Source organism: Egbenema bharatensis FJBBOT/2019 (assembly GCF_048077055.1).
Lineage (GTDB): Bacteria > Cyanobacteriota > Cyanobacteriia > Elainellales > Elainellaceae > Egbenema > Egbenema bharatensis.
In genome coordinates, this window is record NZ_CP182236.1 from 115,343 (window position 1) to 173,013 (window position 57,671).

The following is a 57,671-nucleotide window of genomic DNA, read 5'->3' on the forward strand; positions in this document are numbered from 1 at the left end:
ACGCCCCGCAGTTGATTTCCTTCTAGTGGACTCGTATCTCTGCTAATGATCGCATCCGTATAGGCATAGGAAGCAATAACATTCCAACCATTGAGGATTTCTCCAGCGATATCCAATTCAATACCACGGCTTCTTTGTTCTCCGGTTTGAATTGAAAAGTTTGGATTGTCTGGATCATCAACAGCTACATTAGATTTTGTAATTTGGTATGCAGCCAACGTTGCTGATAACCTGCCATCCAAGAACTCACTTCTGATACCAATTTCATATTGAGTTCCCCGTTCTGGATCCAGTCGGGAGTTATCAACGGTTCTAGAAAAGAGATTGGGGGTGAAGGATCGGGTATAGCTGGCATAGAGGGAAACCGTTTCGCTGGGTTGATAAACAATGCCAATTCTGGGGCTAAACGCATCATCGTACAAGCTCGTTGTTTCTGAAGCGAATAGGTCTATTGATTCATAATCAATAAAATCAAATCGACCTCCAATCAGCAGCTTGAGGTTATCTGTGAAACTGATTAAATCTTGTAGATAGATGCCGATGTTGTTTGTAGTATCAAGAAAATTATCAGCAAAATCTGATTCACCAGCAGTTAATCTGGGTCGATCGCCTCGAACATATTCTGGATCAAAAATATTAATCGGTGCAGTTTCCAGAAAGAAGTCAGGAATGCGGGAGGTAATCCGAGAAAGCTCTACTCCAAACAGAAAGTCGTGTGCAATTCCCCAAGTTGTAAAACGGCCGGTCAAATCGGTTTGCAAGGCGTAGGATTCTTCCAGTCTCCCAAGTTGCTGTCTAAAAAAACGATCGCTTCCCTCTCCTGTCGTTTCATCCAGGCTATAGGTTTCAGTGGTTAATGAGTCTGTATTGCGGGAAGTGAATTGAAAAGCACTCCGAATTGACCAATCTGCATTGAAATCGTGCTCAAACCGCAGTCCGGCTCGCCACTGCTCAACATTGTCTTCATCAAATGGCTCTCCCAATCGTCGGCTAATCGGAATATCGGCAACCCCTGTGCCAATGGCAACCAACCCGCGATCGCGGGGTCTTGTATCATCTAAGAACTCTGCATTGAGCAAGATTCGGGTGTTGTCGCTAATATCCCAAGCTAATACCGGCGCTACAAAATACCGTTCAATATTGGTAAAGTCTCTAAAGCTGCCCGAACTTAAGTAAGAAGCACTCAAACGATAGCGCAGGCTGCGATCGTCATTTAAAGGACCAGAGAAATCAAGCGAGGGACGGTAAAATTCGTAGTTACCAACTTGAAATTGAACCGAATAAAAGGGATCTGCCAGAGGTTCCAAGGTGATGACGTTGATCACTCCACCTGGTTCAAGCTGACCAAATAAAACCGATGAGGGCCCTTTGAGTACTTCAACCCGCTCAATGTTGGTGGTATCTACCAGTTCAAAGGGAACACCTCTTCTAAAACCATCTCGTAGGACAGTGCCTGCAAACCCCCGGATGTTAAAAATCTCAGCAATTCCTCCCGCCGAATTGGACAGATTTACCCCACTGACATTTCGCACGATTTCATCAATATCTTGTGCCTGCTGATCTTCAATCACTTGGCGTGGCACAACCTGGATCGATTGCGGAATATCGCGTATGGGAATATCCGTCCGGGTTGCGGTGGTTGCCCTTGACGGATTGTATCCCTCATCCTGTTCTCCAGTTACGACCACCTGAATTGCATCCTCTTCCACTCCGATCGCTTCAGTTCCCGAAGTCACACTCAACACCAAACCTTGTGCTGCTGTACTGATCTCTGCCACAGGCGGTGCATCCGTCCCCGTAATCGCTACTCGAATTCCATCGGCTCTCGGTGTTACTGCCACCAGGGCAATCCCCTCGACTGGACTAATTGATTGAAACTCCTCACCCTCCGGCAATGCCAACACCGCATTGGGAATATCTGCAATCAAGGCATTACCGACTACAGAAGTCACAGGAGTTGCCAGTTCTCCCTCTGCGGTTTCCAGAATGACCGCCACTCCCGCCTCAGTGGGAGTCACCTGTACCCCGGTCACTTGCACAACGGCCTGAGCCATCTGCTGCACCCACTCATCCACCGTTGTAACAGGGGGTTGGTGAAGCCGCTCCGCTGGAGAATCGAAATCACTCAATTGAGGAAGCAAGGACATCCCCGCTTCTTGCTCCTGCTCTGCCCGTACCACCGTTTCTGCCCCCGCAGGCAAAGCCAACAGCAACATCGGCAACACCCCACTGACTAACCAACTCAACGATCGCTCTTTGTTCATTGATTCCTCACACCACACCTATCGACGAAAATAGCTATATCGCTCTTCACCAGTGGCTAGCTGAGAGACCACGTAGTTCAGATAGAAAAGATTCTCAACTAGAGATTACGACAAAAGCGTCAGCAATTACTATTGCTTTTGTCTTCGAGATGGATTTTTTTGTCTTCGAGACGGATTTTTTGTAGCGTTTAGTCATGGCTACGCTTTGTCTGCTGTTGCCACCCCTTGGGGCTGCGCTCAAACTGCCGACGAAATGCAGCCGTGAAGCTACTACGGCTTCGATACCCCACCGCGATCGCGACTTCCTCTACCGACATTTCTGTATCGCTTAATAGTTGCCGTGCCAACTCCAGGCGTTGCTCTCGGAGATAGCCAAACGGTGTGGTCTTGAAGACGCGACGAAACCCCAGCTTGAGCTTGTAGTCATTCAACCCCACTTGCTGTGCCAGTTCCACGATCGAGGGTGGATGGGTCAAGTTCTCGGTCAAAATCGTTTTGGCATGGTGAATGCGTTCCACATCATCCGATCGCAGCACGAGTATGGGAACATCAGCTTGGTCTTGGGCTAGCCATTGGGCAAATTGCAGCGAGAGTAGTTCTAAGGCTTGGCTTTCTAGATAGAGCGATCGAGTCACGCCTTGATACGGGCAGTGCAACAAGTGCTGCAACACCTGCTGCATTTCAGGAGTGTTTTGTCCCAACGAATGGTGAAAAAAGGGTCGCGTTTCGTCGTCTAAAAATTGTTGCAATTCAGGTGCAAAAGACGCACGGTATTGAGTGCCCAGTGACCTCAAGCGGCTGGGGGACAACCAAATCATCACAAAATGCAGTTGCTCATGCCCGCAGTAAGATTCAACTTCTTGGGTATCCGGCAAGCAATAGAGATAATTTTGCCCCGCTTGCTCAATATATTCATCAGCAATGCCGCGGGTTTGCACCTGTGAACAACCTGCCAAATAGAACTTAGCGGTTAGCGGAAACTGGTCGTCGTGATGGCGCTGCAACGACCAATCAGATTGATAACTTTCATGCCTGATCTCAACCCACAGCGAGTCACTTAAACAAAGCGATCGTCGCAGTCCGTTTCCTAGCCAAGAGGGGCAGGGTTCGATTTGTTCAATCTCATCCCCATGCCAGACAGCTTTACTACGATGCCTGCTTTCCTGCCATCCTTGCTCCAACTCGTAGGACGTAGGCAATCCCGTCATACCCCTATACCCCAAGCCAATCAATGGTACTTGTCGTCAAGCTTAAGCTTCTTGAGAATTTATGTCAAGAATAAATTGCTTATCGTTTGTATCGTTCAGCCTGGAGTTGTTCAGCCATCACTGAAGTATCCGCAGCAAGCAAAAATTGTTTCAAGGGTAAGGCTTCTGGCAAGCAGGTATTAAAGTTAATAAAAATTTTTCCTATTAAGGAAAAGTAAATGTTTATGGGTTCTCCAAGAGCTTTATCGTGTGCATCTATAAGCTATTTCAGGATCTCAGCCGTTCTATCTATGTGGAGATATGCCAGTAAACTAGCAAACTAGTTGCAAAAAATTGATCTTAGGGCTACTATTCAAAATGTGTTTGTTGATAAGTCGATTCGCCCTGTTGTCACTGGGAGCAGACTTAGCCCATTGGCATCTGTGCTAGGTTAGTCCCTCTGATCGAGGATAGGTGAATTTTTATCAGTATCAAAGTGTTTCGGTTTTAGCAGATTGGCTGCACTCCAGTTTGCCCCAGGTTTAGCAGCAGCGATCGAGTGTAAAAGATTTGCATCGGTATTTAGTCAGGTTTCTATTATTTCTATTAATGGACACCAGGCAAGTGAGTAAAGGTGGAACCGCTGTTCATTCTTATGGATTGATTATCTTAATCTGTCAGAACATGAGTTTCTGCGTTTACGCTAATGGTTTTAGACAATCCTTGTGGAATTCGTCACTGTCCCTGTTAATCCGTTTTTGAGTCATTAGAGAGTAGTAAGAGAGAATTCCGATAATGATTCGTTGTAATGATGATTTCTTGGTGCTTGCCAAGGAATGTTCCACCTTGGTGGATCTTTTAGGTTGTCGATCGCGCCACCAACCGGAACAAGTCGCGTTCGTATTTCTACAAGATGGAGAAACTGAGACCGCACGCTGGACTTATCGTGAGTTGGATTGCCGGAGTCGAGCGATCGCAGCTCAACTCCAAGCACAAGGATTAACAGGGGAACGGGCACTGCTCCTCTACCCGCCTGGCTTAGATTACTTAGCCGCCTTTTTTGGCTGTCTTTATGCTGGAGTGGTGGCCGTACCGGCTTATCCCCCCCGGAATCATCGCAATACGCCACGAATCTTGGCTGTCGTCAATGATGCAAAACCGGCGATCGCTCTAACAACCACAACGATTCAAGCCAGGGTTCAATCCTTGTTAGCCGAGCAAGCTGGGCTGGAGCAGTTGCAGTGGTTGACGACAGATACGCTAACTCAAGCTGCTGGCTCAGATTGGCAAATACCACCGCTCCATTCGGACACTCTAGCGTTTTCGCAATATACCTCTGGTTCGACCGGCACGCCTAAGGGGGTGATGCTCAGTCACCGAAATCTGCTCCACAATGCGGTTGTCACCTATGAGTTGATGGGGCATTCGCCGGAGAGCGTGTTTGTTTCCTGGTTGCCTGTCTACCATGATATGGGTCTAATTGGTGGAATTTTGCAGCCATTATACGGGGGCTTTCCTTGTATCCTGATGCCGCCTGCCTCATTTTTACAGCGTCCCTATCGCTGGCTGCAAGCCATTTCTCAGTATCGTGGCACGACTAGCGGTGCGCCTAATTTTGCCTACGAGTTATGCATTGAAAAAATCACAGCGGAACAGCGACAGAGCCTGGACTTAAGCAGTTGGACGGTTGCATTTAACGGGGCAGAACCTGTGCGATCGCATACCCTGGAACGATTTGCGGCTAAATTTGCTGAGTGTGGCTTTCGTTCGGCAGCGTTTTACCCTTGCTACGGTATGGCAGAAGCGACGCTCATGGTTTCTGGTGGGCGTAAGGCGGAGTTGCCGATCGTTAAAACCGTTCAGAAAGTTGCCCTAGAGCGGAATCGGATTGTTGACACTGAAGCAAACCTTTATACGCAAGAAGAAACTCACGCATTAGTCGGCTGCGGTCAGTCTGTTCCCCAGCAGCAGGTTGTGATTGCTCATCCTGAAACGCTAACTCGCTGTGCCTCCGGTGAAGTGGGTGAGATTTGGGTATCTGGCCCCAGTGTTGGACAGGGATATTGGCAGCGTCCCGATGAAACCGCGCAAACCTTCCAGGCTTATCTGACGGATACGGGGGAAGGCCCATTTTTACGGACGGGTGATTTGGGGTTCTTACACAATGGAGAACTCTTCGTTACAGGTCGAGTGAAAGATTTAATCATTATCCGAGGTCGTAATCTTTACCCACAGGATATTGAACTGACCGCAGAACAGAGTCATTTATCCTTACGCTCTGGTGGTAGTGCTGCCTTCGTTATAGAAGTACAGCAGGAAGAAAAATTAGTTGTTGTTCAGGAATTAGAGTTTCGGCAAAAACCTGATCTTGAGGAAGTTACAGCAGCAATTCGGCAGGCGATCGCAGAAGAGCATGAAGTGCAGGTCTATGCCGTTGTTTTGATTAAGCCAGGAACAATTCCCAAAACGTCGAGTGGTAAGATTCAACGCCGTGCCTGCAAAGCTGGATTTTTGTCCGGAGATTTGGAGATTGTTGAGAGTAGCGTTCTGGAAAGCACAACTGTTGTAACGCAAGCCAGTAGCCTGAAGCGATCGGATTTATTGACACTGCCACCTCGCGAAAGTTACGCACTTTTAACCTCCTATCTCCAGGAATGGGTGACGCAGGGATTACAACTTTCACCCTCTCAAGTCAGCCTGCAACATGCTCTGTTGGCACTGGGACTCGATTCACTCAAAGTTTTTGAATTGCAAAATCGGATTGAGTCAGATTTAAAAGTTGATATACCAATCAGTGATTTCTTTTCAGGGTTGAGTATTGCCCAATTAGCAACGAAGATTTTGACTCAACTGGCAACGCCAACCGCTGATGCTTCTCTACCGCTCGCCAAAGTTCCCAGAACGACCGAGACTCATCCCCTCTCTTCAACACAACGACAGCTATGGTTCCTGCATCAATTGGCTCCAGGTACTCCAACTTACAACATCCCATTAGTGATTCATCTCAGGGGATCGCTGAACCTCATCGCCCTAACCCGCAGCCTCAATGAAATTGTGAAGCGGCATGAGAGTCTACGCACTCGCTTTATGGTGCAGGCAGGGCAACCCGTCCAGGTCGTCGTTCCACCAACCGCGCTGGAGTTACCGATCGCTGACCTCCAGGAAGCACCAGAACTAACGCAAGCTGCTCAATGCTTGTCAACAGAATTTGCTCAACAATCCTTTGATTTAGCCGATCAGCCGTTATTTAAGGTACTGCTTCTCCGGTCAGCACCAGAACACCATCAATTGCTGTTAACGCTGCATCACATCATTGCAGATGGTTGGTCGGTTCATGTTTTAATTCAGGAATTAGAGCTGCTCTATCAAGCCTTCTCCCAAGAAAAACCCTCGCCCCTTTCCGAGTTACCCATTCAGTCTATTGACTTTGCCTACTGGCAGCAGCAACAGCAACAAGGAGAGCGATTCCAGGCAGCTTTAGCCTATTGGCAGAAGCAGTTAAGTGGCAAGCTGCCTGTGCTTGATTTGCCCACCGATCGCCCACGTCCTCCCATTCAAACCTTCAGAGGTGCTCAACAGTCGATTGGCTTATCTAAATCGGTGACAGATGCCCTTCAGCATCTCGGTCAGCAGGAAGGGGGAACGCTGTTCATGACTTTGTTCGCGGCTTTTACCACCTTGCTTTACCGCTACACGGGACAAACTGATATTTTAGTGGGTTCTCCGATCGCCAATCGCAATCGAGCCGAACTTGAATCGTTAATTGGTTTGTTTGTGAATGTTCTCGTTCTGCGAACCGATCTCTCCGGTGAACCAACCTTTAGAGAATTGCTACTGCGTGTGCGTGAAGTGGCGTTATCTGCCTATGCTCACCAGGATTTTCCCTTCGAGAAATTAGTTGAGGCGATTCAACCAGAGCGAGATTTGAGCTATAACCCGCTCTTTCAGGTCATGTTCATCTTCCAGAACATTGCAACCGCGCTCCCCCAACAGTCTAATTTATCCATTCAATGCCAGGAAACCCATACTGGAACGGCGAAATTTGATTTGACTCTGATTGTCCAAGAGCAAGAGCAGCAATGGGTTGCCACTCTGGAGTACAACACAGACCTGTTTGCTCAAGAGACGATCACCCGGATGCTCAATCATTTTCAAACGCTGTTGACCGCGATCGCAGCCCATCCTGATCAAACGATCGCGAAACTGCCGTTGCTAACCGCATCTGATCAGCAGCAGTTATTAATGGAATGGAACCAGACTCAGACAATCTATCCTGAACAGGATCAATGTATTCATCAGCTATTTGAAAGACAAGTCGAGCGCACACCTAATGCAATTGCCTTTGCCTTTGAAAATGAGCAATTAACCTACTGGGAGTTAAATCAAAGAGCAAATCAATTAGGACGTTACTTAGAATCATTGAGAATTGCTCCAGGAATGCTGATTGGCATCTGTATGGAACGCTCGATCGAAATGTTGGTGAGTCTGTTCGGTGTTCTCAAAGCAGGTGGGGCTTATTTGCCATTAGATCCAACCTATCCACCAGAGCGTCTGGCATTCATGCTGACAGACTCCCAGGCATCGGTGATATTGGCCCGTCAACCGCTAGCCGAACGGTTTTCTGAACATATCGCCCAGGTGATTGATCTGGATGCGGTTTGGGAAACGATCGCTCAACAATCAACTCGTAATTTGCAGAATACTGTAACCGCTAACCATCCGGCTTATGTGATTTATACCTCCGGTTCGACAGGGACACCCAAAGGGGTGGTCGGTTCTCACCATAGCATCCTCAATCGCTGTCACTGGATGTGGCAATCCTATCCCTTTACATCAGGGGAAGTCGCTTGCCAAAAGACCTCATTGAACTTTGTCGATTCTGTCTGGGAACTCTTTGGGGCCTTGCTCCAGGGGATTCCCACCCTGCTAATTCCGGATGCTGTGGTCAAAGATCCATCCCAACTGATTACAACCCTCGCTCGTCATCAAGTGTCACGTTTAGTCCTCGTTCCATCTTTGCTGAAAGTCCTGCTGGAGACAGACCCCGACCTCCAGAGCCGATTACCGCACCTAAAGCTCATGACCACTAGTGGAGAACCACTACCCGTTGAGTTAGTGCAGCAGTTTCGCCGATCGCTTCGAGCCAGTACGCTGCTCAACCTGTATGGGTGTTCTGAGGTAGCAGCTGATGTGACGGCATATGCGCTTCAGCCGGGTGATTCCCTCCCTGCATCAATTCCAATTGGACACCCGATCGCCAACACGCAGATTTACATTTTGGATGGAATGGGACAACCTGTTCCGGTTGGAGTGGTGGGTGAAATATATGTCGGTGGGGTGCAACTAGCGCAAGGGTATCTACGGCGACCAGAGTTGACGGCAGAGCGGTTTATTCCCAATCCATTCAGCCTGGAATCAGGTGCGCGTCTGTATCGAACTGGGGATTTAGGGCGTTACTTAGCGGATGGCACGATCGAGTATCTGGGGCGGCTAGACCATCAGGTGAAGCTCAGAGGGTTCCGCATTGAATTAGGCGAAATTGAAAGCGCGTTAAATCAGCATTCAGCAATACAACAAGCCATTGTTGTAGCAATATTGCATGAAAAAGCCGATCAGAAATTAGTTTCCTATATCGTTTTAGGTTCTGAATTACAGTCAGAATTATCAAATTCTTTGCAGCAACAAGATGATTTTAAGGCAGCAACGATTAGTGAGTTACGCCGCTTTTTACAATCTAAACTACCGAGTTACATGGTGCCTACTCTCTTTGTGCTGCTAGAGACTTTACCCCTCACGCCCAATGGGAAGGTAGACCGACGATCGCTTCCTTTCCCCCAGGAAATCGATCGCCCAATTCATGAAATTTCTTATCAATCTCCTCAAACTGAATTAGAAAAAATGATTGTGAGGCTCTGGCAAGATGTGCTACAAATCGATAGGATTGGTATTAACGATAATTTCTTTGATCTTGGAGGACATTCGTTAACGCTGGTTCAGATCAACAACCAGTTACAAGTATTAATGCAGCGAACAATTCCGGTTGTTGAAATGTTTAAATACCCCACGATCAAATCTTTGGCAAGCTATTTAAATCAAGATAAAGCCGCATTGTTTCCATCCCAGCAGGTTCTAGACCGAGCGCAGAAACAAAAAGCCGCGATCGATCGGCGCAAACAACTAATGGGATACGGCAGAAAATAACACCTAAAAAAATAGAGGTTAAACCAATGGAAGGAATTGCCATTGTTGGTATGGCGGGTCAATTTCCAGGAGCCAAGAATCTTGATCAATTTTGGCAGAATTTGCAGAATGGGGTTGAATCGATTGCCAGGTTCACTGATGAAGAATTATTGGCTTCAGGGGTTCCGCTCGATTCCTTAAAGTCTCCCAATTACGTTAAAGCAGGATCTTTTCTGGAAGGAATTGATCAGTTTGATGCCGATTTTTTTGGGTTTAATCCGAAAGAAGCTGAAATTACCGATCCACAGCATCGACTTTTTCTGGAGTGTGCCTGGGAAGCTTTGGAAATGGCTGGCTACAATCCTGAAGTGTATGACGGTCGGATTGGTGCCTACGCGGGGGCAGGTTGGAATGGTTATTTATATAAAAATATTCGTTTAAATCAAGAACTGATTGAATCAGTTGGATTGCACCAAGCCCTAATTGGTAGCGACAAAGATTTTTTAACAACGCGGGTCTCCTATAAGCTCAATCTTAAAGGCCCCAGTATTGATGTGCAAACGGCTTGTTCTACTTCATTGGTCGCTGTTAATTTAGCCTGCCAAAGCTTGCTGAATTACCAATGTGACATGGCATTAGCTGGCGGAATTAGCTTAACCATTCCGCAGAAGTCAGGCTATTCCTATCAAGAAGGTGGTATCTTATCACCCGATGGTCACTGTCGTGCCTTTGATGCCAACGCGCAGGGTACGGTTTTTGGCAGCGGTGTTGGGGTTGTAGTGCTGAAACGATTAGAAGAGGCGATCGCGGACGGTGACACCATTCATGCTGTGATTAAAGGCTCGGCAGTCAACAATGATGGCTCGCTGAAAGTGGGATACACCGCTCCCAGCGTGGAGGGGCAGGCTGAAGTGATTTTGGAGGCGATCGCCCTTGCAGACGTTTCTCCAGAGAGCATCAGCTATGTGGAAACGCATGGAACAGGAACTGCATTAGGTGATCCGATCGAAATTGCGGCACTGACTCAAGCGTTTCGGTCGGCTACAAACCGCACCGGATTTTGTGCGATCGGTTCTGTGAAAACAAATATTGGTCACTTAGACACGGCGGCTGGCATTGCTAGTTTAATCAAAACGGTTCTGGCATTCAAACATCAACAAATTCCCCCCAGTCTTCATTTTGAGCAGCCCAACCCTCAAATTGATTTTCCCAATAGTCCCTTTTACGTGAATACGTCCCTCGCGGATTGGCACCGGAATGGAACACCGCGTCGTGCCGGTGTCAGTTCCTTTGGCATTGGTGGCACAAATGCCCATGTAGTTCTTGAAGAAGCCCCTGCCATTAAACGTTCTGGTTCTGCTCGCCCCTGGCAATTGTTACTGCTTTCAGCCAAAACTCAGTCGGCATTGGAAATGGTGACAACCAATCTTGTCACTCACCTCAAACAACAGCCTGAATTACCGCTAGCAGATGTTGCCCATACCTTGCAAACGGGACGTAAAGCTTTTGAACATCGCCGAATGGTGGTTTGCCAAACCATTGATGAAGCTATCTCGCATTTGGACGCTTGCGACCCGCAGCATGTGATCACCCATGAGTTGAGTAAACCGGATTCAGGCGATCGTCCCGTTACGTTTTTGTTTCCCGGACAAGGTACTCAATATGTGGGAATGGGGCAGGAATTGTACAAAACAGAACCCGTATTTCGATCAAATCTGGATGAGTGCTGCGATCGGTTAAAAGATGAACTGAACTTAGATTTACGATCGCTCTTGTATCCTTCCACCGAACAACAGGAAGCCACTGCACAGCAATTGAAGCAGACAGCGATCGCGCAACCTGCTTTATTTGTGGTGGAATATGCTTTAGCGCAGTTGTGGATGAGTTGGGGAATTCAGCCTCAAGCTCTGATAGGACACAGCATTGGTGAATATGTCGCAGCCTGTTTGGCGGGGGTTTTTTCCCTGGAGGATGCTCTGTCTCTTGTGGTGGTTCGCGGTCGCCTAATGCAGCAGCAGCCCACCGGAGCTATGCTTTCTGTTCCCCTCTCGGCATCAGAAATCCAACCCTGGTTAAAGCCGGGTTTAGCTTTAGCTGCCAGTAATGCCCCTACCCTTTGTGTGATATCCGGTTCTCATACTGCCATTAATGATTTGCACGATCGGTTGGCAAAAGAAGGAATTCAGAGCCGTTTATTACAAACCTCTCATGCCTTCCATTCCGACATGATGGAGGGTGCAGTCGAACCCTTTCGAGCAGTCGCCAGCACAATAAAGCTGAATCCTCCTAACATCCCTTTGATTTCCAACGTTACAGGCACTTGGCTAACATCTGATCAAGCAACCGATCCCAATTATTGGGCAAAGCAATTGCGCCACACGGTACGATTTGCCGATGGAATGACGGAGTTCAATCAAGAACCCAATCGTATCCTATTGGAAGTTGGTCCGGGGCGGACACTGAGTACGTTTGCCAAACAACATCCGGTGAGTGGGCAAGTGGTTCTCACCTCCTTACGGCATCCTCATGATCAGCAATTCGATATGGCATTGATCTTGGATACGATCGGGCGGCTCTGGTTGCAGGGGGTTTCGATTGATTGGGGCAATTTCTATCAGCACGAACGTCGTCAACGGGTGCCCTTACCCACCTATCCCTTTGAGCGGCAACGCTATTGGATTGAGCCGCAACATGCACTCGAAATAGCCAGCCAGCGGTTACTTCCAACCAGACGTAAGCCTGACTTAGCTGATTGGTTTTATGTCCCTTCATGGCAGCGTACCCCACTACCATCTAGCGCAGCGCAAAACCGATCGGAGAATTCTGGCTGGCTCGTTTTTGTAGATACCTGTGGTGTTGCATCACAAATTGCTCATCATCTGGAACAAATGGGGCAAACGGTAATCACCGTGGAAATTGGGGAGCAATTCGCGCAGGTCAACGATCGCGCTTATGTTCTCAATCCCCAGCAGCAGCAGGACTATGATCTCTTGCTGCAAAAAATGCGATCGCTGCCTCAACCGCCACAGCGAGTCTTACACTGTTGGGGGATTACCTCTAATCTAGAATCATCTTCAACGGCGCACCTTTCTCTAAAAGCGTTTGAAACCTATCAGTCCTATGGATTCTATAGCCTGATTTTTCTGGTGAAAGCCCTTGATAGACAGCGCGTTCATCACCCTCTGCCGATCGCTGTCGTGACCAATCACCTGCATGACGTGATTGGAACTGAAGCGTTGGTTCCTGAAAAGGCGACGGTGCTAGGGGCTTGTAAAACGATTTCCCAAGAGTATCCCCATTTGACGTGCCAGAGTATTGACATCCTACTGCCGTCCACGGGTCCACTTCAGGAAAGCTCGCCCATCAATTACCTACTAGCGGAACTGTTCACACCAAGAAATGAAACAGTGGCTTACCGAGGTTCCCACCGATGGGTTCAAACCTTTGAACCATTTCGTTTACCAGAGACAACCCAACATTATCCTCGCTTCAAAACGCAGGGAACTTATCTTATTGCAGGTGAATTAGAGAATAGTTTGGGATGGATCTATGCTGAAATGTTGATTGAGAATTTCCAGGCTCAGGTTGCACTGGTTGGACGTATTGGCATTCCAGAACGTCATGTTTGGGAAACATGGCTGGCAAGCCACGATAAGACTGATCCCATCAGTCGCCGTATCTGTCAATTACAAAAGCTTGAAGCGACAGGTGTTCAACTCACGCTGCTTGAAGTGGATATCGTCGATTCAACTCAGTTTCGGGCAGCAATCGATCGAGTCTCTGAACAGTTTGGTGCCATTCATGGCGTGATTTACGTTAGCCCGATGAGTACGGTTGAATCTGCTTGCGCGATTCAACAACTCGATCGCCAGCATTGGGAACATCACTTTTACAGCAAAGTTAGAGGATTGGCAACGTTAGCAGAAGTATTACCAGACTCGATCGATTTCTGTTTGGTGCAATCCTCACTTTCATCTGTTGTGGGAGGATTAGGGCTGTCCGCTTACTCGGCGGCAAATTTGTTTCTGGATGCTTTCATTGCTCAACAGAATCAAGCTCGTTCCGTTCCTTGGTTGTGCCTCAATTGGGATGTTTGTCAGCTTGAACCGCCTGACTCAACCAACCAAAGAGCAGGACTGGCAGATTTTGCCATAAGCCCCACAGAGATTTGGCAGCTGACTCAAAGGGCGATGTCCCACAACCGCACTGGACAAGTTATTGTATCCCCCTTAGATTTGCAAGTAAGGCTGGAGCAATCCATGCTGTCTCATCCTGTTCAGCCAATTGAATCGCCTCATATCGCAGAGACAGGTTCCAAGCACACCAGACCCAATTTACACAGTACATATGTCGCACCGAGCAATGAAATCGAAGCAGCGATCGCCACAATCTGGCAACAACTTCTAGGTCTAGAGCAGGTTGGTATTCACGACAACTTTTTTGATTTAGGTGGTCATTCTTTGTTGGCTGTGCAAGTGACATCGCGGCTGCGTGAGGTCTTTCAAGTCGAGTTGCCCTTGAAAACAATTTTGTTTGATGCCCCCACGGTGGCTGGACTCGCGACGGTCATTGCCGGAATGCAGCCCAATACAACAGAAATTGATCGGATGAACCAGCTATTAACAGAAATCGAAAAGCTTTCCCCCGAAGAGATTCAGGCAAGACTTTCTTAGCGACCCCACTAGCAACCCTAATTTAGCCAGTATTGAACGAGCAAAAAGCATATGAATGATTTTGCGAAACGAATTGCAGCCCTTTCTCCAGAACAGCGATCGCTTTTAGATCGGCAATTAAAACAGCAAGGGTTACAACTTCCGAAGACCCAAACCATTCCCAATCGGGAAAAAAATGAGGCATTGCCGTTATCCTTTGCTCAACAACGGTTATGGTTCCTCGAACAACTGGAACCCGGTAGCCCTTTCTACAACCATCCTGCTGCTGTGAATTTAACGGGAGCATTGAATATCGCGGTGCTGGAGCAAAGCTTCAATGAAATCGTGCGTCGCCACGAAGTACTTCGTACAACCTTTATGCTAGCTGGGGAAGAGCCTGTTCAGGTCATCCAGCCAACCTTAATGTTGAACTTGCCGTTGATTGATCTGCGAGAACTCTCTGAAACCGATCGAACGCAAGAAGTCCAGGTTCTTGCGGCTCAGGAAGCCCGGTGCCCCTTTGATTTAGTAAAAGGGCCTCTGCTACGAGGCACGCTTTTACGACTTGGTGAGGCAGAATATTTGCTGCTATTCACTATGCATCACATTATTTCTGATGGTTGGTCTAGGGGGGTGCTTATCCGTGAACTGGCAGCACTCTACGAAGCCTTTGCAGACGGGAAACCCTCACCGCTTCCAGAATTACCCATTCAATATGGAGATTTTGCCGTTTGGCAGCGACAGTGGCTACAAGGGGAGGTCTTAGAAGCTCAAAAAGATTACTGGAAACAAAAATTGGGGGGTTCTCTACCCGTTTTGCAACTGCCAACGGATTACTCTCGCCCTGCGATTCAATCGTACAAAGGCAAAAAGTATTCCTTTACCCTCTCTAAAACTTTAACGACTGCATTAAAGTCCCTCAGCCAGCAAGCCGAAGCAACTTTGTTTATGACTTTGCTGGCTGCGTTCAAAGCCCTAATCTACCGCTACACCGAAGAACAAGACATTATTGTTGGAACTGCGGTAGCCAATCGGAATTTTTCAGAGCTTGAACAATTAATTGGTTTTTTGGTCAACACGTTAGTGCTGCGAACGGATGTGGGCGAAAACCCCAGTTTCCTTGATTTGCTGAGGCGTGTGAGACAAACAACTTTAGATGCCTATAATCACCAGGATTTGCCCTTTGACAAGTTGGTTGAGGAAATTCAGCCAGAGCGGAATCTGAGCCATAACCCGCTTTTTCAAATCTGGTTTGCGCTGAATAATACTCCTGTGCCATCCCTAAAAATTGGGGAACTGGAAATGAGCATCTCCAAGGTAGACAGCGCGACAGCTCAGTTTGATTTAAGCCTTGATATGGTGGAACAGCAGGAAGAGCTGCTTGGCATATGGGAATATAACAGTGATTTGTTTACTGTAGACACGATCCGTCGTCTGACAGAGCATTTTCAAACACTGCTCGCTGGGATTGTGGCGAATCCAGAAAGCTGCCTGTCAGATTTGCCCCTTTTAACCGATGCACAAAAACAGCAATTACAAACAGCATTTTGCCAATCCCAAATTCATGCCCAAATTCATGATTTTTCAATTAATCGCTTTCAGATTGATCGATGTCTGCATCAGTTGTTTGAAGAACAGGTCAAGCGCTCGCCTGATGCGGTAGCTGTGGTGAGTCAAAAGGAACAGTTAAGCTACCGGGAGTTGAATCAGCGGGCGAATCAACTCGCATATTACCTGCAAATGCAAGGGTTGCGATCGGAAGCATTAGTAGGTTTATTCATAGAGAAATCATCAACTGCGATTGTTGGCATCCTTGGCATTCTAAAAGCGGGTGGAGCTTATTTGCCACTTGATCCGACCCATCCGTCAGAACGACTTGCTGCCATGCTAGAAGACGCTCAGGTGAATGTCCTTTTAACAGAAACAGTATTACTTCCAAGACAACCAGAGTATGCTGGAAAGGTCATTTATCTAGACACGGATTGGGAGGCGATCGCCCACAACTCCACAGAAAATCTAGCTTGCCAAATCAGTACTGAAAACCTGGCTTATGTCCTTTACACCTCTGGTTCTACTGGCAAACCGAAAGGAGTTTGCTGTTGCCATCGTGGTGTAACCAATTTGTTGGCGGATATTGAAAGCCGTCAACCCTTAGCAGAGGGTGCTCGCTGTAGCCTGTGGACTCATCTAACGTTTGATGTTTCAGTGTATGAGATGTTCTCAGCCCTCCTTGCTGGCGGTACACTGCATATTGTTCCGGAGAATATTCGAGCAGATGCAACTGCTTTGCTGCAATGGTGTAGTGACCATAAAATTCAAAGTGCGTATTTGCCCCCATTTGCGCTGAATCCGCTGGAAAATTGGCTCAGTCAAAACCAACTCAGACAAAACCAACAACCGCTCTGTTTGCAGCGATTACTTGTCGGCGTTGAACCCATTTCAGAACAATTGTTGATATCGATCAGTCAAAGCATCCCAGGATTGCAAGTGATCAATGGCTATGGCCCAACAGAAGCGACCATCTGTGCAACTTTATATACTGTAAACCCTCAAGTTGTTGCTGAAAGAAATACACCCATTGGTCGTCCGGTGCAAAATACTGAAATCTATCTATTAGATCAGAATTTACAGCTTGTTCCGATCGGAGTTCCTGGGGAAATTTACATTGGAGGAGCAGGATTGGCGCGGGGTTATCTCGATCGTCCAGATTTAACAAAAGAGAGATTTATTTTATGGAATGGGGAAAAACGATTATATAAAACGGGCGATAAAGCCAAATTTTTGCCAGATGGTAATCTTGAATTTCTTGGAAGATTGGATTATCAAGTCAAGCTCAGGGGATTCCGGATTGAACCAGGAGAAATTGAAGCAGCTCTTCGCCAACATCCTGATGTCAATGAGGCTGTGGTTATTGTCAGAGAAGATGCGCCTGGAAACCAACGCTTGGTTGCGTATTATGTCGAGAATGCCCAAGCGCAAAATAATCAGGAGCAAAACAGCCAACAACTGTCACCCGAACAGACCCAAACCGATTTGGCAGACTCGGATATTCAACACGTATCCCAATTAGAAAATATTTATGATCAGTTTTACAGCTGGGAATTTTCTCAAATTGATCCGTCGATTAATTTAAGAGTCTGGACGAGCCGTTATACTAATCAACCATTACCAGAAGTAGAAATTCTTGAATGTGTTAACAATACCGTTGAGCGAGTTCTTGATCTGAAACCGAGTCACGTCTTAGAAATCGGTTGTGGCACGGGTTTATTACTGACCAGAATTGCACCTCATTGTCAGCATTACTGTGGTATTGATATTTCCAATGCAGCACTGAATTATCTTCAACAACAAATCAATTCAAAACCGGAAATTGTGGAGAAAGTGACCTTGTTGCAGGGTATGGCTCACCAATTACCGGACATAGAACCTCACAAATTTGACACGATTATTCTCAATGAAACTATTCAAAATTTTCCCAGCATTCATTATTTGGTGCAGGTGTTAACTCATCTGGTTGAAGTGGTTAAACCTAGAGGTCACATTTTTGTGGGAGGTGTTCGCAGTCTACCCTTACTGGAAACATTTCATGCCTGGGTGCAACTGCATCAAGCCGTTGGTGAACTCAGTCAAGCCGAACTGCGGCAGCGTATCCAGAAGAATTTGCTGACAGATAATGAACTGGTAATAGACCCTAACTTCTTTAAGGCTTTACAACAGTCTTTACCAAACATTAGCCAGGTTCAAGTCCAACTTAAGGGAGGTCGGCATCACAACGAACTCACAAAATTTAAGTACGATGTGACGATCGATGTAGGCACTGAGGTGCAACAACCAACCCATATTGTATGGATGGACTGGCAAACATTGGGATTGAATGTTGATGCAATTCGTCAATTATTGCGCGAAGAAGATTCTGAAATTTTAGGAATTACGCATATCCCGAATGCTCGTTTGGTGACAGAAGTAAAACTCTTAGAGTTAATCAACACGAATGAGCAAAGCCACACGGTTGCTGAATTCCAGGAAATTTTGCATTCCAATAGAAATGAGGGTGTAGATCCAGAAACATTATGGGCTTTAAGCTGTGAATTCCCTTACGCTGTACAACTCAGCTGGTCTGGTTCAGGGCATACCGGTGATTACGATGCAGTATTTGTGCGGCAAGATGCAGAAGGACAAACACCTCAAGTTGTTATTCCTATTGCTAAAGATGAGTCGATTCGTATTCAATCCTGGAGCGACTATACCAACGTACCCCTACAAAAAAATCAAGAACGCAAGCTGAGGCTCAATTTGCGCGAGTTTCTAGATCGTAACCTGCCGGATTATATGATTCCTGCTGCTTTTGTGCCCCTGGAGGCACTACCATTTACACCAAATGGTAAATTAGACCGTCGAGCTTTGCCAGTACCGGAAGCCACCCTAACGCTATCTGAATCAGAGTTTGTAGCTCCTTCCACGCCCATTGAAGAAATTCTGGTCGGGATCTGGACAGAGGTGTTGGGGATTGAAGATATCAGTGTTAACGATAATTTCTTTGCATTAGGAGGGCATTCCCTCACCGCAACTCGTGTAATTTCTCAAATCCGAAACGTATTTCAAATTGAACTACCTTTACGCTGTATTTTTGAAGAGCCAACTATTGCTGGGCTGGCTCAAACGATCGAGCAAATCACCCCAGAAGCAAAGAGGGACGTGCAGCCGATCGCCCGTGTTTCCCGTCAGCAAGCGTTGCCCCTCTCGTTTGCTCAGCAGCGGCTATGGTTCCTCGCCCAGTTAGAACCCAATAGCCCGTTTTACAATATGCCAGCCGCCATTTCCCTGCAAGGATCTTTGAACATCACTGCCCTGAAACAGAGCTTGCATGAAGTGCTTCGTCGCCATGAAATCCTACGAACTGCTTTTCAATCAGGGCAGGGGAACCCTAAACAAGTCATCTCATGGAAAATTGTCCTGGAATTGCCTTTGATTGACCTCAGTGAACTACCAGAATCGGCGCAAAATCCAACCGTTAAGCAACTGGTGCAGATGGAAGCTCAACGCCCTTTTGCGATCGATGTGGCTCCTTTGCTGCGGGTGAAATTGCTTCGTCTGGGGAGCGAAACGCATGTCTTGCTATTCACTCTGCATCATATTGTCTCGGATGGGTGGTCGATCGGTGTATTAGTACGAGAAGTGGCGGCACTCTATCAAGCTTCCTGCCAGGGAGTGCGCTCGCCCTTGCCTGAGTTGCCCATTCAGTATGTGGACTTTGCTGCCTGGCAGCGACAGTGGTTGCAGGGAGAGGTCTTGCAGCAGCAACAGCACTATTGGCAACAGCAGTTGGCAGGTGCTCCGGCTGTGTTGGAATTGCCAACCGACCATCCCCGTCCAGCAATCCAGACTTTCCAGGGGACGACCTTTGCCTTTGCCGTTTCACCAAAACTGACGAAAGCCCTCAAGCAGTTGAGTCGGCAGAATGGCTGTACATTGTTCATGACCCTGCTGGCTGCCTTTCAGGTGGTGTTGGCTCGCTACAGTAGGCAGGATGACATTGTGGTCGGTTCGCCCATTGCCAATCGCAATCGATCGGAAGTGGAAGGTTTGATTGGTTTCTTTGTCAATACATTGGTTTTACGGACTTCCCTGGCTGGTCGTCCCTCATTCCGTGAGGTTTTGCAACGGGTCAGAGCGGTGACATTGGGAGCCTATGCCCATCAGGATGTGCCATTTGAGCAGCTAGTGGAACTGCTTCAGCCTCAGCGCAGTTTGAGCTATACACCGTTGTTTCAGGTAATGTTCATTTTGCAGAATGCACCAGCAGAAACGTTGCAGTTACCCGGATTGAGTTTGGAGTTTCTGGCAGCAGAAAGTGATACAGCCAAGTTTGACTTGACGTTGTCAATGGAAGAAATGGATGCAGGGCTACTGGGACGATTCGAGTACCGCACTGATTTGTTTGAAGAAGCCACTGTTGAGCGGATGGTAACTCACCTGAAGACATTATTCAGTGGGATTGTGGAACAGCCAGAACAGTGTATTTGGGAATTACCCTTGCTGACCGCAACGGAACAGAAGTGCTTAGTCCGGGAATGGAATCAGACACAGGTTGAGTATCCCGATAATCAATGTATTCATCAATTATTTGAAGCTCAGGTAGAACGCACGCCGAATGCGATCGCCCTTGTCTTTGAAGAGCAGCAACTCAGCTATCAAGAACTCAATCTTCGAGCCAATCAGTTGGCACACCATCTCCAGTCTGTAGGAGTGGAACCAGAAACCTTGGTAGGAGTTTGTTTAGAGCGATCGCCCGTCCTGGTAATTGCCTTATTAGCCATCCTCAAAGTAGGTGGAGTCTATGTTCCACTTGATCCGACCTATCCGCAAGCACGTTTAGCCCATATTCTGGAAGACACTCAACTGCCTGTTGTCCTGACGAGACAATGTTTCGCTGAAGCATTCCTAACCCATTCCGTTCAAGTTGTTTGTTTAGATGTCGATTGGACGGCTATTTCACACGAGAGCCATGAGCCTGTAACGGCATCCTTCCTATCCCCTAATCATCCGGCTTATGTGATTTATACTTCCGGTTCGACAGGGACACCCAAGGGGGTGGTCGGTTCTCACCACAGTATCCTCAATCGCTGTCACTGGATGTGGCAATCCTATCCCTTTACATCAGGGGAAGTCACTTGCCAAAAGACCTCATTGAACTTTGTCGATTCTGTCTGGGAAGTCTTTGGGGCCTTGCTCCAGGGGATTCCCACCCTGCTAATTCCGGATGCTGTGGTCAAAGATCCATCCCAACTGATTACAACCCTCGCTCGTCATCAAGTGTCACGTTTAGTCCTCGTTCCATCTTTGCTGAAAGTCCTGCTGGAGATAGACCCCCACCTCCAGAGCCGACTACCGCACCTGAAGCTCTGGACAACTAGTGGAGAGGCACTACCCGTTGAGTTAGTACAGCAGTTTCGCCGATCGCTTCGAGCCAGTACGCTGCTCAACCTGTATGGGTGTTCTGAGGTAGCAGCTGATGTGACGGCATATGCGCTTCAGCCGGGTGATTCCCTCCCTGCATCAATTCCAATTGGACGACCGATCGCCAACACGCAGATTTACATTTTGGATGGAATGGGACAACCTGTTCCGGTTGGAGTGGTGGGTGAAATATATGTCGGTGGGGTGCAACTAGCGCAAGGGTATCTACGGCGACCAGAGTTGACGGCAGAGCGGTTTATTCCTAACCCATTTAGCTCACAAGCAGGTGCACGTCTGTATCGAACCGGGGATTTAGGGCGTTACTTAGCGGATGGCACGATCGAGTATCTGGGGCGGATTGACCATCAGGTGAAGCTCAGAGGGTTCCGCATTGAATTAGGCGAAATTGAAAGTGTTCTGTCTCAGTATCCCCAGGTTTCTCAAGCAGTGGTGTTAGCGCGTCCTGGCGATCGCCATGATCACCAACTTGTTGCCTACATTGTGCCTCATCCAGCAATTACCCTATCGGTGGCGGAACTACGAGCTTTTCTAGGGGAGAAATTACCAGACTACATGGTGCCTGCGGCGTTCGTTGAACTGGATGCCCTACCCTTAACTCCTAATGGCAAGCTCGATCGCAAAGTACTTGCTACCTTTGATCCGATTCGCTCTGATTTAGAACAGGTTGATCAAGCTCCGACAACGGAACTGGAGAAGACAATCGCTAGCCTTTGGCAAGACGCACTCCACCTGGAAAAAGTGGGAGTTCACCATAACTTTTTTGACATTGGGGGACATTCCCTACTAATTGTGACCCTTCACAGTCGGCTACAAAAAAGCATTCAACGCGAATTTCCTCTAGTTGTGATGTTCCAATATCCAACGATTAGTGCCCTTGCAGGTTACTTGAGCCAAGCAACCCGTCAGTCATCCTCTGATCAAAGTTCCAGAAATGCTAGAGACAGAATGACATCCACAAAGCGACAAAAGCAAATCCGACAAAAGCACCGAAAAGCCAGCAATCTAAAACAACTCTAAAATATCCTCTCAGCGCAAGGCATGAATACCGGAAAGCATAATGAAACAAAATCCTACTCGCATTGGTTCAACACAACCTTATCAAATGCAAGAGAGAATCATGCGATTTTTCTTGCCATCTCCTCAGACTACGTTAGCCGAAGAAGAGATTGATAGACAAATCACAAATTTGTCACAATCCTTTTTGAACCAAGTTTTTCCGGCAACAGATATCGACTTTGATCTCCTATTCAGGAAGTTCAAAGATAGTGAATTACCCATAGAGCCACTTGATCTTGATCGCTATTTACGATGTCTAACCGATGATATTGTCACCCACTCCGTGCATACGGCTTCTCCTCGGTTTATCGGTCACATGACCTCGGCACTTCCTTACTTTGTGCGCCCTTTGGCAAAACTAGTCACCGCACTGAATCAAAATTTGGTCAAGGTGGAAACGGCTAAATCCTTGAGTCCCTGCGAGCGCCAAGTATTGGCAATGATGCACCGTTTAATCTATCAATTCTCCTCCAGTTTTTATGCAGAGCATATCCAGAACCATCAGAACACATTAGGCATTTTGGTTTCAGGGGGAACAGCGGCAAATATTACAGCACTATGGTGCGCTCGGAATGCAGCTTTAGGAGCTTGTGACGGTTTTGCTGGTGTCGAACAGGAGGGATTAGCGTCTGCCCTTAATTTTTATGGGCATCAAAGAGCAGTGATCATTGGTTCTCGACTCATGCACTATTCCTTTGACAAGGCGGCAGATTTACTTGGTATTGGCACTCGTAATTTAATTAAAATTCCGGTTGACTCTGATAACCGAATCGATCTAGAGTTACTGCATCAAGTCGTTTCAAAATGCCAAGCTCAAAACGATCGCATTCTTGCCATTGTTGGTGTTGCCGGTACAACCGACTCGGGCGGCGTTGATCCACTGGCTGAGATCGCAGAAATTGCCCAGGCTGCTCAGGTTCATTTCCATGTAGATGCTGCTTGGGGACGAACCGTTACTGTTCTCGAAACAATATCAACATAAGCTGGCAGGGATTGAGCAAGCTGATTCCGTTACGATTGATGGGCATAAGCAACTGTATTTACCAATGGGGATTGGGATGCTATTTTTGCGCGATCCTCACTTGGCAACCGTCATTGAAAAAAGTGCTGCCTATACGATTCGCGATGGCTCTCTTGATCTGGGAAAACGGGCCCTGGAAGGATCTCGACCTGGGATGGCATTGTTTCTCCATGCTGCTCTACACTTAATTGGTTTAGAAGGATATGAATTTCTAATCAATGAGGGATTAAGAAAAACTCAATACATGGCCGATCGCATTCGTGCGATGCCTGAATTTGAACTGATCTGCGAACCCGAAATTAACCTACTGGTTTATCAATATATTCCAGAGTCATTTAGAAATCGTGCCGCCCAACGACAGTTGACAGAGAATGACTACCAGATCATTAGCCAATTTAATGAATGTCTTCAAAAAGCTCAACGTCAAGCGGGTCGGACATTTATTTCACGTACGATTAAAACAATAAATTGTTTTAACAAGGAGATTAACGTGATTGCACTGCGAGCAGTAATTGCAAATCCATTGACGAACGAGCTAGATATTGATGCTGTTCTGGATGATCAGATCCAAATTGCTGCTGGTTTGTCAGTGCTAGTTTCTCTTGAAGAGCCTGGAAATGTTGCATAATTTAATCGCTATAAAGGCAAGATGGGCAGTGCCAACTCACTTTAAGTGAATGACATTTAATAGCAATCAATACATCTTCAAGAAACCGTTAAGGATGAACAATGGTAATGAATTCAGATACTACTGAGTTTTCATATTCCCAAGATGAAATTGCCATTATTGGCATGGCGGGTCGCTTTCCGGGGGCTAGCAATCCAGAGCAGCTATGGCAGAACTTACGGGCAGGAATAGAATCCATTTCTTTCTTTAGTGATGAAGCGTTGACGGCATCGGGCATTGATGCAGCCACTTTAGGGAATTCCTCCTACGTCAGAGCAGGCGCAGTTCTTGAAGAAATTGATTTGTTTGATGCTGATTTTTTTGGCTTTACACCTAGAGAAGCGGAGATTGCTGATCCCCAACAGCGGCTTTTGATCGAGTGTGTCTGGGAAGCCCTAGAGCAGGCTGGGTATGATTCTGAGCAATATCCAGGGCAAATTGGGCTTTATACCGGAGTGGGTTTCAGCCATTACTCACTGAATAACCTTTATCCGCATCGTCAGTGGTTAGAGTCTACGGTTGGCGTAGAGGCACTGAGTCGAAATGATAAGGATTATTTGTCTACCATTATTTCCTATAAGTTGAATCTGAAGGGGCCCAGCCTGACGGTACAAACCGCCTGCTCTACTTCATTAGTGGCAGTACACCTCGCCTGTCAAAGCCTACTCAACGGTGAAAGCGACCTGGCGATCGCTGGTGGTGTTTCCATTAAAGTGCCTCAGAAATCCGGTTATCGGTATCAAGAGGGAGGCATTTTATCGCCGGATGGCCATTGCCGCGCCTTTGATGCCAATGCCAAAGGCACAATTTTTGGCAGCGGTGTCGGGGTGGTGGTGCTGAAGCGGTTGGATGAGGCCTTAGCAGAGGGCGATCGCATCCTGGCGGTGATTAAAGGCTCGGCGATTAACAACGATGGTGCGCTCAAAGTAGGCTACACGGCTCCTAGCGTTGAAGGGCAAGCGGCGGTGATTTCAGAGGCATTGGCAGTCGCAGACGTTGATCCTGAAACCATTCATTATGTAGAAGCGCACGGCACAGGCACATCGCTGGGCGATCCAATTGAACTCACAGCTCTGACACAAGCCTTTCGGAGAAGCACTAGTCAAACAGGATTCTGTGCCATTGGTTCCATTAAAACCAATATTGGCCACCTGGATACGGCTGCTGGCATTGCAGGGCTAATCAAAACGGTTTTAGCACTTCAGCACCAGCAAATCCTGCCCAGTCTCAATTTTGCCCAGCCCAACCCCCAAATTGACTTTGAGCAGAGTCCCTTTTATGTCAATACGCATCTACGGCACTGGGAATCAAACGGAACGCCGCGTCGAGCAGGTGTGAGTTCCTTTGGTATCGGTGGCACGAATGCCCATGTGGTGCTGGAAGAAGCCCCTACGATCGCCCCTGGAAGTCCTGCTCGCCCCTGGCAATTACTCTTACTATCTGCTAAAACTCCTACTGCCCTTGAGGCGGCGACGGCTCGTTTAACCACCCATCTCAAACAGCATCCAGAACACAGCCTCGCGGATGTTGCCTATACCTTGCAGGTGGGGCGGCGAGCCTTTGAGCATCGTCGTCTGGTGGTTTGCCAAAGCCTGGATGATGCGGTGCAATCCCTGGAAAATTCAGACTCACCGCGAGTGCTAACCCAGGTGAGTGAAGATAGACATCGATCGGTTGTATTCATGTTTTCAGGACAGGGATCTCAGTATCCCCAGATGGGGCAAGAGTTGTATGAGCATGAACCCGTTTTCCGCGATCAAATCGATCGCTGCTGTGAATTACTTCAACCTCACCTGGGTTTTGATCTGCGCCAAGTGCTTTATTCAGATTCATCCGGAGAGACTGCGGCAACCCAGTTACAACAGACAGCGATCGCGCAACCGGCTCTGTTTGTGGTGGAATATGCCGTAGCACAATTGTGGATGAGTTGGGGGATTCAGCCGGAAGCCATGATTGGCCATAGCATTGGCGAATATGTGGCTGCTTGTCTGGCGGGAGTGTTTTCCCTGGAAGACGCACTTACCCTTGTGGCAATTCGAGGCAAGTTAATGCAGCAGTTGCCACAGGGGGCGATGTTGTCTGTTCCCCTATCCGAAACAGAGATGCAACCCTGGCTCAATTCTCAGATGTCGCTTGCCAGCCTGAATGCACCTGGGCTATGTGTGGTATCGGGTACAGACAGTGCCATTCAAGCGTTGCAGAGCCGCCTGTTGGAGCAAGGTATTGAGAGCCGTCGTCTCAAAACCTCCCATGCCTTTCACTCTGCCATGATGGAGCCTGTTTTGGCACCGTTCGCGGCTCAGGTACAGCGTATCCCACTGAATCCTCCCCAAATTCCAGTCATTTCAAATTTGACGGGCACCTGGCTATCCGCCGCAGAGGCAATAAATCCTACTTACTGGGTGAATCACCTCCGGCAACCCGTGCGCTTTGCCTCTGGAATTGCCACCCTGCTTCAAGAATCGGAACGCATCTTTCTGGAAGTGGGCCCCGGTAGAACGTTGAGTACGTTAGTCAAACAGCAGGCGAAACAGGAATGGGTGCTGACCTCATTGCGCCATCCCCAAGACTCAGTATCCGATGAAACGGAAATACTAACGACTTTGGGACGCTTGTGGCTTGCGGGTGTGGCGATCGATTGGGCAAGCTTTACGGAACATGAACGTCGCCAGCGGGTTCTCTTGCCCACCTATCCCTTTGAGCGGCAGCGGTATTGGATTGATCCGCCTGATGGGTTGGAACAGTCTGCTCCGCCTCAGCAGAACTCCCTGAAACGTAAGCCTGATCTGGCAGATTGGTTTTACTTACCAACCTGGAAACGCACACTGCCACCCAAGTTGGCAACGAGCATGAATGCTCAAACGTTCTGCTGGCTGCTGTTTATCGATGGGGATGGCATCAGCCTCCACCTGGCTAACCGCCTGGAGCAAATGGGACATACCGTGATTACAGTTTCCATCGGAGAACAATTCACCCGGTTGAGCCAGCAGGCATACTCACTAAATCCTCAGGAAAGGCAAGATTATGTCAAGCTGATGCAATCGCTGCAATCTGCTAACCAAATCCCTGAGAAAATTATTCATCTTTGGACTGTAACCCCTGACTCAGCTTCTCCAGTTTCATCCCCGATCGCAGAATTTCGGCATTACCAGAAACGCGGCTTCTATAGCTTACTGTTTTTGGCTCAGGCGATCGCCCAGCAAAATTTAACGCATCCTATGCAACTCCACATTGTCAGCAATCATCTACATGAGGTTGTAGGCGGTGAACCCCTGATTCCTGCCAAGGCAACGCTACTAGGCTGCTGTAAAGTGATTCCCCAGGAATATCCCAATCTCACCTGTCGCAGTATTGATATTGAGGTTCCTGATGCTGATCACGAGTCCGATCGGGCTGAGACACTGATTACAGAATTGATTACTCCAACCACCGATTTAGTCGTTGCTCATCGTGGCGATCATCGCTGGGTTCAAGCTTACGAGCCAATCCAATTCTCTGCCATTGATCAAAGTTCTCCATTAAGGGAAGCAGGAGTTTACCTGATTGCAGGCGATCTGAGTCAGGGATTAGGGACAACGTTCTGTGAGCATTTAGCAAAAATGGCGAAAGCCAAAATTGCTCTGGTTGGAAAACTAGGATTACCCGATCGCAGCCAATGGCAGGAATGGTTGGCGACACAAAATAATCAATCAGAAATGTATCAGTACGTTCAAATTCTTCAGGCAATGGAAACTTCCGGAATTGAAATTCTATTGATTGAGGCAGATGTCGCCAATGAGAATCAAATGCGAACCGCAATTCGACAAGTTAATGAACGGTTTGGGGAGATTCATGGGGTGTTCTATGTTACACCGATGAGTAATGCCCATTCAACGATCGCCATTCAGCAAATCGGTTATTCTGAGTGTGAACAGCAGTTCCACACTAAAGTCTACGGTCTCTCTGTTTTGGCAGACCTATTGCAAGATAAAAGGCTTGATTTTTGCTTGGTGCAGTCTTCCTTATCTTCGGTTGTCGGTGGTTTAGGATTAATCGCTTATGCCGCTGCTAATCTGTTCACTGATGCTTTAACCCATCAGCAGAATCGAAAGGGAACCATTCCCTGGCTAAGTGTCAATTGGGATGCCTGCCGCACAACAGAGCGAAAAGCCCAGGAAGAGCCTACTGCATTTGGATCTGTACTGGCTGAATTGGCGATGTCTCCTGGCGAAGTTTGGGATATCACTCAACGACTGCTCGCAAACAGGATAACAGGACAGTTAGCAGTTTCCCCAGGAGACTTACGGGTTCGATTAAACCAATGGATTCAAGAGCGATCGACCCTCACCCCGGAGCAACAGACCACCAAAACAACTTCCCAGTATGCCAGACCTAGATTGCAGAGCCATTACGTTGCACCTCGGACTCCCGTGGAAGCAGCGATCGTCGATATCTGGCAAACGCTGCTTGGCATTGAGCAAGTCGGCATTCATGACAATTTTTTTGAACTGGGGGGACATTCTTTATTAGCTGTACAGGTGACTTCTCGCTTACGGGAAGCCTTTCAAGTGGAGTTGCCCTTAAAGAGCATTCTGTTTGATGCGCCGACGGTCGCTGGGCTAGCTGCAATCATTCACGAACAACAGCCTAAACCGGATGAGATGCAGGAGATTGCGGCTCTATTGGCTGAAGCCAAACATCTTTCATCCGAGGAAATTGCCAGACAGTTAGCTCAAGAATCTCTAAGCTAAAAATTTTTAACCGATTAACAGCAACCCTATCGCTAAATTAGGAGTTCAGAAATGGAATTTAGTTTATATTATTTTTCGGGTGATGGGTCATCCAACCAATCTGACAAGTATCGCTTGCTGATTGAAAGTGCGAAATTTGCGGATTTAAACGGGTTTTCCGCCGTTTGGACTCCAGAACGCCACTTTCATCCTTTTGGCGGGCTTTATCCGAATCCATCCTTGACCAGTGCTGCCTTGGCTATGGTGACGCAACGGGTGCGGCTGCGAGCGGGTAGTGTGGTCATGCCACTCCATCATCCAGCCCGCGTAGCTGAAGAATGGGCGATCGTGGATAACCTTTCCAATGGCAGAGTTGATTTAGCCTTTGCCTCTGGATGGACAGTCGATGATTTTGTTCTGTCTTCTGAAAGCTATGCCGATCGCAAATCTACCATGTGGGACGGCATCCACACGGTGCAAAAATTATGGGCAGGCGAACAGGTTGAACTATCCGATGTAGAGGGCAAAAGATTCAGCGTTAAAACCTTTCCCAGACCGCTGCAACCTCAATTGCCAACCTGGATCGTATGCCAGTCTCCTGGAACATTTGTCAAAGCAGGGGAAGTTGGTGCAAATGTTCTCACTGCGCTTTTATCGGGAACGCTGGAGGAAGTTGCGAACCAGATTCAGCGGTATCGACAGTCCCTTACCCAACATGGGCATGATCCCCGCTCTAGAAAAGTGGCGATGATGTTACACACGTTTGTCGGAGAAGATTTTGATACGGTAAAAGAGCAGGTTAGACAACCGTTTTGTCATTATCTAAAGACTCATCTTGATCTGCTAGAACAATTGGCAAAAGGCTTAAATATGAACGTCAGCCTGAAAGATTTTTCAGAAGCAGATATTGACAGTCTGTTGCAGTTTGCCTATGAAGGCTGGCTCAAAGGCAGAACCTTGATCGGATCACAAACAACCTGTATGCAGATGATTGAACGCCTTGAGCAAGCAGGTGTAGATGAAGTGGCTTGTCTAATAGACTTCAACCCAGACTTTGATGCTGTCATGGCGAGTTTGCCCCATCTTGCCTCTCTCAAAGCACGCTGCTCTACCCAGCAAGAACAGATGGTTGGGTCTCGTTAACGCAGCAATGCTTAAAAACCTGCAATTTTTTGGTTTCAATCATGGACGACGTTTCTCAACAGCTTGCCACCCTATCTCCTGAGCAACGAGCTTGGCTTGAACTCCGGCTCAAGCGCAAGGGATTAGAACTGCCAAAAGCACAAATCATTCCGAAGCGGAAGGACTCCAATGCTCTGCCGTTATCCTTTGCACAGCAACGGTTATGGTTCATTCAGCAGCTTGATCCCCAAAACGCTTCCTATAACATTCCAGTTGCCCTCCGTCTGCAAGGACATCTCAGGGTGGCAGTACTGCAACAAACGTTCCATGAACTGGTTTCGCGGCATGAAACTTTACGAACTCGAATTATGACTGATGAACAGGGACAACCTGTTCAGGTAATTGATCCAGTTCATCCGATTCAGGTAATCATGCCAATCGTAGATCTGAGCCAGATATCCCAACCAGATTTAGAAATTCAACGTCTGGCAACGAAATCTGCTCAGCACCCGTTTGACTTGGCTCAACCCTTGTTGCGATCGACGCTCCTGCATTTGAGCGAAACCGATCATGTGTTGCTGTTAACCATGCATCACATTATTTCGGATCGCTGGTCTTTAAGTGTTTTGATGCGAGAGTTGAAAGTCCTTTACGAAGCCTTTTCCAAGGGAGAGAATTCTCCCCTGCCTGACTTACCCATTCAATACGCAGACTGGGCAATTTGGCAACGGCAATCCTTGCAGGGTGAGGTGCTGCAACAGCAATTAGATTACTGGAAACAACAGTTAGCTGGTCTTCCAGTTTTAGAGTTTCCCACCGATCGCCCCCGACCTGCGATTCCAACCTTTCAAGGTAAGCAGTGTTCGTTTATTTTGTCGCGATCGCTTACTACCGCCCTCAAACAGCTTAGTGCTCAGGAAGGAGTGACATTATTTGTTGTCTTCTTAACTGCCTTCAATATTTTGCTATGCAAATACTCGAATCAAGACGATATTGTTGTTGGTACTGATATTGCCAATCGCAACCGAGTTGAAACGGAAGGGTTGATTGGGCTACTCGTTAACACGTTAGTACTACGGATGAAATTATCTGGAAATCCGACCTTTCGGGAATTGTTGCAGCGGGTGCGAGAGGTGACGCTGGGAGCTTATGCCCATCAAGACTTACCGTTTGAGCGATTAGTGGAATTCCTGAATCCAGAACGGGCTTTAGGTCAAATGGCTCCTCTGTTTCAGGTTAAGCTCGATTTTCAGCTTGCTCCTATCGATTCATTGGAACTCTCAGACTTGACCTTGAGTATTGTGCCAACCGAAAGCGAGACTACAAAATTTGAGTTGCGTTTTAATCTAGCTGAAACCGAACAAGGGATTCATGGACAAGTAGAATACAGCACCGATTTATTTGATGAATCTAAAATTACTTGCTTAGTTACTCATTTTCACAACATATTAGAAGCGATCGCGTCCTGCCCTGAGCAAAATTTGTCAGAGTTTTCAGTACTTTCAGAAACAGAATGGCAACAAATCCTGGTGGAATGGAATCAGACTCAAATAGAGTATTCTCAGAATCAATGCATTCATCAATTATTTGAAGCACAAGTAGAACGTACACCGGATTCAATTGCCCTTGCTTTTGAGGGACAGCAATTTAGCTATCAAGAACTGAATCATCGAGCGAATCAATTAGCCCATCATCTTCAGTTTCTAGGCGTGGAACCAGACACCTTAGTGGGAGTTTGTTTGGAGCGATCGCCCGCTCTCATGATTGCCCTGTTAGCCATCCTCAAAGCAGGTGGGGCTTATGTGCCGCTTGACCCTTCCTATCCCCAAGCCCGCCTTGCCTTCATGCTCAACGATGCTCAAACTTCCATCGTACTCACCCAAGCTGCTCTGGTAGATACCCTCTCCACCCCTGCTCATTTGTTCTGCTTGGACACCCACTGGGATACGATCGCCACATCCAGCCAAACTAATCCCCACAGTTCTGTCTCTCCTGACCACCTCAGCTATGTCATTTACACCTCTGGCTCCACGGGTCAGCCTAAAGGAGCGATGAACATGCACCAGGGGGTCTGCAATCGCTTACGGTGGATGCAGGATGCTTATCATTTAACTTCAGCCGATCGCGTCTTACAGAAGACTCCCTTCAGCTTTGATGTCTCAGTGTGGGAATTTTTCTGGCCCTTGATGGTCGGAGCAACCTTGGTGATCGCTCGTCCGGGCGGACATCAGGACAGCCGCTATCTGATGCAACTGGTTGCTCAGGAACGCATCACGACGCTGCATTTTGTTCCCTCCATGTTGCAAGTGTTTCTAAATGAATCAAGTTTAGAGTTTTGTAATGGCAGTCTCAAACGAATACTTTGCAGTGGCGAGGCATTGCCGTTGAGTTTGCAGCAGCAATGTTTGGAGCAACTTGAAGCAGAACTCCACAATCTCTATGAACCGACGGAAGCCGCGATCGATGTCACGGCATGGCACTGTCAGCCTCAGGAAAATGAAACCATTGTGCCGATCGGTCGTCCCATTGCCAATACGCAAATTTACATTTTGAATCCAGCGGGGCAGCCTGTGCCGATTGGCGTACCTGGAGAGGTGCATATTGGGGGTGTGCAGCTTGCTCGTGGCTATCTCCGGCGACCGGAATTAACCGCAGAGAAATTTATTCCAAATCCTTTTAGTTCAGAACCCGGCTTACGATTGTATAAAACAGGTGATTTAGCGCATTACTTACCCGATGGAACGATCGAGTATCTGGGACGAATTGACCATCAGGTGAAGATTCGCGGCTTCCGCATTGAATTGGGTGAAATTGAAGCAGTGTTAAATCAGCATCCAATTGTATCTAGCAGTGTGGTATTAGTGCGGGAGGATGAGCCAGGGTTACAACGCTTGGTGGCTTATGTGGTAATGCGATCTAACGAGATTGATCTAACTCTTGAGTTGCGGCAATTTGTAGCAGAGAAATTACCCACATACATGGTGCCGACTGTTTTTGTCAAGCTAGAGGCTTTACCGCTTACGCCAAATGGCAAAGTCGATCGTAAGGCGTTACCCACTCCAGGCATTTATCAGCCTGAATTATTAGCGAATTATGTGATACCACAGACTGAACAAGAGCGAACGATCGCCGCAATTTGGAAAGAAATTCTTCACTTAAAAAATGTAGGAATTCACGATAATTTTTTCGATTTAGGTGGACATTCGTTGCTGCTGATTCAATTGAATAATCAGCTACATGAAAGGCTAAAATTAAATTTATCAATTCTCGACTTATTCAGATATCCAACAATTCATTCCCTGATAAAATATTTAAACCAGATAGATCAAGAATTCTCTGCTTCACAACAAGAAGTTGTTCAACAATTCGAAACACTTCAACACGGTAAAGCACGCATGAAAAAGCGATTTGAGCGCAGCCAGCAAAAGCAGGATAGGGCCTGAAAATATGGATACTTTGAAAATGTCTGATATAAATACGAATGGGTTAGAAGTAGCAGTAATTGGTCTTTCTGGACGTTTTCCAGGGGCTAATAATGCTGATGAATTTTGGCAAAATTTGCAGAATTCGATTGAATCTATTACTCATTTCGCAAATGAAGAATTGCTTCATTCAGGCATAGAGAATGAACTAATTAACAATGCTAACTATGTTAAAGCAAATGGTGTTTTAGAAGATATTGATCGGTTTGATGCATCATTTTTTGGCGTTTCACCCAGGGAAGCAGAAATCCTAGATCCCCAGTATCGATTCATTTTAGAGCAAGCTTGGACAGCCCTTGAGGATGCAGGCTATACTTCTGAATCCTATCAAGGTTCAATTGGGGTTTATGCAGGTGCCAGATCCAGCCTTTACTTACTTGCGAATCTTCTGCCAAATCGCCAGGAGATTTTGCGATCGGTTAGTCAACATCAAGTATTTTTAAGTAATGATTTAGGAACACTAGCTACGCGAATTTCTTACAAACTCAATTTAGAAGGTCCCAGTTATACCGTTGAAACGACTTGTTCAACTTCCTTGGTCGCAGTTCACCTGGCCTGTCAAAGCCTGCTCAGTGGTGAGTGTGACATGGCTCTGGCAGGAGGCGTTGGCATTTCCCCACAACAGAAAGCAGGATATCTCTATGAGGAAGGCGGAATTCTCTCTCCAGATGGGCATTGCCGAGCCTTTGATGCCAACGCTCAAGGAACGGTGGGAGGCGACGGAATTGGACTTGTTGTCTTGAAACGATTAGAAGATGCTTTAGCCGATCGCGATTGTATTCGTGCCGTTATTAAGGGATCAGCGACTAACAATGATGGAGCTTTGAAGGTTAGCTACACTGCACCTCGCATTGAAAGTCAGGCAAAAGTGATTCGTGCTGCTCAAGCGATCGCCGAGATTCATCCTGAAACAATTTCATACATTGAAGCCCACGGTACAGGGACACCCTTAGGCGATCCCATTGAAGTTGCAGCATTGACGCAAGCCTTTCGGATGAGTACGGACAAGAAAGGCTTCTGTGCGATCGGTTCGGTTAAAACTAACATTGGACATCTGGGTGCAGCGGCTGGGGTGGCGGGCTTAATCAAAACCATTCTGGCCCTTCAGCATCAAAAGCTCCCTCCCAGTCTCCACTTCCAACAGCCCAATCCTAAAATTGATTTTGCCAACAGTCCTTTTTATGTCAATACTGAGCTCTCTGAGTGGCGAACAAACGGGACTTCACGACGAGCAGGAGTCAGTTCGTTTGGGATGGGCGGCACTAATGCCCATGTCATCCTTGAAGAAGCCCCACCTATTAATCCTTCAGGTTGCTCGCGCCCGTATCAGCTCATTGTGCTTTCTGCGAGAACTCCTTCGGCTTTAGAGACAGCAACAAGCAACTTGGTCACTCACCTGAAGCAGCATCCTGACCTCAATTTGGCAGATGTCGCGTATACCCTACAGATGGGTCGTCATAGGTTTAATCATCGGCGTGTTTTGGTTTGCCAAGATCTGAACGAGGCAGTATCTGCTCTGGAACCTGTCGATCCGCAACGAGTATTGACTCAATTCCATGAGCCGACCACTCGACCCATCATTTTTATGTTTCCAGGACAGGGTGCCCAGTATGTTGGCATGGGGCAAGATCTGTATGAAACAGAGCCAGTCTTTCGATCGCACATTGATGATTGCTGTGAACGATTACAACCTCGCTTGGGACTGGATTTGCGTCAGATTCTCTATGCAGATACAGAGCAAATTGAAGTTGCCTCTCAGCAGCTTAAACAAACGGCGTTAGCCCAGTCTGCACTTTTCGTCACAGAGTATGCCCTGTCCCAATTGTGGATAACTTGGGGGATTCGTCCTCAAGCCATGATTGGTCATAGTATTGGTGAGTATGTCGCGGCTTGTTTAGCGGGTGTGTTTTCTCTTGATGATGCTCTGGCACTGGTAGCGACTCGTGGACAGTTGATGCAACAACTCCCGACAGGAGCCATGCTTTCAGTGTCTTTATCGAAAGAGCAGCTCCAACCTTGGCTAGGTCAGGACTTGTCTTTAGCCGTCCATAATGCACCATCGCTTTGTGTGGTATCGGGTTCTGAATCTGCAATTAATGATTTACAAACTCAGTTAAGCCAGAAAGGGATTGAGTACCGTCGCTTGAAAACTTCCCATGCCTTTCATTCGGCAATGATGGAACCAATTTTGGAATCTTTTTCAAACCAAGTTAGTCAAATTAAACGATATCCTCCAAAGATTCCCTTCATCTCAAACGTGACGGGAACTTGGATTACAACAGAGCAGGCGATCGCGCCTCACTATTGGACTCAGCATTTACGTCAGACTGTACGGTTTAGCGAAGGCATTACTCAGCTAGTGCAAGAATCCGCTAACTTCTTCTTGGAAGTTGGTCCGGGACGAATGCTCAACACCTTAGTGAAACAACATCTTGATCAAACGGCTCAACACATTGTGCTTGCTTCACTGCGTCATCCCCAAGACCAACAGTCAGACGTAGCCTACCTATTGAAAACATTAGGAAAACTTTGGCTCACTGGTGCATCTATTGACTGGTCTGATTTGTATGTCCATGAGCAGCGGCATCGAATTCCTTTACCAACGTACCCATTTGAGCGTCAACGTTACTGGATTGATTCCAAACCTGAAATGCTCTCTAATACTTCAAGACAGAAGATTTTGGATAAAAAACCTGATGTAGTAGATTGGTTTTATGTTCCATCCTGGAAACAATCTTTATTACTTCCAGTTTCTTCAAAACCCAATATGCAGACACAGCAATTATCACGCTGGCTAGTTTTTGCTGACTCAGCGGGAATTGGGGATGCAGTAGTTGAGCAACTTGTCCGGAAAGAACAGGATGTGATTACTGTAAAAGTAGGTCAGGAATTTGGTCAGATCCATCAGACCGCTTATATCATTAATCCTCAACGCCAGGAAGACTATATTAAACTGCTTCAAACCCTTGCTCAAAATAACCAATTGCCACACGCAGTAGCTCATCTTTGGAGTGTTGTTCCTGAGTCTGCTTATGAGGACGATCGAGGACATCAAGCCCAAACTTTTGATTCATCACTCTTCAAAAGGAATCAAACGATCGGGTTTTATAGTTTGTTATTTTTCATTCAAGCCTTGGCAAGGGAGAAGTGGGTCGAGCCTTTACAGTTGAGCGTTATGACGAGCAATGTTCACAATGTCACAGGTGACGAGAAACTATCTCCTGAGCAGGCAACCGTTTTGGGACTATGTAAGGTGATTCCTCAGGAATATTCTCACATTACTTGCCATAACGTAGACATTGCAAATGCCGATGGCGAACTATCTTCCAGGTTAGTCGATGATCTTGTAACTGAACTGACTACAGCGGATATGGATCGCATCGTTGCCTATCGAGGTCAGCATCGTTGGGTTCAGACCTTTGATCCGATTCGTTTAAACACGGGGAATACAAATCTGAATTTAAGGCAAGGAGGTGCTTATCTGATCACAGGTGGTTTGGGTCGCATCGGACTTTGTTTGGCGGAATATTTAGCAAAGACGGCACAGCCCAAATTGGTCTTGCTTGGGCGATCGAAATTACCTGAAAGAGAGCATTGGCAGCAGTGGCTAGCAACTCACGATCGGGAAGATCTGATCAGCCAGAAGATCCGTAAAATTTTGGCGTTAGAGCATTTGGGGGCAGAAGTGCTTGTGATTTGTGCAGATGTCGCAAATGAGGCGCAAATGCAGCAGGCGATCGCTCAAATCTATGACCAGTTTAAGCAGCTACATGGGGTCATCCATGCCGCAGGGAATGTTGGCTATACTTCGCAGCAAACCATTCGGGAGATGACTCCTGACGACTGTTGGCAACAGTTTATGCCCAAAGTGTATGGGTTACTCGTCTTAGAAAAAGTTTTACAGGGACGCACCCTTGATTTTTGTCTTTTACTGTCTTCACTATCCTCCATTTTAGGTGGATTGGGGTTTGGTGCCTACGCTGCTGCTAATCGTTTTATGGATGCTTGGGCACACAAGCACCAACAAATCAGATCTTTCCCTCTGGTCAGTGTGAACTGGGATGGATGGCAATTTACAGCAGAATCTCCCCGAACGACAACTTCCAATTTGGCAATCCATCGATGGGCAATGACACCAGAGGAAGGAATTGCAGCCTTTGAAAAGCTATTTGCTGGTTTACCCCATAGAGTGGCTCAGATCGTTATTTCCACAGGAAATCTGCAAGCCAGAATGAACCAGTGGCTAAAGTTTGAAACCTTAAAACAGGTTGATTCTGCAAATGAAAGAACGCCGCTTTCTCAGCATTCCAGACCTAACTTGAGTAACGATTATGTTGCTCCCAAAAGTTCAATGGAACAAATCATTACAGAAATTTGGCAAGATATTCTGGGGATTGAATCAATAGGTATATACGATAACTTTTTTGAGCTAGGTGGTCATTCTTTGCTCCTCACTCAACTAATTTCTCGGTTACGTCAGGCTTTTAACATTGAGATTCCAATTCGACAAATTTTTCAAAAACCTACTATTGCAGAGCAAGCAGTAATTGTTGATCAGCTTTGCAAAGAGGTGCAAAAAGTACACTTTCAACCGATCACACAAGTTGCTCAAAATCCTGTTCAACAAATGCTAATTGATCCTGATCAAATTTCAGAACAAGAGCTAGATACGCTGCTTGGTCATCTCCTATCTGAGGAGGATATAGCACAATGAGCAACACCAATCGCCGGGCTACTACCAACTTTTCATTGGCAGAAAAACGCCAGCTTCTTGCAGGTTTGCTGCATCAAAAAACAGCTAACCTGAAAACTTACCCAACCTCCTTTGCTCAACAGCGATTGTGGTTTCTTCATCAATTAGAGCCTGATAGTCCTGCGTATCATCTTCCCTGCGTTATTCAGCTCACCGGTACATTGAGTATTTCCGCTTTAACGCAAGCCCTTAACGAAATTGTGCGCCGTCATGAAGTGCTGCGAACCACTTTTGTTATGTCTAAAGGGCAACCAATTCAAGTGGTTGTACCCACAGTTACCTTAACAATTCCGCAAATAGACCTACATCAGATTCCAGCATCTAAACGAGATAGTGAAGTATTGCGTCTTGCCAATGAGGAAGCAAGGCGATCGTTTGACTTGATGAAAGCTCCCCTCCTTCGTGTCACGCTATTGTCTTTTGCTGAGTCAGACCATGTCGCGTTGTTCACAATGCACCACATTGTCTCGGATGCCTGGTTCATGCAACTTCTCGTGCAAGAACTGACAACCCTGTATACAGCCTTTTCTAGCGGCAAGCAATCGCCTCTGACAGAATTGCCAATTCAATATGCCGATTTTGCAGTTTGGCAGCGTCAGCAACTTCAGGGAGGCATCCTGGAAACTCAACTAGAGTACTGGCTCAATCAACTCAGCGGTGATCTACCAAACCTGCATCTACCAACCGATCGCCCTCGACCGATCGCCCAATCTTCTCGCGGTGCTACCCATTCATTTGTTCTTTCAAATGAGCTAACTCAGCAACTTGAAAGCTTGAGCCAAAGGGAAAATGCTACACTCTTCATGACTTTGTTAGCAGCGTTCAATACCTTGCTTTACCGCTACACGGGACAAAGTGACATCTTGATTGGTTCACCCATTGCAAATCGTAATCGACCTGAGATTGAGCGGCTCATTGGCTTTTTTGTGAATACGCTGGTGTTCCGCACCCATGTCGCTGCTGATCAAATGTTTCAAGCGTTATTGCATCAAGTTTGTGATGTGGCTTTGGGAGCTTATGCGAATCAAGATCTTCCCTTTGAACTGCTTGTAGAAAAACTGCAACCCCAGCGCACCTTGAGCCATAAACCACTCTTCCAGGTGATGTTTGTTTTACAGAATGCACCAGAGCGATCGATGGTTCTGCCCGGTGTAACACTGCATTCCCAGTTCAGTCATACCGATACAGCCAAATTTGATTTGACCTTATCCATGTCAAAGCGTGAAGGAGGTTTAACCGGGCAGATTGAATATAGTACTGATTTGTTTGAGCCAGCCACCATTACTCGGATGGCCAGCCACTTTCAAAATTTACTTCATGCCATTGTTCATAATCCCCAACAGTGTTTATCAGAATTACCTATATTAACTGAACCTGAACAACGCCAGGTGTTGACGGAATGGAATGACACCCGCACGGATTACTCCCATGATCAATGCATTCATCAGTTGTTTGAAGAGCAAGTCGAATGCACCCCAGAGGCGATCGCCCTTGGCTTTGAAGATCAGCAACTCAGCTATCAGGAGTTGAATCACCGAGCGAATCAATTAGCCCATTATTTGCGATCGTTGGGCGTAGGGGTAGAAACCTTAGTTGGACTGTGCCTGGAACGATCGCTGGATATGGTGATTGCCATTCTTGCCGTTCTAAAGGCGGGAGCAGCCTATGTGCCGCTTGATCCCAGCTATCCACCAGAGCGGCTGTCCTTTATGCTGCACGATGCCCAAGTGCCCGTGTTATTGACGCAGCAGCGACTCACCTCAACCCTTCCAGAGCACTCAGCGCAATTGATCGGTCTGGATAGTATCTGGGATGCGATCGCCCAACAGCCTGATACCGATCTGAGTTGTGATGGATCGACCAGCAATCTTGCCTATGTCATTTACACATCCGGTTCGACGGGGCAACCCAAAGGAGCTATGAACACGCACCAGGCGTTAACCAATCGGCTGCACTGGATGCAGCAACGGTATCAACTTACGTCTGACGATCGCGTGTTACAAAAAACGCCCTTCAGCTTTGATGTGTCGGTGTGGGAATTTTTGTGGCCGGTCATGGTCGGTGCGCGATTGGTGGTTGCTCGTCCAGAGGGGCATCAAGATAGCCGCTATTTAACGCAACTGATCGTTGAACAGGGTATCACGACGCTGCATTTTGTACCGTCGATGTTGCAGGTGTTCCTGGAGGAACCTGCGGTTAAGGACTGTTGCAGTTTAACGCGGGTGATTTGTAGTGGTGAAGCATTACCGTTGAAATTGCAGCAGCGATATTTTGAGCGATTGCCAGCCCCGCTGTATAACTTGTATGGACCCACAGAAGCCGCGATCGATGTCACCGCCTGGGATTGTGCCACCACCTGGGATTATCAGCGAAAGGACGATCGCCCTACTGTACCGATTGGCTACCCGATTGCGAATACTCAAATTTATTTATTGGATGCGATCGGGCAACCTGTTCCGGCGGGTGTACCGGGAGAAGTACACATTGGTGGTGTGCAATTGGCACGAGGCTATTGGCAGCGTCCGGATCTGACAGCAGAGCGGTTTATTCCCCATCCCTTTGGTCAAAACATGGGCGATCGCCTGTACAAAACAGGAGATTTAGCCCGCTACCTGCCGGATGGCAGTATTGAGTTTTTGGGACGGTTGGATTATCAGGTCAAGCTGAGAGGATTACGGATTGAGCTTGGCGAAATTGAAGCGGCATTCAATCAGCATCCCGCTATTCGAGAAGTGGTGGTGATGGTTCATCAGCAAGAGGAGCATCAATCCTTAGTGGCTTATGTGGTTCCGGTGCGATCGGCTGAACCTGAGTCATACCAACCACAAGCCCTCCGAGCATTTTTGCAGACCAAACTCCCGGCTTACATGGTGCCTTCTGTCTTCATCCCCCTCAATGCTTTGCCCCTGACCCCCAATGGCAAGGTGAATCGTCAAGCCTTACCCCAGCCTGATACAGTCCGATCGCCTGCAAAGACCTTTTTTGCCCCTCGCACACCCGTTGAAATTGAGCTAGCCCAAATCTGGAGCCAGGTGTTGAAGGTCGAATCCATTGGCATTCACGATCACTTCTTTGATCTAGGCGGACATTCGTTGCTGGCGACTCAAGTGGTGTCACGGTTACGCGAAGCCTTTCAAATGGACATTCCCCTCCGCAGCCTCTTTGAAAAACCGACGATCGCAGAATTGGCGCAACACATTGAAACAAGGCGGATGGTTTTACAGCAGTGGCAAACCCCAACTCCCGTCGCAACAACGGGTCGCAAGGAGATTGAATTATGAAGACCATTGATGAATTTCTCTCCTATCTCCATCGCCTGGATGTGAAACTGTGGATAGAGGACGATCGCCTGCGGTGTAATGCCCCAGAGGAAGCGTTAACGCCAGCCCTCAGTGCTCAAATTCAGGCGCGCAAAGCGGAGATCATGCAGGTTCTGAAGGACATTCATGGGAGTGTCTCCTCGACCCAAAATGCCATTCAACCCGTTTCGCGTCAGCAAAATCTCCCCTTATCCTTTGCCCAACAGCGACTCTGGTTTCTCGATCAATTACAGCTGGGCAGCCCGCTTTACAACATCACTTCCGCCTTACGGTTAAAAGGACAGTTAAACGTAGAGGTTTTGCAGCGATCGCTGAATGCAGTGGTGCAGCGGCATGAAGTTTTACGAACAACCTTTCAGACTGTGGAAGGGCAACCCGTACAGGTGATTGCTCCAACGCTGACCGTACCGCTCCCTCTTGTTAATCTGCAATCTCTTCCACCTGCGGAACAAGACGCTCAAGTCTTGCAGTTAGCCAGCCAGGACGCACAGCAACCCTTTGATCTGACTCAAGTCCCGTTAGTTCGCCTGACGTTACTCCGCCTGAACGAAGAAGAGCATGTGGCACTGTTTACGATGCATCACATTGTGTCAGATGGCTGGTCGATCGGCATTTTGATTCGAGAACTAACAGCACTATACGAGGCTTTCTTGAGGGGCGAACCCTCTCCGCTGGCTCCGCTGACAATTCAGTATGCTGATTTTGCCGTTTGGCAGCGGCAATGGCTTCAGGGAGAAACCCTGGAGAAGCAGCTTGCCTATTGGAAACGCCAAATTGGTGAAAATCCGCCAGTGCTGCAACTGTTGAGCGATCGCCCGCGACCGAGAGTGCAAACTTTTCGTGGAGCCAGACATACTTTTTCTTTAACCCGTGACCTGACTACTGCCCTCAAAGCCTTGAGCCGTAAAGCGGATACGACGCTGTTTATGACATTATTAGCAGCGTTTAAGGCTTTACTCTATCGCTATACAGGACAAACGGATATTTTAGTGGGATCGCCGATCGCCAATCGCAATCGGACTGAAATTGAGGGGTTGATTGGCTTCTTTGTGAATAATCTCGTCTTACGCTCTGATGTAAGCGATAATCCGCCTTTTCAACAGTTGTTAAAACAAGTACGTGAGGTCACGCTAGAAGCTTACGCCCATCAAGATTTGCCGTTTGAATATTTAGTTGAACAGTTGCAGCCCCAGCGTGATCTCAGCTATAGCCCAATTTTTCAAGTGAAATTTGCGTTAGCAAACACGCCCAGCGAAGACTTGAAGCTCCCTGGATTGACGCTCAGTCCTCTGAAACAGGAGAACCCGACTGCCAAACTTGATCTCAGCCTGGATATGTTTGAATCAGATGCTGGATTAATTGGCGTTTTTGAGTACAACACCGATCTGTTTGAGGCAGCAACGATCGCCCACACGGCTGACCATTTTCAGACGCTCCTACAGGGCATTGTGAATCACCCGGAACAGCGACTTTCAGAACTGCCACTGTTGACGGAGGCAGAGCAACACCAAATCCTGCATACCTGGAACGAGACTGGGGCGGATTATCCGGAACACCAATGTTTTCACGAACGATTTGCCGCACAGGTGGAACAGACACCCGATGCGATCGCCCTTATTTTCCAGGATCAACATTTCCAAGACCAGCAGCTTACCTATGCAGCACTGAACCAATCCGCCAATCAGCTTGCTCATCGCCTGATTGAATTGGGCGTTCAACCGGAAACACGAGTCGGACTTTATGTCGATCGCTCCCTAGAAATGATGATTGGACTACTCGGCATTCTTAAGGCAGGCGGTGCTTACGTGCCGCTTGATCCTGCCTATCCTGCTGATCGGTTAGCCTACATGCTGATTGATTCTCAGGTGTCTGTCGTCTGTAGCGATCGGGCAAATCGGGCGGCGGTAGAAGCATTGGTGGCAGCGCGATCGGGTGCAACTGCTCAGGTGGTAATCATTGATCCGGCTGAATGGGCAGCGTTACCCACGACCAATCCACCCAGCCAGGTTACATCCGATAATCTTGCGTATTTGATTTACACATCGGGTTCCACGGGACAACCGAAAGGAGTGCTGGTTCCCCATCGCGGATTGAGCAATCTCACCGAGGCAAAGATTCAAACCTGTGAAGTGCAGCCAGACAGCCGCGTATTGCAGTTCTTCTCAATTAGTTTTGATGCTTCTATTCCTGAATGGATTATGGCACTTGGCTGTGGAGCCACCCTTTGTCTGGGCACATTGGAATCCCTCATGCCGGGGGATGCGCTGATGCATCTGTTACAGGAGCAAGCGATTACGCATATCACGATTCCACCTTCAGCACTGGCTGTGTTGGCCCGACAAGAGGTGCCCTCCCTCCGCCTGATCCTGGTGGGTGGAGAAGCCTGTCCACCCGATTTAATCGAATTCTGGTCTGAGGGGCGATCGTTTATCAATGCCTATGGGCCCACCGAAGTCACAGTCAATGCCAGTATGGTTCCCTGTGGCAATGGTGTGCCCCTCTCACCCACCCTTCGCCCCAGTGCTAACAAGCAGCTTTACGTGCTCGATTTTCACCTTCAAGCCGTTCCCGTTGGCGTAGCGGGTGAGCTTTATATTGGTGGGGTTGGTTTAGCGCGGGGCTATTTGCATCGTCCCGATAAAACAGCAGAAGTGTTTTTGCCCAACCCGTTCAGCGATCGCCCTGGCAGTCGGCTTTACAAAACAGGAGACTTGGTGCGCTATCAGCCCGATGGCAGGATTGAATTTCTGGGTCGCCTTGATCATCAAGTCAAAATTCGCGGGTTTCGCATTGAACCTGGAGAAATTGAGACCCTGTTGAGCCAACATCCTGAGGTGCGATCGAGCCTGGTAATTGTCAGAGAAGATCAGCCAGGAAATAAGCGGCTGGTGGCTTATATCATTCCTACAGAGGGACAAACTCCGACTTCTAGAGAGCTACGCCGTTTTCTCAAGGAAAAGCTGCCCGACTACATGGTGCCTACTGCGTTTGCGATATTAGATGCTTTGCCACTTAGCCCCAATGGTAAAGTCGATCGTCAGGCGTTGCCTTTGCCTGAAGGGATGCAGACCGACTCGGAGCAATCTTATGTCACACCTCGGAATCAGACTGAAGCCAAGCTTGCCGAGATTTTTGCCCAAGTGCTAGAGGTGCTGCAGGTTGGGATTCACGATGATTTCTTTGAGCTAGGAGGACATTCTCTCCTGGTGACACGGGTGATTGCCCGATTGCATCGTGTGTTCCAGGTGCAGCTAACCGTGATGAATTTGTTTGAAACACCAACGGTAGCGGGTTTAGCTGAATCAATTGAAACCGCTCGCTCGAGTCAACTCGTTCAATCTTCCAACCGTTTCCAGGATAAACGTAGGGAGAAATCAGCGAATGGTGAATCGATCGATTTAAGAACTGAAGCTGTTCTTGATCCAGAAATTCTCCCTGACTGTCTCTCCTGTCAAATGCCATCCTCACCCCATGCTATCTTCCTGACCGGAGCCACAGGATTTGTCGGTGCATTCTTGCTCCATGAACTCTTACAACAAACGAACGCAGATCTTTACTGTTTGGTGCGATCGGATTCAACAAGTTCAGGTCAGCAACGGCTTCAGCAGTGTCTCGACTCCTATCGGCTTTGGGATGAACGCTTTCGCACCAGAATCATTCCGGTGATTGGCGACTTATCAAAACCACTTTTGGGACTCTCACCTACTCAATTTCAGCAGTTGGCGACAACGGTTGAGGTGATTTATCACAGCGGTGCCTGGGTTCACCATGCGTCTCCCTACTCGTCATTAAAGGCAGCAAACGTTTTAGGAACTCAGGAGGTTTTACGATTCGCCGCTCAAGGTAAAATCAAGCCCGTTCATTTCATCTCCGCAATTAGCGTCTTTTCAGGACGAGAGGTATGTGCAGACCAGATCATTCGAGAGCAAAGCAACCCTGAACCACCGCAGGGTGGGTATAATCAGAGCAAATGGGTAGCAGAACAACTCGTTCGATTGGCGGGCGATCGCGGTCTTCCTGTCTGTATTTATCGGCTAGGACGCATCTCCGGCCATAGCCAAACGGGGGTTTTTAATCCGAATGATTTCTTGTATCGGTTAATCATGGGCTGTGTCGAACTAGGTGGTGCTCCAGAGGGAGACATGCTGCTCAATATCATTCCAATTGATTATGCGAGTCAGGCGATCATTCATCTATCCCAACAACTCAATTCAATTGGCAAAGCGTTTCATTTGATCCATCCTCAGCCTGTCTCTGCCAATCTCCTTATTGAAAAATTGAGATCGAGAGGTTATTCTATTCAACGTCTTACCTCTGGGGAATGGATTGATCAATTGCTATTCATAGCAGAGCGTTCTCCCCATCATGCGTTATATCCATTAGTATCCTTCTTTACGGGAAATTCTCAGACACTATCATCTCAATCCCATGACTTAAAGTTTGATTGTAAACAGACGATCGCAGGATTAGCCAATACGTCAATTAACTGTCCACCGATTGGCGATCGATTATTAGATATCTATATCTCTTATCTGATTGAGCATCAGTTCCTCAAATCATCTCACGTTGATACTCGACCCAAACAATTCGTTCAATAGCCTCATGGTCAGCGTTCAATCTCACCAGGAGAAATTAGTTATGACAACAACAGCCTTGACTTCTACTCAATCACGCTATACAGACTACGATCGGTGGGCATGGTTATACAATCAAACAATGGGGCCTCGCTATTGTGAGAATCAATTCCCTCAGCTGGAACAATTGCTGCTGCCACACTTACCTTCAGGCGCGTCTATTTTAGATCTATGCTGTGGAACAGGGCATGTAGCGCAACAACTGCACAATCAGAGGTATCGCGTCATTGGACTGGATGGTTCCGAGGAAATGCTCACTTATGCGCGTCAGAATGCTCCAGAGGTTGAGTTTATTCTGGATGATGCTCGTGTCTTCATCTTACCAACCCCAGTTGATGCCGCTTTCTCCATTAGTTCTTCTCTCAACCATGTCACCAGTCTAGAAGAACTGAAAGCCGTTTTCGCTAACGTATACACAGCTTTGTCTAACAAAGGGTTGTTTTTATTCGATCTCGGTTTGAAAGGACGATATCAAAACCTACCGTTATTAGAAGGTGAAATCACTGATGACTATGCCTGGGCGATCGGTGAAACCTATGACACTGAGCAGCAAGCTGGCACCTTCAAAGTGACGATGTTTCGCCCCGAAGGAAATGGTTGGCAACGCTCAGACCTGGTGTATCCCGTCAAAGATTATGACTGGAAAGAGATCCGTGCTGCCTTGGAAACCACAGGTTTTACTCAAATCCATGTTTACGATCGCACTGGACAACCAACCAACCCCGAAGAAAACCAAACGGTCTATTTTGTTTGCCAAAAAGGAGGAATCCCTCATGAGTGATGCCACCCGGATTCGACAACGACAATATCTGGAAACATTGATTCAGCGGTACACCCAACGAACCAGCGGATCAAAGCAAGTCGCGCAAACCTACCGTTCAGTGTTAGCCGATCCAAGAACCACAGAGGGGTTTAATCCCCTAACGAAGGAACTGTGTTATCTGATTGTGGGGAAACGATCGTCCGGCTCAAAAGTTTGGGATATTGACGGCAATGAATACATTGATGTGATCATGGGGTTTGGAGCAAACCTCCTTGGTCATAACCCTGCCTTTATCAAAGACGCACTGACCGAGCAACTAGAATACGGAATTCATTTGGGACCCCAAGCTGAACAAGTGGGTGAAGTTGCAGCATTAATTTCTGAACTCACAGGGATGCAGCGAGTTACCTTCAGTAATACCGGAACTGAAGCAGTGTTCACCGCCATCCGCTTAGCTCGTGCGGCAACCGGGCGAGAGAAAATTGCAGTATTTTCTGGTTCCTATCACGGACATTCTGATGGTACGCTAGTCCGCAATCAGATCGTGGATGGTCACTCGCGGACTGTACCGCCTGCGATCGGTGTAGCATCGAATGTGGTGGAGAATGTTATTGTACTGGATTATGGCAATCCTCAGTCCTTAGAGGTCATTCAGGCTCATCGAAATGAAATAGCAGCGGTTTTAGTGGAACCGATTCAGAGTAGTCGCCCTAATCTACAGCCTAAGGAGTTTTTACTGCAATTACGGGCATTGACGCAGGAGTTGGGGATCGCCTTGATCTTTGACGAAATGGTCACTGGATTCCGACTGCATCTGGGAGGTGCACAAGCCTGGTTTGGGGTGGAAGCGGATATTGCCACCTATGGCAAAATTGTCGGGGGCGGACTGCCCATTGGGGTGATTGCAGGCAAAGCCCATTACTTAGATCAGATTGATGGCGGACTGTGGCAATATGGAGATGATTCGTCTCCTCGTGTGCAGAAAACCTTTTTTGCCGGAACCCACTGCAAGCATCCCTTGGCGATCGCGGCTGCGCGGGCAATGCTCACCCATCTCAAGCAAGCGGGCCCATCACTACAGCAGGAGTTAAACCAACGAACGGCTCAATTTGTAGAGCAATTGAATACGTGTTTTGCAACCCATGAAGTCCCGATTCGCATGGCTCAGGCAGGCTCCTTCTTTGGACTTGCTTCTGCTGGGAATTCCACGGCTACAACCCATGAAGCTGCTGCCATTGGCATGAGTTTGTTACGGTATCACCTGTTTGACAGAGGAGTTTTGCTCAAAGGAGAAGGCGGCGGCTTTTTATCTACAGCACACACCGATGCCGATCTCGATCGCATCATCACCGCAGCCAGAGATAGCATCGAAGAATTGCAGGAAGGGGACTTCCTCCCTCGTCCATCTAAGCAGTTGGTACAACAAGCATCGTGAATTTGAATGATTAATGAGGTGAATCATGGCAACTATGGGAAAATACTGTAAGGCATATCCAATCCAGCGATTACGCGAGTTTAGTCAGTGGACTGAGCGATCGGAAAATTTTCGTAAAGAAAAACAAGAGATTGATGGACAGGAAATCGAAGTCAATCGTGAACTAACTGACGATGATTTTCTCTATCTCCAGGAGAACTATGTAGTCACGGATGGTATTTTCAAAGACGAAAATATTATCTTTGATCACATCACACCTGAATGGAAAGACTTTTGCCACAATATTTTGAAATTTGAAATTCCGCTCTACGAACCTGTGAATCTGAATGAAACGGTAGAAGCTACAATCTCAAACCCTGAGAAAAATACTTAATGACAGCTAATACGACTGTCTTTGGAAACCCAACTATCAAGAAAATTGGAGATTATGATGAATGGAGATTATGATGAATGAACTTGTTCAACGGTTATCCCAAGGAAATCATCCAGTAGAAGTCAGCCTCCGTCCTAAAAAAACAGCGACTGCTCTCAAAGAACGGATCGATCTCGGCTACATTCACATCAAATTCACTAACACGCAAGGAGGAACTGAACTCGGTGTCAGACTTGACCCAAATGCCTGTGATTGGAGCCAAACTGATTTCGATCGCCCTGCTGGTACAATTCATCTGGTGGGTCACTTGACATTAAATTACGTCAAAGTCAAATGTATTGCCGACGTTGACCTGCAAACGCTGGAGGGCCAGGGACACCTTGAGCCAATTGAACCAGTATCCCCTGCTGTAATCAGTTAAGTATCCAGATTCCATTCACTCAATTGCAAGAGAGGAAAGCGTGATGAGAGACGAACAAGAGGACAAAACCATTTACAAAGTTGTCGTTAACCATGAAGAACAATATTCCATTTGGCCGTCCTATCGGGAAAATCCACAGGGCTGGCATGATGTCGGAAAAAGCGGATTGAAACAAGAGTGTCTCGACTATATCAAAGAAGTTTGGACAGATATGCGCCCCTTGAGCTTACGCAAAAAAATGGAAGAATCTGCTTCTAAAAGCTAAAGAATGTCCGATGCGTTTACCCCTCAGCAGCTTTATCTATTGCTTCCCTGGGATTTACCAATCCAGGAACAACTGACTGAGGCGGAAAAAACTAAATTATGCAAAGCACTGAATCAATTATTGCAAGCCTTAGAAAACACCTCATACCAGCAGTCCCTTGATCTGCTTGATCAGGAATTAGCAACCCTGGATATGGATGACATTCATCCTGTAGAAGTGCCATCTACCAAAACTCCCCTAAAGGTTTGGGAAGTCGAAGATTACGATCGCTACTTTGACATCGTTCACGTCCAAGCGCAAGCACCTGCGATTTGCCTGGTTAGAGGTGTCCTCCTCACCTATCGGATGTTTCTTGTTCTAAGTCATCAAAATCGTGATCTTGATTCAGTACAAGTGAAGCAACAGAAACAAGGGTTTGCCGGTTATGTCTATCTATTGGCAAGAGTATTTCATTTACCTTTGGAGAAAGCCTGATGGCTAGTGTTGATGCCCAACAAATTTGGAAAGGCTTCCACTGGTCTTTCTTTATTAACATTCAGGGTTTAATTATCTGCTTGAAACGATTTGAAGTGAGCATGATTTCAGGTAATTTGCCCAATGCTCAACTGGAGTTAGAAACAGCTACCGATTTAATGGTGGCTTCTGGTGCGTCGATGGAGATGGCAAGTAGTTTTAGCAAACAGGCATACGCAGACAAAGTTCGACCCAGCATGGCTCCCCCCCATGTTCAATCCCATGACTTTAGTGGTTTAATGTCTTGGGAACATGCATCTTTGATTCAGATTTGGAAGCGGCTGCAACCCATTTTTGAAACGCTGCCGGTAGAACTTCATCCTCATCACGAAAAGTTTGTGAATGCATACGTTCATTTAGCAACTTCTCATCGGGCTGTTTGCCAAAAGTTTGGAGGAGATACGGCCGGTAGCTTACGGTATGAACAAGGTAAAGCAACTGAAGTGCTCGACAAGTTTAAGCAGAAGCGTTTGTCGCTCATTGATCCAAAACATCGTGTAGAGGGTTGTCCGTTTCATTCTCCTAAAACCATTCAAGACAAGCATCGTTATTCGTCTTCCTTGCCGTGAAGTTTGCCGTGAAATTTGCCGATCGCCTCAAACGATTTTTGAGAAGACAACCTCGTATTGTCTTTCTGGTCAGCGTCATTACCATTGCCGTTCTCATTGGTGTAACTCCAGGAATTGTTCAGTATTTTGAACCTTCTCCGTTGGCTAAACCTATACCAGTATTGGTTTATCCTCAGGTTCATTCTGACTCACATTTGCCTGTCCGTAAGAATGTTGTGAATTTGACTCCTCAAGAGAAAACGGCATTCGTCAATGCAATTAAGGCGTTAACCACAACCATTCCAGAGGGTAGCCAACTCAGTATTTACGATCAAATTGTTTTGAAGCATGTGTTCACAATGGGATTTGGTGGAAACCCAGAATCAACGGGATCTCTAAAAGCTAACCCCGCCCACGGACGAGCCGCTTTTTTACCCTGGCATCGTCAATATTTATTGGAGTTTGAACAAGCTTTGCAGGCGATCGATCCTTCTGTGACTGTGCCCTATTGGGATTGGACTGATCCCAATGCCTTAGACGTGATTTTTCAAGAAGACTTTCTGGGGACTAACGGGCAAGGCATGACGGTTGAGATTCCAGGAGCCGGAACATTTACAGGAGGACTTGTAACATCCGGAATCTTTGCCGACTGGACGCTGAACCCAGATATACATTTCGAGTGGCATACGCGGACATCGTTTGGGTCAACATTGCGGCGGTTTGTCGCAGTTCCTCCCTTTAACCAGTATCCTTTGCCAAAATCTGCGGTAGAAGCACTGTTCAACTTTGATCATTATGAAGTCTTCAATGCCCTTATAGAGGGGGCTGAATCCCTAAATCGGCAGGGTAAACTCGTTGAGGACTGGGTTTTACATGCTTATATTCATACGCTCATTGGTGGCGTTTTGGTAGAGGATGCCTATCCCAAACGGGGACTTCCGAAAGAAATCGAAGCACTGGGAACGATGAACAGCATTCCGTGTTCTCCCTACGATCCAATTTTTTGGCTCAACCACGCCAATGTCGATCGTCTCTGGGCGGAATGGCAAGATCAGGGACATACAGGCACTACTTTCTTTCCAGCCACCGGCAATCCCTTTGGACACAATCTCAATGATCCCATGTGGCCCTGGGATAACGGTCTTTCTGCCCCCGGAAATCTTGGACCTGGAAATCTACTCGCATTGCTTCCAGAAATCACCACAAATCAGGTTGTCACACCTGCCAATGTTTTAGATTTCAGAGCATTAGGATACACCTACGATACGACTCGTGTAGCAGCTAATCATGACAACCACCATTCCGAACCCTTGGATCACCATTCCTAACCCTAACCCTACTGCAAAGTTGCGATTGCTTTGTTTGCCCTATGCGGGTGGTGGAGCCTTAACCTTTCGGTCTTGGGCATTTAACGGGATTAGCTCCAAAATTGAAATTTGTCCGATCGAGCTACCGGGACGAGGTCTGAGGATGAAGGAAGAGCCATTCACTCGGATGTTACCCCTGGTGCAGGCGATCGCGCCTTCCTTGCTTCCCTACTTCGACAAACCCTTTGCCTTCTTTGGGCACAGCATGGGAGGGTTAGTGAGCTTTGAACTCGCTCGGTTGCTCCGCAAAGACTATGGATGTAGCCCTTCTCATCTATTCGTTTCCGGTCGTCGCGCTCCCCAAGTGCCAGACCCAGATCCGCCCATTCACACCTTACCCAATTCCGAATTCCTAGCCGAGTTGCGTCGTCTCAATGGCACACCTGAAGCGGTGTTACAGAATGAAGAATTGATGCAGTTGCTGTTGCCCACTCTCAGGGCAGACTTTGCCGTGCTAGAAACCTATGTTTACACTCCGCAATCACCGCTTAATTGTCCCATTACTGTCTTTGGTGGCTTGCAAGATCCAGAAGTCTGCTGTGAAGCACTAGAAGCCTGGCGAGAGCAGACTCGTGCTGTCTTTTCCTTGCAAATGTTTCCTGGCGATCACTTTTTCTTACATACCGCCCAGTCTCTGCTACTGCAATCCCTAAATCAGGTCTTGCCCCAACCAAAATAGCTACGATTAACTGCATCGAATAGCACGAACAAAGAAGGAAGTTAAGGAAATCAAAAGGACTATTTTCAAGTCAAGTTAACAGAAATGATTGTTGGAGGGGTTTGTTTTCTGGCAATTGTTCACAGGGTGGGGGTATTAGCAGGTAGCAAGGATGGAACGGCTAACTCTGAGAGTAGCACGGCAGGATTCAACCAGGTAATCTAACACTGTGCGACAAGGGACATTTTCGACTGCTTGGAAATGTTATCCGCCAAGAGTTAATTGAGGCAATTCAACGAATCCATACTGGACAAAAATACATTCCTGCCGAAGTAGGGGCAAGGCTCTCGGGAGTGATCGCATTTTTGTGTAAATTTCGATTTTTGAACGGAAAATCAAGGGTTTCAGCCTACCCAACCCTGATTTTCTGAACACTCCCGCTCTCCAAGGTTCTACTAAATTCTGCGGGTTTTTACGCAGTTTTTAGCAATTTGATCATTACTCTGTCGGCTACAATACCTATTTACGATTGTCTTTGAACTGTGGTGCAGATTTATAACTCCAGATGCTTGTCCTTCTGCCGATTTTTGGCTGATGCTCGGCTTTGCTCTTTCTGACAAATAGTTCTGACAGTCTGGCTCACGTAAATTTTTGCCTTATCCTTACCTTGTTCTTGGTGAATTTGCTTTACATAGGGGCTTCCCAAGGTTAACATCAGTGCAATCTCTTTCTGATTATGTCCGTTTTCAAATGCATTGCGCCCAACCAAGTAATCCAATCTAATAGGTGTATTTGTTCCTGTCCTCTGACTATACCAATGCCACATTTGTTGGTATTGTTGCCTCAAATCCAGCTTGTCTTTATCAAAGAAGTTGGAAAGTAAAGAAGCAGAAACTGGGGATTGGAGGGTTTTCTCAACGGCTGTTGGTAACTTTTCATTGAGAAGATTTTGACTTGAAGGTTGAGATACCATTTGCTTAGTCACTGTTCTGTTTACGGTTGTTGAGATTGGTTGAAGGGATCGCTGGATTGATTCTGAGCAAGATCGTCTCGACCGCTGAAGTTGTCGAGCTTTTGTTCCAACTGCTGCATGGAGTCGATCAATTGCTGCTGCAAGCTTAGCTCGGTTTTCAGTTGATTGCTCCAGGTACTCAAGGCTGCGATTAACTGCTGTAACTGCTTGTGCAAGCTCTCCCGCGCACTCGATGAGGTCTCGCTCTTCAAGGAAGCCTGCAATTGCCTCAAAAATTGGTTCAACAGGCTGCTCAAGTCTTGAGGTAAAGGCTGCAACGTCTGGTGCATCTGCTGAGATTGCTGTTCCAGTTGGGATACTTGCTGCCGCAGAGCAATCAGTTCCTGGGCGATCGGTTGTAGGTCGTTGGCGATCGGCTGCAAGCTTTTGAGCAATACGTTCTCCAACGCGCTCTCCAATACGTTCTGCGAGATCTCGATGTTCACAGGAGGCTGGAACGAACTGGATTGGGGTTTGCGAGGTCTGGGCATGATTGGGGACTACCTGGAATAAAGGAATGTAATCGCTAACGTTTTCTTTCGCTTTTGTCTTCTGAGCCAGTTCTGCTAAGGCAAATTTGTCAGTGGTGTAAAGGCTGAGATGGTATTTAGCTCTGGATACAGCGACGTAGAAGGACTCCTGGTTCGTTGTGATTCCATCTATCAGTGCGAGGACGCGATCGGCGGTCTTCCCCTGGCTGCTGTAAGTGGTGTTGACCCAGGCGTAATCGATGTGGAGCTTGCCAGTAAAATCAACCTGCATGGCTTTTCTATCGTTGTCTGTGATGAGTGCTACTCCATCTGAATCAATCTGACTGACGGTAAAGATCTGTCCATTGTGAATTCCGGCATTTCGATCGTTCTTCGTCCAACGCAGCCGATCGCCCACTGGAATGGGAATGGACTGCATCTCATAGACGGTTTTCTTTCGACACTGAGCCGGATTGATTGTCAGGATCTGTCCCGTTGAAGTTTCCAGTGTGAGCTGATTGGTTGATCGATCTTGAGCCAGAACAGTGTACTGCTGAGCTTTAACTAATCCTTGTTTTTTGTAATCCTGGTGAGGGACTAGAACATTCCCAGGTTCATACACACTGGCATAACAGCTTTGGATCGTAGTCAAATTTCTCGGACGCAACCCCATGAATGTGAAAACGTCTCCATCTAACGTTCCTTCAGCTTGTAACCGTTCGCGAATCCGCTGGGTCAATTCCAATCGTTGTTGATTCGTTCCTGCCAACAGTAAGGTTTGGCTTCGCTCTTGTGGTGACAGCTTGAGGTAATCATCAACCAGTTTCTCTAACTGCTGCTCCCAATCCTGAATCTCCTGGATACAACCCACTTGATCCAACGCTTGAATTCCCTCAACTACCTTATCTTGAGCAATCAAAGCAACAGCAGTTTTAAGTTCCTGCGTTTGTTGTCTCAAGCTCTCATCGAGATAAGCGATCGCAATCCCACCGGCTTGCAAACTCTTAAACGGGTTTCCGGCTTCCACGGCTGAAAGTTGCCGAGTATCTCCTACTAGAATCACTCTGGCTTGTTGCTCATTTGCCCATTGCAGCAAGGCCTGAGCATCCTTGGCACTGAGTAAACTGGCTTCATCGACAATCCAAATTTCCTTTCCAGGTAGCAGAGATTGGTTAGAAGTGGATTGGGAGTAAAGCAAGCTGGCGATCGTCTCACTCCCAATGCCTGCTCCTCGCGCCAGTTCATCTGCCGCTTCTGCGCTGGGAGCGAAACCCCTGACTCTATAGCCTTTCGATTCCGCTAGTTCTTTGTACAGCCGCAGACTATAAGTTTTACCTGCTCCTGCAACGCCCTGCCAAGCAATAATTTGGTCAGTTGTGGTAGCCGCCAGAGCGATCGCCCCTCGTTGTCCATTTGTCAAAGCAGTCATCGGATTCATCCACTGGCTTACTTCTTCTGGAGTGGCGATCGCTTTTACCGTTCTTTTACCCTGTTGCATCAGACGAATGGTGTTCAACTCCCGCCTAATGGCAGTTTGGGTGGTGTATTTGTCTTGAGCAGCATCAACCAGCACAAGTTCAGGATGGGCTTGAATGTCTTGCTGCAATTCACGAAAAGATTGCTGTCCCAAATGATGCTCCAAAACAAACCGCTCAATCTTACTTTTGCGGAAGACTACCTCTCGTTCAGCCGCGTGTTCAATTCCAGCTTGGATCATGGTTTGAAAATTGACCTCATTGGATTCATTTACGTCTCGTGCGAGCGTTGGCAAACATGGCAATTGTCGATGTTGCGCCTGAATCTGTTGCTGCCATATCCCAAGTAAAATCTCGTGTGGAATCGTTTGTTTATTGCGGCGCGTATTGAGAGTAGCTTGTTTCTTCTGGGAAGCATCAAGGGGGATGCGATCGTCTGCCGTAAGCTGGTGCTGCCACTGCTCAAGGTAATCCTGAATCTGTTGCGTGCGCGTCGAGAAGATGTTCAACAGATGCGACTCATAGCCTTTTAGTTCAAACTGTCCGTTCGCTCGTGGTTCAATCCCATAGCCGAGCTTTTGGAGTTGATAGGCTAACTCGTTCTGGTAAATCTCACCCAGCAGTTTTTGGTGCGCCACGATCGCTTCATTGCTAAAGCTTCGCCACGTTTCATCTGCCAGTTGAGTAGCATTGATCACAACACAATGACTGTGCAGTTGGGGATCTTGTTCACGGCTAGTTTCATGACGAAAGATGGCTGCAATGATATTTCCAGTACCAACACGTTGCCGCCCCTGAGCCGTGCTAATTCGCGTTTGAGCATATCGTTCCTCCAGAACCGAGAGGGCAGTCTCCACTGCTTGGTCATGTGCCTGGATAACCCGGCTATCTTGTTGAATCAAGGCAGCGATCGACACACTTTTAGGCGCAGAGAAGGTGTAGTCGGTGGCAGCCCGATGGTTTTTAGGGTTGATTCGCTTGGCATGGAGATTTCCTCCCTGCGGCGTTTTACCGTGCAATAGCTTTTTGAAGACAGGTTGTTCAACGCCACCTGCTAACCCCAGAGCAGCCGCACCTTTGCCGTACCACTTTGCTCCCAGCACTTTAGATTTACCCTGGCTCTGCTGCTGGCTTTCATCCTCAGCGAGATCCTGGGTATAGTAATCGTCCTGCTCGTAGTAGTTCTCCGCCTGCTCAGCAGAGAGATTGCTCATCGACAGCATGGTTTTGGATTGACTAGAACAAGCGAAGCGACGGTAGATGCACTGAGAAACCCTGAATAACTGGAATAAAAATCGTTAAACCCATTGCCATGGGGAGTTTACGAACCTTTTGTTGCCAAACCTGGCGTAATGTCTGAACCTCTGCGAAGCCTCAAAGAGGCGTAGCACACAGGAGTTTCCTTTGAAACATTCAAGCCTATCATTCAATTTAACCTAACAGTCCTTGTCCATTACTAACCATTTAATTAAATTTAATAACCCTACTTAACCAATTCGGCTAAATGGGAATAAGATAGACGGTGTAGCACTCCAGGTAACCTCATGAACTCGATCGCAACCGCTCCACCTCTGGTTTCCCTCACTGCCGACCTCGGAACCTCCGCGTCCAAATTCTTCTATCGCCTCACGTCAGGACAAACGACTCCCCTCTGGATGGGTGCAGAAGTTGCAGACGGTTTAACGACAGCGGTGCTACCTAACCTCAACACGGGTGGTCGTCCTCAAGACAGCGCTTGGTTACAGTTGGAGCAACAGGTTGTCTTGATTGGAGAAGTAGCCAAGATGTTTCTAGATGCCAATAGCCTGACAGCCAACAAAGCCGAAAAAGCAGCCTACAAACTCGCAGCGGCATTGGGCATAATTGCAGAAAACGAGAAGCTGCCTAGCTCCTATGACGCGGTTATCTGGGTCCCCCTCCCCCTCACCGAGATTAGAACCCGGGAGGAGATTGCCACCAGGCTGAGGACGATCGCCGAACAAGGCTTTGTCTTCCGAGGACAATCACAACAAGTTAAGCTCTCGCTCAAGTTTTTTCCAGAAGGCTTTGGGCTGTATCTCAATCGCAAGAAACAGCTAGATACGATCGGTCTTGCCATCGAGCAGCGACGCACTCTCATTGCCATGATGGGGCACCGCAATCTTTCGATTCTTTGCTTCGAGGGCGGCTCCCTCAAGACCGCGTTGTCAAATTCTGATGGTCCTGGTTTTTGGTCTGCCTTTGAGAAAGCGGCGCGCTCAGTCGGGGTCACTCCTGCCGACTACCCAGCACTGCTCGCTGCTCTTACAACCGGACAGACGCAGCAAATTTCTCAGGTGCGAGCGGGACTCTATGACTTTGCCCCAA

The 57,671-nt window shown here is 47.4% G+C and carries 22 protein-coding genes and 1 pseudogene (2 of these 23 running past the window's edge); 20 read left to right on the forward strand and 3 right to left on the reverse strand.

The annotated features are described in order from the left end of the window. Positions 1-2,264 carry the 5' portion of a TonB-dependent siderophore receptor gene (locus ACM1PF_RS00585; RefSeq protein ID WP_416671482.1) on the reverse strand. 304 nt of this gene lie to the left of the window's left edge, so only the first 2,264 of its 2,568 coding nucleotides appear in the window; it begins with the start codon at positions 2,262-2,264; the stop codon falls past the left edge of the window. A gap of 188 nt (positions 2,265-2,452) precedes the next feature. After that, the gene (locus tag ACM1PF_RS00590; protein WP_416671485.1) at positions 2,453-3,472 is read right to left on the reverse strand and encodes a helix-turn-helix transcriptional regulator; all 1,020 of its coding nucleotides are present in this window, start codon (positions 3,470-3,472) and stop codon (positions 2,453-2,455) included. A 774-nt stretch (positions 3,473-4,246) separates the two neighbouring features. Here ACM1PF_RS00590 and ACM1PF_RS00595 point away from each other — a divergent pair. The 19 genes and pseudogenes from ACM1PF_RS00595 (at position 4,247) to ACM1PF_RS00685 (ending at position 52,389) form a co-directional block, all read left to right on the forward strand. Then, positions 4,247-9,652: an amino acid adenylation domain-containing protein gene (locus ACM1PF_RS00595; protein WP_416671486.1), complete on the forward strand. Its 5,406-nt coding sequence runs from the start codon at positions 4,247-4,249 to the stop codon at positions 9,650-9,652. A gap of 26 nt (positions 9,653-9,678) precedes the next feature. Beyond that, positions 9,679-14,304 (forward strand): type I polyketide synthase, encoded by a 4,626-nt coding sequence (locus ACM1PF_RS00600; protein WP_416671488.1) that lies wholly within the window; start codon positions 9,679-9,681, stop codon positions 14,302-14,304. 51 nt (positions 14,305-14,355) lie between these two features. Next, the gene (locus tag ACM1PF_RS00605; RefSeq protein WP_416671490.1) at positions 14,356-22,278 is read left to right on the forward strand and encodes an amino acid adenylation domain-containing protein; all 7,923 of its coding nucleotides are present in this window, start codon (positions 14,356-14,358) and stop codon (positions 22,276-22,278) included. Positions 22,279-22,318: 40 nt separating this feature from the next. Next, positions 22,319-23,966: pseudogene (gene panP, locus ACM1PF_RS00610) on the forward strand (pyridoxal-dependent aspartate 1-decarboxylase PanP). Between the two features lie 107 nt (positions 23,967-24,073). Further along, the gene (locus ACM1PF_RS00615; RefSeq protein ID WP_416671492.1) at positions 24,074-28,735 is read left to right on the forward strand and encodes a type I polyketide synthase; all 4,662 of its coding nucleotides are present in this window, start codon (positions 24,074-24,076) and stop codon (positions 28,733-28,735) included. Positions 28,736-28,786: 51 nt separating this feature from the next. Then, positions 28,787-29,857, forward strand: coding sequence for an LLM class flavin-dependent oxidoreductase (locus tag ACM1PF_RS00620; protein ID WP_416671494.1), 1,071 nt, complete (start codon positions 28,787-28,789; stop codon positions 29,855-29,857). A 41-nt stretch (positions 29,858-29,898) separates the two neighbouring features. Next, positions 29,899-33,279, forward strand: a complete 3,381-nt coding sequence (locus ACM1PF_RS00625; RefSeq protein ID WP_416671495.1) for a non-ribosomal peptide synthetase — start codon at positions 29,899-29,901, stop codon at positions 33,277-33,279. Between the two features lie 19 nt (positions 33,280-33,298). Continuing rightward, entirely contained in the window at positions 33,299-38,032 is a 4,734-nt protein-coding gene (locus ACM1PF_RS00630) for a type I polyketide synthase (protein WP_416671497.1), read from the forward strand. Further along, positions 38,029-41,352, forward strand: coding sequence for a non-ribosomal peptide synthetase (locus ACM1PF_RS00635; RefSeq protein ID WP_416671499.1), 3,324 nt, complete (start codon positions 38,029-38,031; stop codon positions 41,350-41,352). The genes ACM1PF_RS00630 and ACM1PF_RS00635 overlap by 4 nt, the downstream gene beginning before the upstream one ends. Further along, positions 41,349-45,989: a non-ribosomal peptide synthetase gene (locus tag ACM1PF_RS00640; RefSeq protein WP_416671502.1), complete on the forward strand. Its 4,641-nt coding sequence runs from the start codon at positions 41,349-41,351 to the stop codon at positions 45,987-45,989. Before ACM1PF_RS00635 ends, ACM1PF_RS00640 begins: the two co-directional genes overlap by 4 nt. A 40-nt stretch (positions 45,990-46,029) precedes the next feature. Next, entirely contained in the window at positions 46,030-46,806 is a 777-nt protein-coding gene (locus ACM1PF_RS00645) for a class I SAM-dependent DNA methyltransferase (protein ID WP_416671505.1), read from the forward strand. After that, positions 46,799-48,223, forward strand: a complete 1,425-nt coding sequence (locus tag ACM1PF_RS00650; RefSeq protein ID WP_416671508.1) for an aspartate aminotransferase family protein — start codon at positions 46,799-46,801, stop codon at positions 48,221-48,223. The genes ACM1PF_RS00645 and ACM1PF_RS00650 overlap by 8 nt, the downstream gene beginning before the upstream one ends. A 25-nt stretch (positions 48,224-48,248) precedes the next feature. Next, on the forward strand, positions 48,249-48,596 hold the full coding sequence (locus tag ACM1PF_RS00655) for a hypothetical protein (RefSeq protein WP_416671510.1): 348 nt from the start codon (positions 48,249-48,251) through the stop codon (positions 48,594-48,596). A 70-nt stretch (positions 48,597-48,666) separates the two neighbouring features. Beyond that, entirely contained in the window at positions 48,667-49,017 is a 351-nt protein-coding gene (locus tag ACM1PF_RS00660; RefSeq protein WP_416671512.1) for an MbtH domain protein, read from the forward strand. A 43-nt stretch (positions 49,018-49,060) separates the two neighbouring features. Beyond that, positions 49,061-49,282 carry an MbtH family protein gene (locus ACM1PF_RS00665; protein WP_416671514.1) on the forward strand — a complete coding sequence of 74 codons (222 nt, stop codon included), beginning with the start codon at positions 49,061-49,063 and terminating at the stop codon, positions 49,280-49,282. Between the two features lie 3 nt (positions 49,283-49,285). Beyond that, positions 49,286-49,756: a hypothetical protein gene (locus tag ACM1PF_RS00670; protein ID WP_416671516.1), complete on the forward strand. Its 471-nt coding sequence runs from the start codon at positions 49,286-49,288 to the stop codon at positions 49,754-49,756. Beyond that, positions 49,756-50,364, forward strand: a complete 609-nt coding sequence (locus ACM1PF_RS00675) for a siderophore biosynthesis protein (protein ID WP_416671517.1) — start codon at positions 49,756-49,758, stop codon at positions 50,362-50,364. Before ACM1PF_RS00670 ends, ACM1PF_RS00675 begins: the two co-directional genes overlap by 1 nt. Next, positions 50,361-51,671, forward strand: a complete 1,311-nt coding sequence (locus ACM1PF_RS00680; RefSeq protein WP_416671519.1) for a tyrosinase family protein — start codon at positions 50,361-50,363, stop codon at positions 51,669-51,671. Before ACM1PF_RS00675 ends, ACM1PF_RS00680 begins: the two co-directional genes overlap by 4 nt. Then, on the forward strand, positions 51,631-52,389 hold the full coding sequence (locus tag ACM1PF_RS00685) for a thioesterase II family protein (RefSeq protein WP_416671521.1): 759 nt from the start codon (positions 51,631-51,633) through the stop codon (positions 52,387-52,389). Before ACM1PF_RS00680 ends, ACM1PF_RS00685 begins: the two co-directional genes overlap by 41 nt. Positions 52,390-52,921: 532 nt before the next feature. On the opposite strand, the gene mobF is transcribed toward ACM1PF_RS00685, so the two are convergent. After that, the gene (gene mobF, locus ACM1PF_RS00690) at positions 52,922-56,548 is read right to left on the reverse strand and encodes a MobF family relaxase (protein WP_416671522.1); all 3,627 of its coding nucleotides are present in this window, start codon (positions 56,546-56,548) and stop codon (positions 52,922-52,924) included. 321 nt (positions 56,549-56,869) lie between these two features. Here mobF and ACM1PF_RS00695 point away from each other — a divergent pair, with 321 nt between their 5' ends. Then, positions 56,870-57,671 carry the 5' portion of a hypothetical protein gene (locus ACM1PF_RS00695; protein WP_416671524.1) on the forward strand. It continues 326 nt past the right edge of the window, so only the first 802 of its 1,128 coding nucleotides appear in the window; it begins with the start codon at positions 56,870-56,872; the stop codon falls past the right edge of the window.

What these genes read in the sequence shown, in the direction of transcription:
- ACM1PF_RS00590 (WP_416671485.1), bottom strand. Translation starts at nt 3,472, where the DNA reads ATGACGGGATTGCCTACGTCCTACGAGTTGGAGCAAGGATGGCAGGAA.
- ACM1PF_RS00595 (WP_416671486.1), top strand. Translation starts at nt 4,247, where the DNA reads ATGATTCGTTGTAATGATGATTTCTTGGTGCTTGCCAAGGAATGTTCC.
- ACM1PF_RS00600 (WP_416671488.1), top strand. Translation starts at nt 9,679, where the DNA reads ATGGAAGGAATTGCCATTGTTGGTATGGCGGGTCAATTTCCAGGAGCC.
- ACM1PF_RS00605 (WP_416671490.1), top strand. Translation starts at nt 14,356, where the DNA reads ATGAATGATTTTGCGAAACGAATTGCAGCCCTTTCTCCAGAACAGCGA.
- ACM1PF_RS00615 (WP_416671492.1), top strand. Translation starts at nt 24,074, where the DNA reads ATGAATTCAGATACTACTGAGTTTTCATATTCCCAAGATGAAATTGCC.
- ACM1PF_RS00620 (WP_416671494.1), top strand. Translation starts at nt 28,787, where the DNA reads ATGGAATTTAGTTTATATTATTTTTCGGGTGATGGGTCATCCAACCAA.
- ACM1PF_RS00625 (WP_416671495.1), top strand. Translation starts at nt 29,899, where the DNA reads ATGGACGACGTTTCTCAACAGCTTGCCACCCTATCTCCTGAGCAACGA.
- ACM1PF_RS00630 (WP_416671497.1), top strand. Translation starts at nt 33,299, where the DNA reads ATGTCTGATATAAATACGAATGGGTTAGAAGTAGCAGTAATTGGTCTT.
- ACM1PF_RS00635 (WP_416671499.1), top strand. Translation starts at nt 38,029, where the DNA reads ATGAGCAACACCAATCGCCGGGCTACTACCAACTTTTCATTGGCAGAA.
- ACM1PF_RS00640 (WP_416671502.1), top strand. Translation starts at nt 41,349, where the DNA reads ATGAAGACCATTGATGAATTTCTCTCCTATCTCCATCGCCTGGATGTG.
- ACM1PF_RS00645 (WP_416671505.1), top strand. Translation starts at nt 46,030, where the DNA reads ATGACAACAACAGCCTTGACTTCTACTCAATCACGCTATACAGACTAC.
- ACM1PF_RS00650 (WP_416671508.1), top strand. Translation starts at nt 46,799, where the DNA reads ATGAGTGATGCCACCCGGATTCGACAACGACAATATCTGGAAACATTG.
- ACM1PF_RS00655 (WP_416671510.1), top strand. Translation starts at nt 48,249, where the DNA reads ATGGCAACTATGGGAAAATACTGTAAGGCATATCCAATCCAGCGATTA.
- ACM1PF_RS00660 (WP_416671512.1), top strand. Translation starts at nt 48,667, where the DNA reads ATGATGAATGAACTTGTTCAACGGTTATCCCAAGGAAATCATCCAGTA.
- ACM1PF_RS00665 (WP_416671514.1), top strand. Translation starts at nt 49,061, where the DNA reads ATGAGAGACGAACAAGAGGACAAAACCATTTACAAAGTTGTCGTTAAC.
- ACM1PF_RS00670 (WP_416671516.1), top strand. Translation starts at nt 49,286, where the DNA reads ATGTCCGATGCGTTTACCCCTCAGCAGCTTTATCTATTGCTTCCCTGG.
- ACM1PF_RS00675 (WP_416671517.1), top strand. Translation starts at nt 49,756, where the DNA reads ATGGCTAGTGTTGATGCCCAACAAATTTGGAAAGGCTTCCACTGGTCT.
- ACM1PF_RS00685 (WP_416671521.1), top strand. Translation starts at nt 51,631, where the DNA reads ATGACAACCACCATTCCGAACCCTTGGATCACCATTCCTAACCCTAAC.
- mobF (WP_416671522.1), bottom strand. Translation starts at nt 56,548, where the DNA reads ATGCTGTCGATGAGCAATCTCTCTGCTGAGCAGGCGGAGAACTACTAC.